The sequence below is a fragment of the Pseudomonas sp. FSL W5-0203 genome (genome assembly GCF_001896155.1).
Taxonomy (GTDB): domain Bacteria; phylum Pseudomonadota; class Gammaproteobacteria; order Pseudomonadales; family Pseudomonadaceae; genus Aquipseudomonas; species Aquipseudomonas paracarnis.
On sequence record NZ_MPOR01000038.1, the window covers coordinates 1 to 54,183 of the forward strand.

Genomic DNA, 54,183 nt, shown 5'->3' on the forward strand with positions numbered 1-54,183 from the left:
CCGGTTACGCCTTTGATGGCGGTGGTGACAGTTTGGTCGCCCTTGTACACGTCATCAGGAGCAAGAACCGAAACGCTACCGCTCGACTGATTCACACCAATGGTGATGGTCTCGCCATTGTCCAAGGTTACGGTCAGCGGGTTGGTGATGTTAGTCACCGGTGCGCCGTTTTTATCCACAAGGCTGGCGGTGTAGACGATGTTGCCGCCTTCACCAACGGTGGTGGTGGCGGTCAGGACCACATCGACTTTGTCGATGGTGTCGTTGATCGTGGTCGTTGCGCCATTGCCTGCAACTTCCAGTTTTTCGAAGTTGCCGCCAGTAGTCTCAGTGATCTTGACGGTCTGGGTGCTCTTGTCGATGAACACGTCATCGGTAGGCGCAGGCACGGTTACGGTGCCAACAGTTTCTCCAGCCTTGATGGTGATCGAAGAGCCGTTATCCAGCTTCAAGGTGACGTCAGTACCGGCCTTATTGCTCAAGGTCGCGGTATAGGTGATCTGACCACCTTCGCTCGCTTCGGTCGGAGCGGTCAGTGTCACCGTAGTGGTGTTATCGGTGCCTGGTGTATCCGTAACGGTGGTATTAACCGGGGTAGTACCAGGAACCAAGTTCTCGAAATGCTCGCCGCCGGTCACACCCTTGATAGCAGCAGTGACGGTCTGATCGCCTTTATAAATATCGTCTGGCGCCACGGTAGTAACGGTGCCGCTGGATTGGTTAACACCGATGGTAATGGTCTGACCGTTATCCAAAGTGACGGTCAACGGGTTGGTGATGTTAGTCACCGGCGCGCCGTTCTTATCCACAAGGCTAGCGGTGTAGACGATATTGCCGCCTTCACCAACGGTAGGAGTTGCCGTCAGCACCACATCAACTTTGTCGAGGGTGTCGTTGATCGTGGTGGTTGCGCCATTGCCTGCAACTTCCAATTTCTCGAAGTTGCCGCCAGAGGTCTCAGTGATCTGGACGGTCTGCGTGCTTTTGTCGATGAACACATCATCGCTAGGCGCAGGGACAGTTACGGTGCCAACGGTCTCGCCAGCCTTGATGGTGATCGACGAACCGTTATCCAACTTCAGCGTGACATCTGTGCCAGCTTTGTTGGAAAGCGTGGCGGTATACGTAACCTGCCCACCTTCGTTCGCCTCGATTGGCGCTGTCAGCGTCACAGTGGTGGTGTCGATCGAATCGGTAATGGTGGTAATCGCTGGCGTGGTGCTCGGCACCAGGCTCTCGAAATTGCCGCCAGTCGTACTCGTAATCGTCGTACTGACGGTGCTGCCGTTGACGTAGACGTCATTAGCCGGCGTATCAACGACAACGCTGCCTGTCGATTCGCCGGCCTTGATGGTGATCACCGAGCCATTGCTCAAAGTGACGTTCACCGGCGTTTGCGCCGGGTTGGTCAGCGTGGCGGTATAGGTGATCTGGCCGCCTTCAGTCACGGTCGAACCTGCGGTCAGGGTGACCGTGGTGGCATCGATCGAATCGGTAATGGTCGTGACCGCAGGCGTGGTATTCGGTACCAGATTCTCGAAGTTACCGCCCGTTGCGCCCGTGATCGTGGTGCTGACGGTCGAGCCATTGTTGTAGACGTCGTTAGCTGGCGTATCAACCACAACGCTACCCGTCGACTCACCGGCCTTGATGGTGATCACCGAGCCATTGCTCAAGGTGACGTTCACCGGGGTCTGCGCTGGATTGGTCAGGGTGGCGGTGTAGGTGATCTGGCCGCCTTCGGTCACGGTCGAACCTGCGGTCAGAGTGACCGTGGTGGTGTCGATCGAATCGGTAATGGTGGTGACCGCAGGCGTGGTATTCGGTACCAGATTCTCGAAGTTACCGCCCGTTGCGCCCGTGATCGTGGTGCTGATCGTCGAACCGTTGTTGTAGACATCGTTAGCCGGCGTATCAACGACAACAGTGCCTGTCGACTCACCAGCCTTGATGGTGATCACCGAGCCATTGCTCAAGGTGACGTTCACCGGGGTCTGCGCTGGATTGGTCAGGGTGGCGGTGTAGGTGATCTGCCCGGCTTCGGTCACGGTCGAGCCAGCGGTCAGGGTGACCGTGGTGGTGTCGATGGTGTCGGTGATCTGCGTCACGGCCGGGTTAGGGTCGATGGTCAATACCAGGTTGCCGCCGCCGGTGGTACCGGTAACGCCGACGCTTATCTGGCCCGGGTCGATGTACGGGCTGTCATTGGGGGCCAAGGGCACATTGACGGTGCCGGTCAACTGGCCCGACGGGATGGTAATCACCGCGCCATTGGTCAAGGTGACGGTCAGGTCACTGGTGGATGGCCGGGTCACGGTAGCGGTGTAGGTCAGCACGCCGCCCGCTTCGGTGATGGTCGGCGTCGCGCTCAGGGTCAGGGTCGAAGGCTGCAGCACTTGGTTACCCGAGTCTGCCGAGCCTGGTGCTCCGCTCAGGGCGTTGAGTGCCGAAGTGCCCTGGCCGATGGGTGCGGTGGGGAAGCCGATGGTCGGGTCTACACGGCCGGCGGTCGCGTCCAGCACCACGAAGCTGTGGCCGCCCCCGGCAGCACCATTACCGGCAGCGTTTGCGCCGGCGGCAGTGGCTTCCAGGTCGGTGGTCGGGTCGGCGCCGGCGGCGATGGCTTGTTGCAGCTCGGCCACCGAGGGTGCGGCTTGCTCGCTGGCCGCTGCCAGGTCGGCGGTGGAGTCCGGCATATCGGCGCTCCACTGGGTGTCCCGGCCCAGGTCCAGGATGCGACCGTCGGCCAGTTCCAGGCTCACGGCGCCCGACAGACCGGTGTCGATCTGGTCGCCGGCAAACAGACGATCACCTTCTACAAGGACGCGACGGGCACCTTCCGGAGAAATTACGAAAACTTGACCAACAATGCTTTTGACGGTGGCAACAACACTGCTCATTAAAATTTTCTCCGGCGATCCGTTTCGACAAATCCATTTCGCAGCGCGCTATTAGCGCTGCCAATCTGGGGGCGTAGTCTATAAATGCATTGACGTCAAATATTTGGCTGGATTTTTTAGCTATCTAGTTTGTGCCAAACTATTGACCTTATGGGCGTCATCCTAAACAATCGCCCTAGTAATGTCACATTGATATTTATGCGGCGAACCGTCCTACATGTGTGAAGCAGTTCCGCTTTTCGAACTTTCCGACGTACGGTCATTACGGTAGCCATTATCCGACGCAGCGGTGCTAATCGCTGTGATTTAAGACAAGAAGTCTTGGGGAAATTTTAAATGCGTCTGCACCTGTTCAAGGCAATACCGTTCGCTCTCGCCGCCAGTTTCGTACAAGCCCAGACACTGCCCCAAGCCATGCAACAGGCATTGGATGTACACCCGGAAATCCAGGCGGGTGTTAACAGCCGCATCGCCGCCGATTACCAATTGCGCGCCGCACAAGGTGGCTACCTGCCGCGTGTCGATCTGAACGCCGGATACGGCCGCCAAGGAACCGACAACGCCACCACCCGCGCCAACAACCCTGGCGGCAATCACTGGGACACGCTCAATCGCGGCGAATCCAGCCTGCGCCTGCAGCAAATGATTTTTGACGGTTTTGCTACCTCCAGCGAAGTCGGGCGTCAACAAGCCAACGTTAATTCCCGCGCTTACTCCTTGCTGGGGACTTCCGAGCGCACTGCGCTGACCGTTGCCCAGGTTTACCTGGAAGTATTGACCCGCCGTGAGTTCGTACGCCTGGCCGAAGACAACCTGCGCAACCACGAGCGCATCTACGACCAGATCAAGTTGCGCACCGAGCGCGGCGTCGGCAACGGTGCCGACCAGGACCAGGCTGAAGCCCGCCTGGCCCAGGCCCGTAACAACTTGATCACCGAGCAGACCAACCTGGCCGATGCGCAGGTCAACTACCTCAGCGCCGTCGGCCAGATGCCCGACGAACTCGAGCGTCCGGCCCCGTTCATGGCCATGCTGCCGGCAGACCTGAATGAAGCCCGTCGCCAGATGCTCGACAACAGCCCGGTACTGCGTTCGGCCGAGTCGGATATCTCTGCCGCCGAGAAGCAGTACGACGCCGCCAAATCCACCTTCTACCCACGCTTTGACGCTGAGCTGGGCACCAACGCCGACAACAACGTCTCCGGTGACCCCAACCACAGCAATGGCTGGGAAGCCATGGTGCGCATGCGCTTCAACCTGTTCGCCGGTGGCAGCAACAAGGCCGACCTGCAATCGAAGTCCTACCAGGCCAACCAGGCGTTGGACATTCGCAACAACGCCTTGCGCCAACTCAATGAAGAGCTAGGCTTGGCTTGGAACGCCCTGAACAACGCCAACGCGCAATTGCCGGTTGCCCAGCAGTACGTGGATCACAGCACTCGCGTACGTACGTCCTACCAGCAACAGTTCAGCCTTGGTCAACGTACCCTGTTGGATTTGCTCGACAGCGAAAATGAATTGTTCACCGCTTCCCGCCGCCTGGAAGAAATCAAGAACATTCAGTTATTTACTCAGTACCGAATCAAGGCGACCATGGGCGAATTGCTCAAGAGCCAGGGAGTGGTTGCACCAATGGCCTCCGTCGTGCAGAACGACGTGAAACCTAAAGTCCAACTGCCTGGGATGAATTGAGCCACCCCAATAGCCCCATCTGTTAGTCGAGAGTGCCCGCGTGGAACCTGAAGTCAGTCGAGTTCATCTCAGTCATGATCCACGCGCACTGCACGACGACCCGTTACTCGACGGGTTGTTGGCGCTCTGCGCCCTGCATCAAAAACCGGCCAGTGCGGCCATGCTCACCACCGGCCTGCCGCTGCCTTCGCAACGGTTGAGTGCCGAGTTGCTATCGCGTGCCGCTGCGCGGGCCGGGTTGCAAGGCCGGCTACTGCAACGCAAGCTGGAACAGATCCCGACTATTGCACTGCCGGCGCTGCTGTTGCTCAAGGACGGTCGCAGTACCGTGCTGGTGGGCTGGGAGGGCGAAGATCAAGCGCGGATCCTGCTCAGCGAAAGCGACGGCGGTGAAGTGCTGATCAAGCGCGAAGCACTGGCCGACGACTACATCGGCAAAGTCTTCTTTGCACAACCTCAGCACAAGTTCGACGTCAACCACGGCAGCCTGATTCCGCGGGCACGCTCGTGGTTCCGTGACACCCTCATGCGTTCACGCTGGCTCTACACCGACGCCATCGCCGCCAGCTTCCTGATCAACATCATCGCCATGGCCGCGCCGCTGTTCGTGATGAACGTGTACGACCGCGTCGTGCCGAACCAGGCCACCGCCACCCTGTGGGTGCTGGCCGTGGGTATCTGTGGTGCCTACCTGTTCGACCTGATCCTCAAGAGCCTGCGCAGCCTGTGCCTGGACCTGGCCGGTAAAAAAACCGACCTGATCATCTCGGCCACGCTGTTCGAGCGCATCGTCGGCATGTCCATGAAATACCGCCCGGCGCGGGTCGGCAGCTTCGCGCAGAACATCCACGAGTTTCAAAGCCTGCGCGACTTCCTCGCGTCGCTGACCCTCACCAGCCTGATCGACCTGCCGTTTACGCTGCTGATCTTCCTGGTCATCGCCATTCTCGGCGGGCACCTGGTGTGGATTCCAGTGTTGGCGTTCCCGCTCGCCCTGGGCATCGGCTACGCCTTGCAGAAGCCCCTGGTCGCGACCATGGAACGCACGATGGCGCTGGCCGCCGAGCGCCAGTCGAGCCTGATCGAAACCCTCGCCGGGCTCGATGCGGTCAAGGTCAACAATGCCGAAAGCGAGCGCCAGTATGGCTGGGAGCAGACCATCGGCACCCTTAGCCGGCTTGAGCTGCGGGTGAAGTTGCTGTCGGGCCTGTCGATGAACATGACCCTGCTGATCCAGCAACTGGCCGGCGTGATCATGATCGTGTTCGGCGTGTACCAGATCATCGACGGCAACCTCAGCATGGGCGGCCTGATTGCCTGCTACATGCTCAGTGGCCGCGCCTTGAGCCCGTTGGCCTCGCTGTCGGGCCTGCTGACGCGCTACCAGCAAGCCAAGGTCACCATGACCTCGGTGGACCAGATGATGGAGCTGCCCCAGGAGCGCAACTTCGAAGAGCGCCCCATGAGCCGTCGCACCCTGCAAGGCGCCATCGAGTGCCGGGGCCTGAACTTCACTTACCCGAACCAGCAGAACCTGGCGCTGAAGAACATCAACCTGGTGGTCAAGCCAGGGGAGAAAATCGGCATCATCGGCCGCAGCGGCTCGGGCAAAAGCTCCCTGGCCAAGTTGATCGTCGGCCTTTACCAACCCGACTCCGGCTCCTTGCTGGTGGACGGCGTGGACGTGCGCCAGATCGACGTGAGCGAGCTGCGCCACAACATCGGCTATGTCGCCCAAGATATTCAATTGCTGGCCGGCACCCTGCGCGACAACCTGGTCAGCGGTGCGCGCTACGTCGAGGATGAAATGGTTTTGCAAGCTGCCGAACTGGCCGGCGTGCACGAATTTGCCCGTCTGCATCCCCAAGGCTACGAACTGCAAGTCGGCGAGCGTGGGCAGAACCTGTCCGGCGGCCAGCGCCAGAACGTTGCCCTGGCCCGTGCGCTGCTGCTCAACCCGCCCATGCTGCTGCTGGACGAACCCACCAGCGCCATGGACAACACCGGTGAAGAACGCTTGAAGCAACGCCTGCAAGCCGTGGTGCAAAACAAGACCGTGGTGCTGGTCACGCACCGAGCCTCACTGCTCTCCCTGGTCGACCGCCTGCTGGTGGTCGACCGTGGGCAGATTCTCGCGGACGGCCCGAAAGCCGTGGTCATGGAAGCGTTGAAGAAGGGGCAGATCAGTGTTGCTTAACTCCATCAAGAGTGCGGTCGGCCGCTACTTCAAAGGCTCCGATTCGCTGCAGGGCCAGCCGCTGCCCGAGGTCAACAAGGCGCTGATCGAAGATGCGCCACGGGTCATCCGCCTGACCATCTGGGCGATCATCGCGTTCTTTGTATTCCTGGTGGTGTGGGCCGGTTTCTCCCAGATCGACGAAGTGACCCGTGGCGACGGCAAGGCGATTCCGTCGTCCAAGTTGCAGAAAATCCAGAACCTGGAAGGCGGTATCGTCGCCGAGTTGTACGTCAAGGAAGGCCAGATCGTAGAGGCCGGCGCGCCGTTGATTCGTCTCGACGACACGCGGTTTGTCTCCAACGCCGGGGAAACCGAAGCCCTGCGCCTGGCCATGCAACTGCGCGTCGAGCGTTTGAGCGCGCAGGTGGATGACCGTCCGCTGAACATCCCTGACGAGGTGTTAAAGGCCGCGCCGAGCCAGGCCGCCAACGAGCGCTCCTTGTATGAAAGCCGCCGTCAACAGTTGAAGGATGAAGTGGGCGGTTTGCAGGAACAACTGGTACAGCGCCAACAGGAACTGCGCGAGTTCACTTCCAAGCAGGGCCAATACCGCAGCCAGTTGTCCCTGCAACGCCAGGAAATCAACATGTCCGAGCCGCTGGTGGCCCAGGGCGCGGTGTCGCCGGTAGAAGTGCTGCGCCTCAAGCGCGCCGAAATGGAAACCCGCGGACAGTTGGACGCTACCACTCTGGCGATCCCGCGTGCTGAATCGGCGATCAAGGAAGTGCAACGCAAGATCGATGAAACCCGCGGCAAATTCCGCAGCGAAGCCCTGACCCAACTCAACGAAGCCCGTACTGAACTGAACAAGGCCGAGTCCACCGGCCGCGCGCTGGAAGACCGGGTCAGCCGCACCCTGGTCACCTCGCCCGTGCGCGGGATCGTCAAGCAGTTGCTGGTCAACACCGTTGGCGGTGTGATCCAGCCGGGCAGCGACATGGTCGAAATCGTGCCGCTGGACGACACCCTGCTGGTAGAAGCCAAGATCCGCCCGCAAGACATCGCCTTCCTGCACCCAGGGCAGGAAGCGGTGGTCAAGTTCACCGCTTACGACTACACGGTCTACGGTGGCCTGAAGGCCAAGCTCGAACGCATCGGCGCCGACACCATCACTGATGAAGACAAGAAGACCACCTACTACATGATCACTCTGCGCACCGACCGCAGCCACTTGGGCACCGATGAGAAGCCGCTGCTGATCATCCCCGGCATGGTTGCTTCGGTGGATATCATCACCGGCAAGAAAAGCATCCTCAGCTACCTGCTCAAGCCGATCATCAAGGCGCGGGCCGAGGCGTTGCACGAGCGTTGATCTTCAGCGCCTGTACCGACCTCATCGCAGGCAAGCCAGCTCCCACATTTGAATGGGTTCACAAATCAAAATGTGGGAGGGGGCTTGCCCCCGATGAGGCCGTCAGCATCACTCTACAACTCAAACCAAACGCCATATCCATATGCGTTAACGGTATTTAAGCTTCCATCCTTATGCCTATAAATTCACTCCCCTGTCCGCCGGGAATGAATCAAATGTCTGCCACCACCGCCCTCCAAAGCTTCGACATCCGCCCGTTCCCCGGCAGCGTCGGCGCCGAGATCATCGGCCTGGACTTATCCCGTCCAGTCAACGAGCAGGACTTCGCCCGCATCCATCGCGCACACTTGGACCATCACGTCATCGTGTTCCGCGACCAACGCATCACTCCCGAACAACAGATCGCCTTCAGCCGCCGTTTCGGCGTGTTGCAGATCCATGTGCTCAAACAGTTCCTGTTGGCCAACCACCCCGAGATCCTGATCGTCTCCAATATCATCGAGAATGGCCAATCCATCGGCCTGGGGGATGCGGGCAAGTTCTGGCATTCGGACCTGTCATACAAAGAACTGCCCAGCCTGGGTTCGATGCTGCATGCCCAGGAACTGCCATCTGAAGGCGGCGACACCCTGTTCGCCGATATGCACAAAGCCTGGGAGCACTTGCCAGGTCACCTGCGCAACGCCGTCGAAGGCCGCAGCGCCGCGCATTCCTACACGGCGCGCTACAGCGAAACCAAATTCGAAGGCAACTGGCGCCCAACCCTCACCCCGGAACAGCTCGCCCAGGTTGCCGAAGTGGTGCACCCCGTTGTGCGCACCCACCCGGAAAACGGCCGCAAGGCGCTGTTCGTCAGCGAGGGCTTCACCACCCGTATCGTCGGCCTGCCCGATGATGAAAGCCGTGACCTGCTGGCCCAGCTCTACGCCCATAGCGTGCTGCCGGAAAACATCTACCGCCACCAGTGGCAGCCCCACGACCTGGTGTTCTGGGACAACCGCTCGCTGATCCACCTGGCCGCCGGGTGCCCAAGCCACCTGCGGCGCAAATTGTTCCGCACCACCATTCAGGGTGACGCGCCTTTCTAACCCGATAAAGCCTGCTAGGATTGCGCCCAGTTCACTCCCAACGAACCACGAGTGCTTGGCATGCAACTACCGGACATGAACCTGTTGGTCGCCCTCGACGCGTTGCTCGACGAGGGCAGTGTGGTGGGCGCCGCGCGGCGGATGAACCTCAGCCCGGCCGCCATGAGCCGCACCCTCACGCGTATCCGTGAAGCGGTCGGTGACCCGATCCTGGTGCGTGCCGGCCGTGGCCTGGTGCCGACGCCCAAGGCGCTCGAGCTGCAAGGCCAGGTGCGCAATGTGGTGGAGCAGGCTGCGTTGTTGTTCCGTTCGGCGGACCAAGTCGATTTGAGCACCTTGCGCCGTCGTTTCAGCGTGCGCGCCAATGACTTTTTCATCGGCGTGTATGGCGGGCGACTGTTCGACACCATGGAGCGTGTGGCGCCGCTGTGTGAGCTGCGCTTTGTGCCCGAAGGCGACACTGACGATGAAGCCCTGCGCGAAGGGCGGTTGGACTTGCGGGTGAGCAACACCATGCCGGCCAGCCCGGAAGTGAAGGTGCAGAACCTGTTCTCCACCACCTTTGTCGGTCTGGCGCGGCAAGACCACCCGTTGTTCGACGAAGAAATCACGGCGGCACGCTTTGCCAGCTACTCCCACATCAGCATCTCCCGGCGCGGCATCGCCCGTGGGCCCATCGATACTGCGTTGAATGCTCAGGGCCTGGAGCGCCGGGTGGCCATGATCGCCCCAGGCTTTCACGGTGCGATGTTCATGCTGCCCGATTCCGACCTGCTGTTGCCGGTACCCAAGGAAGCCCTCCTGAGCGCCAAGCGTCTGAACCTGCCACTGCGCGCATTTGCCTTGCCGATTCCACTGCAAACCCTGGTTCTGGCCCAATCCTGGCACCCACGCTTCGACAAAGACCCGGCCCATAAGTGGCTGCGCGAAACCATGCGCGAGAGCTGTCATGCCACCTGGCTAGAAGCCCAGCCGGTATAAAGCGAACGCAATCAATGTGGGAGCTGGCTTGCCTGCGATAGCGGCGCGTCAGACAACACATTTTCATCTGTCAGGCCGCAATCGCAGGCAAGCCAGCTCCCACAGGGTTCAGTGTTGATGTTCAAAGTTGCGTCTGACGCACTTATAACCTGCTAACAAGTAACTTTTTGTCATGAGAGTGCCTGATTAAACTGCTCGGGTATTTCTTATTCCGAGTTACCTGTTCATGACGTCCCTCGCTGCCCCCGTCCTCCAGGCCGCAGCCAAACCTACGGCTCTGAGCCCACCCGTATTCGGCCCGCGCATCATCATCGGCTTGCTCGGCGTATTGCTGGCGGTACTGGTCTCCGGTCTCAACGAAATGGTCACCAAGGTCGCCCTCGCCGATATCCGTGGTGCGCTATACATCGGCTTTGATGAAGGCACCTGGCTGGTCGCCGCCTACACCGCCACTTCCGTGGCAGCCATGGCGTTTGCGCCGTGGTGTTCGGTGACGTTTTCCCTGCGCCGTTTCACGCTGTGCGCCATCGGCTTGTTCACCGTGCTGGGCATCCTTTGCCCGTTCGCACCCAACTACGAAAGCCTGCTGCTGCTGCGTACCGTGCAAGGTCTGGCCGGTGGCGCGCTGCCGCCGATGCTGATGACCGTGGCACTGCGTTTCCTGCCGGCCAACGTCAAGCTGTATGGCCTGGCCGGTTACGCACTGACCGCCACCTTCGGCCCCAGCCTGGGCACGCCGCTGGCGGCGTTGTGGACCGAATACGTCGGCTGGCAGTGGGCGTTCTGGCAGATCGTCGCGCCGTGCCTGCTGGCCATGGCGGCCGTGGCCTACGGTTTGCCACAAGACCCACTGCGCCTGGAGCGTTTCAAGCAGTTCAACTGGCGTGGTTTACTGTTGGGCTTCCCGGCGATTTGCATGCTGGTGATCGGCCTGTTGCAAGGCAATCGCCTGGACTGGTTCGAGTCGGGCCTGATTACCTTCCTGCTATGTGGCGGCACAGTGTTGCTGGCGCTGTTCATGCTCAACGAATGGTCACAGCCACTGCCCTTCTTCAACTTGCAGATGCTCGGCCTGCGCAACCTGGCGTTTGCCTTGATCGTGCTGGCCGGCGTGCTGATGGTGTTGACCTCGGTGATCATCATCCCGTCCAGTTTCCTCGCCCAGGTCCAGGGCTACCGGCCGCTGCAGACCGCACCGGTGATGCTGCTGATGGCGTTGCCGCAGTTGATCGCGCTGCCGCTGGTGGCGGCGCTGTGCAACCTGCGCTGGGTCGATTGCCGCTGGGTGCTGGGCATTGGCCTGAGTATGTTGGTGCTGTGCTGCCTCGGCAGTTCCCACCTGACCTCGGCGTGGATTCGTGACGACTTTTATGGCTGGTACCTGCTGCAGATTTTCGGTCAGCCCATGGCCGTGCTGCCGCTGCTGATGCTGTCCACCGGCAGTATCCAACCCATCGAAGGGCCGTTTGCCTCGGCCTGGTTCAACACCGTCAAGGGCTTGGCCGCTGTGATCGCCACTGCGGTGCTGGATACATTGACCACCCAGCGCGGGCATTTCCATTCAACCATGTTAGTAGACCGCCTGGGCAATTCGCCCCTTGCCGACGCTGACGCGCCGGGCCTCGCCCACCGCTTGCACGAGCAGACCGTGGTGCTGACCTCTTCGGATCTTTACGTCGTCATGGCCGGTGTCGCGGTGGCGTTGATCCTGCTGATTTTCTGGATGCCCACGCGGATCTTTCCGCCTCGCGCTCCGGCCTGACCACAAGGACTTTCCATGAAACGCAAAGATAAAATTGCCGTCTCCGTTATCGCCGTATTTGCCGTCGGTGTGCTGGTTTACCTGGTTGCGCCGGGCGTACTGGGCAGCAAGCACCAGACCACCAACGACGCCTTCGTCGCGGCGGATTTCACCCTGGTCGCTCCCCGCGTTGCCGGCTTCATCAAGGAAGTGCTGGTGGAAGACAACCAGCGCGTCAAAGCCGGGCAACTGCTGGCGTTGATCGACGACCGCGATTTTCGCGCCGCCGCCCAGGCCGCCGATGCCGACACCCTGGTCGCCCAGGCCCAGCTGAAAAACGCCAGCGCGACCCTGGAGCGCCAAAGCTCGGTGATCGCCCAGGCCCAGGCCACCGTGGCAGCAGATCGCGCCGAAGTGGCCTTTGCCGAACACGAACTGAACCGCTACAACCACCTTGCCGGCGTCGGTGCGGGCACCGTGCAGAACGCCCAGCAAGCCAAGACGCGCATCGACCAGGCTACTGCGCGCCTGGCTAAATCCACCGCCGTGCTGGCCGCCGAACGCAAGCAGGTGGAAATCCTCACCGCCCAGCGTGACGCCGCCGAAGGTGGACTCAAACGCGCCCAGGCCGCGCTGGAAATGGCCAGTTATCAGCTGTCTTACACGCGCATTGTCGCACCGGTGGATGGCATGGTCGGTGAGCGTGCGGTGCGGGTCGGCGCCTACGTGACACCGGGCAGCAAGATCCTTGCGGTCGTGCCGCTTTCTGAAGCCTATGTGGTGGCCAATTTCCAAGAGACCCAACTGTCGCATATGCACGCGGGGCAAGCGGTGCAAGTCAGCGTCGACAGCCTTGACGGCGAACTGCTCAAAGGCCATCTGGAAAGCCTTGCGCCAGCCACGGGTGTGACCTTCGCCTCGGTCAAACCCGACAACGCCACCGGCAACTTCACCAAGGTGGTGCAGCGTATTCCAGTGAAGATCGTGCTTGAGCCGAACCAGCCATTGACTGAGCGCCTGCGCGTGGGCATGTCGGTAGAAGCCAGCGTCGATACCCGGCCCGTCGAGCAGCAGCGTGAGGTGGCCCAGCAATGAAACACGTTGCCTGGCTCACCTTGAGCCTGATCACCCTGAGTGCCTGCACGGTCGGTCCCGACTTCCAGCGGCCCGAGAGCCCGCAGATCAATCAATGGAGCGAACCTCAGGGCCGACAAGCTGCCAGCCGTGCCGTCAGCGATCCCTTGCAGGAGCGCTGGTGGGACGTGTTCCACGACGCGCAGCTCTCAGCCCTGACACGCCGCGCCCTCAGCGATAACCTCGACCTGAAGTTGGCCAGCAGCCGCCTGCAACAGAGCCGCGCGGTACGTCAGGTAACCACCGCCGAGCGCTACCCGAATGTCGATGCGGGCGGCGGCTACCAGCGCAAACGTAACAGTGGCAAAGGCTTGAACGACCCCTCCGGCGAGAATGGCCGCGCAGCCTTCAACCAATGGGACATGGGCTTCTCGGCCTCTTGGGAGCTGGATTTCTGGGGCCGGGTCAAGCGTGAAACCGAAGCAGCCGACGCCACGCTGGAAGTTGCCGAAAACGACCGTCGCGCCGTGTTGTTATCGGTGCTGGCCGAGACTGCCCAGGACTATATCCAACTGCGCGGCGTCCAAAACACCCGTGCCGTCACCGAGCAAAACCTTGATGTTGCGCGCCACAGCCTCAAGCTCTCGCAATTGCGGTTGGCCGACGGCGTGGCCACCGACCTGGATGTGGCCGAAGCCGCCGCCCAGGTCGCGGCTATCGAAGCGCGCCTGCCGGATTTACAACAGCGCCAGGACCAATTGATCAACGCCCTTAGCCTGCTGATGGGCGAGCCGCCTCAGGCCTTGCACGCGCAGTTGTCCAAAGACGCTCCCGTGCCGCAAACCCAACGCCAGGTCGCGATCGGCCTGCCATCGGAACTCGCCGAGCGTCGCCCCGACATCCGCCAAGCCGAAGCCCGCCTGCACGCTGCCACTGCCAGCATCGGCGTGGCCAAGGGCGACTTCTACCCGCGCATCACCCTGTCTGGCAGCCTCGGCTCCCAAGCCATGCAGCTCTCGGATTTCGGCTCCTGGGGTTCCCGTGCCTTTGCCTTCGGCCCGCAGTTGAGCCTGCCGCTGTTCAACGGCGGGCGCCTGCAAGGCATGGTGGATTTACGCGAAGCCCAGCAACAGGAAGCGGCCCTGGCCTACCAGCAAACCGTGCTGCGTGCCTGGCATGAAATCGACGACCAACTGACCCGCTACAACGCCAGCCAACTGCGCCGCGACAGCCTCGCGGAAGCCGTGCGCCAGAACCAAATTGCGCTGACCACCGCCCAACACCAGTACGTCGAAGGCGTGGCGGATTTCGTCAACGTACTCACCGTGCAGAGTGCGTTGTTGGCGACTCAGGAACAGTGGGTGGAGAGCTCCACCGGCGTGTCATTGGCCATGGTCGGGCTGTACAAAGCGTTGGGAGGAGGGTGGGAGTCGGTGTATCCGTTGCAGGCCGCTGGGCGCTGAGTGAGAAAGAGTTTTTGTCAGTCGTCAAATAAGATGTAATGATAATTGCTCTCAATAACACTTCTGAGCTTTTCATGGGCATCGCGACTGACGGCCAGCAACAGCTTCACATCCTGTACCGCGACCATCACGGCTGGCTGCAAGGCTGGTTGCGCAAGCGCCTGGGCGACCGTGAGCAGGCCGCCGATGTGGCGCAGGACACCTTCCTGCGCCTGCTGGTGGCCGGGCGTTTCCCGGGTGACAAGGAAAGCCGCAGCTACTTGGCGCAGATCGCCCGCAACCTGGTGATCGACCAATGGCGCCGCCTGCGCATCGAACGTGCGTACCTGGAAAGCATCGCGCACCTGCCCGAGCCCGAGTCGCCTTCCCTGGAAACCCGCGCGCTGATCCTCGAAACCCTGATGCAGATCGACGCCATGCTCGACCGCATGCCCGACAATGTACGCCGTGCGTTTTTACTTTCGCAGTTCGAAGGCTTGAGCTATGCGCAAATCGCCGAACGCCTGGGCGTCACCGTCAGCTCGGTGCAGAAGTACATGACCCGCGCCATCGTCGCCTGCTACCAGGTGGTGTACGAAGAATGAAGCACGACGCGCCCATCGCCCCCGCGATTGTCGAGCAAGCCAGCGAGTGGTTGATGCTGCAATGGGGCGGCGAGCTCAAGGGCGAGCAGCGCCAGGCGTTTGCCCGCTGGCAGGCCGCTGACCCGGAACACCGCCGCGCCTGGCAGCGCTTGCAGCAGCTGCAACACACCCTGGGCGGTGTACCTGCCGACAGCGCTCGCGCAGTATTGCGCGACACCCCGGATACCCAACGTCGGGCCGCGCTCAAACTGCTCGGCCTGCTGTTGGTGGCCGGTGGCAGCGGCTACCTGGTGCAACGCAGCGAACCCTGGCGAGCGGCCTTTGCAGAGCTGCGTACCGCCACGGGCGAAATTCGCCATATGACCTTGAGCGACGGCACGCAACTGGACCTCAACAGTGACAGCGCCGTAGACCTGCGTTTCAGCGCTACCGAACGACGTATTCGGCTGATCCGAGGCGAGGTCTTGCTGACCAGCGGCCACGATGCCTCGCGCCCGCTGATCGTCGAAACGCCTGCCGGTGATGTACAGGCGTTGGGCACGCGCTTTGCGGTACGTGAATTGCCCGACGGCAGCCGTGTGGATTTGTATGAAGGTTGCCTGCGGGTCACGCCGTTGCAGGGTGCGCCGGTGCATATGCAGGCAGGGGACAGCCTGTGGTTCAACGCGCGTCAAAGCACCGCGTTGCCGGCAGTGAGCGCCAATGCCAGCAGTTGGACCGAGCATCGTCTGGTTGCCGAACGTCAGCCGTTGGGTGAGTTCGTGGCGCAACTGAGTCGCTACCGCCCGGGCCTGTTGCGCTGTGATCAGGCGGTGTCGAACCTGCTGTTGACCGGCGTGTTCCCGCTGAACGACACCGACGCGATCCTGGCCGCCTTGGAGCGTTCGTTGCCCGTGCACGTGCAGGCGGTGACCCGTTATTGGGTAACGATCAAGGCGCGGATCTGAAAATACTTTGTACAGGGCTTGTCGGTTTTTGCGGCCCGTTCGGGATACCTCTTGAAAGCCAATCAAGAAGCGTTCTCACGGGGAGTCCTGCCATGTCGCACCACCCAATCCAACCTTTGGCCCGCGCGCTGCGTCGTGGCCTGTTTGCCGGCCTGCTGGCAACGGCTCCTGTACTGCCGAGCATGGTTCAAGCCGAAGAAAGCACCGAAGCGCTGCGCAGCTATGACATCCCTGCGGGCAGCCTCGACCAGGCGTTGAACCGTTTCGCCAGTGCCTCAGGCATCCTGCTGTCGGTTGACGCTTCGCTCACCGACGGCAAGCGCAGCGCCGGCTTGAAAGGGCGTTATGGCGTAGGGTCGGGGTTGCAGCGCTTGCTGGCGGGCAGCGGTTTGGCGGCTGTGCAGTCCCAGGGCGGTTGGTCGTTGCAGGCCCTTTCCGGCGACGGAGCCTTGCAGTTGGGCGCGACCCAGATCAGCGGCCGGCAGGCGCAGGAAAGCGCCTGGGGTCCCGTGGACGGTATTGTCGCCAAGCGCAGCGCCTCGGGCAGCAAGACTGACTCGGCGCTGGTGGAAATCCCCCAGACCATCAACGTGATCACCGCCGCCGAGATCAAGGCACGTGGTGCCCAGAGTGTCACCCAGGCGTTGCTCTATACCCCCGGTATGAGCGCTGGAGGTTTTGCCGACCGAGTCAAATTGTTCGATGAGCCGACGTCACGCGGCTTCTCGCCCACGCCGCTGTACCTGGACGGCCTGCACCTGCCTTATGGCGGCGGCAGCACAGGTGGCGCGTTGCAGATCGAGCCGTATTCCCTGGAGCGCATCGAGGTGCTCAAGGGCCCGGCGTCCGTGCTTTACGGCCAGAACCAGCCGGGCGGTATCGTCAATATGGTCAGCAAGCGCCCCAGCGAAACGCCGAGACACCAAGTGGTACTGGAAGCCGGCACCTACGAACACAAAAGCGCGGCCATCGACCTGAGCGGCCCGTTGGACGAGGAGGGGCAGTTTCTCTACCGCCTGACCGGCCTGGCGAATGACGCGCAAGACGAAATCAACTACGTCGAAAACAAGCGCCAGTTCATCGCCCCCAGCCTCACCTGGCGCCCCAACGACGATACCAGCCTGACCCTGTTCGCCCAGTACCAAAAAGATAAAGGCGTGCCCGAAGCCCAAGGCCTGCCGGCGTCCGGCACGCTGTGGGACAACCCCAACGGCAAGATCAAGCGCGATGTGTTTATCGGCGAGCCGGGCGTCAACCAGTACAACCGCGAGCAATACGTGCTGGGTTACGAAGTTTCCCATCGCCTCAACGACATCTGGACCCTTAAGCAAAACGCCCGTTACGCCGAGGTCGACGACCGCTACACCGCGCCCTTGCACGGCTACCGTTTCGTCGCCAACCCAAACACCGGCGTGCAAGACCAGCGTTACCTGCAACGCTTCGGCGTGGACTGGTCGCAGACCAACAAAGTGTTCGGCGTGGACAGCATCGCCCAGGCCGAATTTGACACGGGGGCGCTGTCCCACACCTTCATCGTTGGCCTGGACTACTACCATTCCAACTCGCAGTTCCATGGCCTGTACGACCGCAACCCGCCGATCATTGACCTGTTCAAACCGGTGTACGGCCAGCCCTTGAACTTCGGCCAACCGTACCGCTGGGATCGCACCATCACCCAGACCGGCCTGTATCTGCAGGACCAGATCAAATTGGATAAATGGGTACTGGTACTCGGTGGCCGCTATGACTGGGCGAATGTGGTGAACAAGGAGCCGATACAGGACACCCGCTTTGCCAGCAAAGACCAGGCGTTCACCGGCCGTGCGGGCCTGGTGTACCTGTTCGATAACGGCTTGTCGCCCTTCGTCAGCTATTCGGAATCCTTCCTGCCGCTGGCCGGCACTGATGCGAACCGAAAACCCTTCGAACCCTCCACCGGCAAACAGTACGAAGTCGGCGTGAAGTTCCAGCCACCGGGCCAGAAGAGCTTCATCCAGGCTTCTGTGTACCAACTGGACCAGGAAAACGTGCTGACCACCAACCCGGTGGATACCACCTTCAGCACCCAAAGCGGCGCCCTGCGCTCGCGAGGTGTTGAACTGGAAGCCAAGGCCGTCTTGAGCGATGCCTGGGACGTGGTCGCCTCGGCTGCGCGCAATGACGTCAAATACACCAAGGACAACGATGGCCGCCAAGGTCGCCACCCGGCCGGCATCTCCCCACTCACCGCCTCGATGTGGGTCAACTACACCGTGCTCGGCGACACGCCCTTGGCAGGGTTGGGCGCGGGCTTGGGCGTGCGTTATGCCCGTCAAAGCCTGGGCGACGACTACGAAGGCGCTTTTAATGTGCCGTCCTACAGCGTCTACGATGCAAGCCTGAGCTACGACCTGGGCGCCTCGCCGCTCAAGCTCAAGGGCGTGAAACTGGCGATGAACGTGCAGAACCTCAGCAACAAGACCTACGTCTCGCAGTGCACCAGTGATTTGGATTGCTACTACGGGGAAGGACGCACGGTGGTGTCGAGCCTGACGTACGATTGGTAACTTAGCGTTTAGGTGATATTTGCTGCGGCGCGCACCCTTCAAGGGTGCGCTCTGTTGCCGCCCTACACCAGGTCCGCTGCAAATCGTGTACACACATTGGAAAGCATGCGTACCTCGGCACCGCTACAGCCTGCCGCTTCGAAAAAGCCGGAGGCTTCTCGCACGACGGCATACATATCCGTGACGATGGACCTTGCTTCATCCGCCCCCAACCCAAAGCGTTCAGGCGTACTCAGCAAATTACTGACAGACGATACCCGGCCTTCATTGCCGATGATGAGCGCCTGCAAGCCTAGTTGGGTAGGGTGGGGCAACACGTCAAATACTGGCGCAAGGGAATAGCCCGAGGCGCTGGTCAGCAGCAGCCCGGTTTGTTTCAGGTGGTCGTCGCTATTGCCGATGAGCACGTTGAAGGCCATACGCTTGTAAAGCTCGCGCATGTCAAAGGTGGCATCGTCGCAGACCTTCTTCAACACGTCGGCGATCCTGGAATAGGAAACGGCACCGTCAGCTGCATCAACCCGCATTCTTGGCTTCTGCGTGCTTACCAAAGAGTTGCAGCTGACATAGTGCTCGCGACCAGCGCCTTCATGTCGATCAAAACGCTCGACCATCAAGACCGGTTTGCCGGCGACCTCTACCAACTTGTGCCCGGCTGCGGGTAGACCTGCTGCATCCGCCATTTGAAGGCTGGCGAATTCCGCCCGTGGCTGATCGAACACATCGTCGCTACGGCCGAGTTTAGCAATCCATTCCTTACCTTCATGAGTCACGGTGACCTTCGGCCTGGCGCCGCCCATGGAACTCCCAAACTCGAATAACCGTGCGATTTCCACGGGCAGGTCGACGTCACCTTTCTCGACTCGATCAAGGCCCACCATGATTTTCTCAAGGTCTTCGAATTGCGGGGGGGGGTGCAGGGTTGGCAGCTGGCTTCTTGACGCACTGAATAGCAGGCAACCCACTCCTGCTCCCCGCGATGCAAGCAGCCATTCAACTTCGTTTTGTGGATGCTGTTTGTGGGTCGCCAGCAGAACACGCCGGCCCCAATTGTCGGGCGTTGCGTCGTCGAGCACACCAAACATGCGCGTCGAGGAATACTGGTTAGGGGTCAGTGGCAAACTCAGCGGGTCAATCGCAAATGCGTCGGGCCGCGCGAGCCAACTGTTGGCGTAGCGAAAAACGAATCCATTCCCATGCATGGCCACTTCGCCAACAGGGACCGGGTCACCGACTAAGTGAGCTGAAAAAACAAAGGCATTACCAATCGGCTTCCAGGACATCGTGTTCTCCTTCAGTGCGAATGCGCTCAGGCTCACGGGCAAGGCTCATGGTAATCCCAACCTGGTCAAGTTCTGGTGACGCAATGCTCGCCATACCTTCTTCCAGGTCCATCGCGCTAAGCACATTCATCAGCACGCCGAGGGATACGCCGGCCTCGCCCTGCCTCAGCCGCTGATACGTCTGCCGCGTAATGCCCGCGCGGCTGCATATGGTGGAAATTTTCAACCGGCGACGAATGCGGGCTATTTCGATACCGTTCCCGATACCTCTCATCAGCTCAGCGCTTCTCTCAGAGATGTACCCTTTGTGCGGGTAGGGTTTCGCTGTTTCTTGCATGATATATCACCCTTTAAAGCAACAAAGGTAACTTATATCATCCAAGCCTCTAAGGCCACCTGCAAAAAACCGGCTCGAGGCCGGCTTTTTGCAGGGTTGGAAGAATCAAAGGTTTTGCAAAAACACCACATACCCCCGAAACCACTCATCGGCCCCCAGATACCCCGGCTCTTGCCACTCCCCGCCCTGAATCAAGCCAATCTTGAACGGCACGCCCAGCCGATTCATCCGCGGCAAATACGCGGCATAGTCAGGGATGCTGTGACGCCCTTGATACGTCTGCACCACCACTTCATCCACCACGCCCTTGAGTTGGGCGATAGCGGCCGGGTCGGCGTTGCTGCTCCAGTCCATCAGGCCGGTGATGCTCAACCGCAGGTCGGCAGGCAGACGCTGGCGCAGGTCGCGCAGAAAATCGGCGTATTCGTGCAGATATTGGGTGCGGGCGTCGAAGTCGATCTGGATGCCGATCACCGGGTTGCCGGCGTCACGCCAGCGTTGCACCTGGCCCAGCACCTGGGTGTAGACCCGTTCCGGCCAGCGCAAGGTGTGGGCGCGGTACACCACCCAGACGTGGCCTTGAGTAATACGCGGCACGCTCATGCCCTGGGCGATCAATTGCACGCCGCGCTGGGGCGCGCGACGAGTGGAGTTGATCTGGCCTTGCAGGATGTACAAGGTTTTTGCCTGCTTGATCACCGGCTGAGGCTCGACGCCACTCCACAGCCAGAAGGCGTCATAGGCGCGGGCGTCCACGGCACCAAAAGCCGGGCTTGCCAGCAACAGCAAGCCCAGCCACAGCGGCTTCACCAGTAGTACTGCAGCGATTTGCCCCACTGGGTATCGGCAAAACCGCTCTTGAGTTGGCGGAACCAGGCTTTGCGCACCGCCGGCGCCACGTCTTCGCCGCCGCAGCTGTTGTAGCCGGCCGGCGCGTAGCAGTTGATGGCGCGGAACAGCGCATAAGCCTTGTCGGTTTTCGGCGCCTTGGCGTTGGCGATCACCTGTTTGTAGCCGTCCAGGCGCGAGAAGGTTTCACCCTTGAAGTCCGAGGCGGTACTGCCCAGGCTGCCGGCGGCGCGGGGTTGTTCCAACGGCATGCCGTCCAGGCCGTTGCGCAGGATGAACTCACCGAAGCAGTTCAACGCATGCGGGTTTTTGGCCTCGTTCTGCAAGGTCGCCGCGATTTGCGCGATGCTTGGGCAGGCGTAGCCGGATTCGGCCTTGTCGCCGTTCCATTGGAACAGCTTCAAGGTCTGGCCGCTGGTATAGGTGTAGCCCAGGCTGGTGCCGAGTTTGTCGTCAGAGAGCGAGGCCTGCTTGAGGTCATCGGCGAAGGTGGCGTACTGGCCGCGCAGCAGGTCTTTGTAGAGGAGCACGAATTGCGCGCTCTGACGCTCGGTCGGGTCGCTTGCGTTGGCGATCTGCTGGCGCAGCAGGTCGGGGCCTGCGACGTTACGCAGCAGGATGTAGCGCACTTGCTTGGCGCTGATCGGTGAGTCGGCGGCGAACACCTTGGCCAATTGGCCGCTGCGCTCGTAGTTCATGGCCAATGCCAGCTCGAGCTGGTCACGTTGCAGCGGTTGCTTGGCCAGCGGCAGCAGTTGCAGCCACAGGGCTTCGGCGGCCTTCCAGTCCTGCTTGGCTTCCAGAGCCAGGGCGCGCAGGGTCTGTTGGCTGAAGGCGAAGTAATCCAGGCTCGACGGCACATCCGCCGGCAGGTGCTTCAAGGCCGCGTCGGGTTGGTGTTCGACGTACAGGGCATAGCTGGCTTGCAGGAAGTCAAAAAGCGCCGGCTCACTGGCGAAGGTGCTCTTTTGCTTATCCAGGTCTTCACGGCTCAACAGCGGCGGGGTGTGGGCGCGCATCGCCATCAGGTCGCTGACCACTTGCAGCATCGGGCTGTTCGCCGCTTTATTGCCGACCATCAGCAACTTGAGGTCGGCCTCTTCCACCAGTTCGTCCACGCTCACATTGCGCTGGGCCTCAGTGGCCTCGGTGAACTGCCAAGTGAAGTCTTCGGCAAGCCTGGCGTCGTCGTTCGCCAGCCAGTGCACACGGCGCAACAGGCCACGGGCCGACGCAACGTAATCGCCCTGTGGATAATGTTTCAGGTAACTGAGAAAACCTTCTTCGGCATCGCTCAAGGCCGACTTATCCACATGCTCGCGTTGCGGCATGCCGTATTCGTCGAAGGCTTCGGCCTGGGCCTGATTCAGTGAAGTACGCGCAGTCATGTACAGCGCCGTTTCCTTCAGCCACGGCACATCGCTGGTGGCGGCGGCGGCGAACCCGCGCTCGGCGTAATCGAAACGCCCGCTGTAGAAGTCGCCGGCGGCCTGCAAATAGGTGCGAAACAACTGGGCGTTGGCCGAGGGGGTCAACTGCGCGTCCACGACCTGGCGGCTCCAGTCACAGGTGGTCAGCAGCTGCAGGCGTGCTTTTACCAACACATCGCGCTCGGCGGGCGGCATCTGGGCCTTGATCACCTGGCTGATAAACGCCGTGGCGCTGTCATCGTCATTGCTGCGGCAACGGCTGCCTTCGCCATTCAGGAAGGCCTGGCCTGCGGTCTTGTACTCCTCGCGCTTGATGCCCAGGGGCTGGAGCAGCGTGTCGAGTTCGGCTGTGCGTGAATCGTCAGCCTTGTTGTCAGGCTCCTCATTCGTGGCCGGAACCGGCACCAGGCGGTACACCGGAAACGGCACCGGGCCAAAGCCTTGCGCCAAATCGTCTTCGCCTAAGGCATTGGGGGCCAGGGGCGCGGCTTTTTTGTCGGCCAGCAACAGGCGCAGGTTCACCCGGCTGTCGTTGCCAGGGCTGAGAAACGGCTGGTTGCTGCACGGCTCGTAGCTGTCACGCGATACCCGCCAATCGGGGTAACACGAGTCGTCAGAGCTGGCCTGGGCCGGTAGGGAAAAACCGGCCAACAGGGCCAGGGCCAGAGGTGACAGCAAACCGATGCGCATAACGTTTCCTTGATCCTGAGTCCTTGGAGAAGGGGCAATAATAGCCTGATCCGACGAGTGCTTCGGTGAAGGCCTACACAAATTGCTGATTTGTCCGATTCCAGCGGCGAGGCCAGGGCTTTTGGCCTAGAGTGGCGGTGTTTGCGCATAGGCAAGCAGGGTCATGCCGGGAGAATTTGAGGTGCGTCGGTCTGTGGTAGAGCAAAACGAAACAGTTGGGGCATTGCCTGCCTTGCATCGCTCGACCTGGGAAGGTGCCGGCTGGCTCAGCCGTCTGTGGTGGGTGCCGATCCTGGCGCTGGCCTTGGCCCTGCGGTTTTACCACCTCACCTCGGCGGCGATCTGGGGCGACGAAGGCTCAAGCCTGTTACTGAGCGAATACGCCCTGGCCGACCTGTGGTTTCACGCGGCCCATGATGTGCACCCGCCGCTGTATTTCTTGCTGCTGCGCGGTTGGATCGAAGTATTCGGCGATAGCATCGGCTCAATTCGCAGCCTGAGTGCAATCCCCGGCGTGGCCGTCGTGGGCCTGGGCATCTGGCTGACACGGCAACTGTCCACCCGCCGCGCGGCCGTGCTGGCGGGGATCCTGTTGGCGCTGCTGCCGACCGCAGTGCGCTACAGCCAGGAAGTGCGCATGTATTCGCTGCTGGGCGTGTGGCTACTGGGCGCCACGCTGGCCCTGGTGTACTGGGTGAAGCAGCCCGAGCGCGTGCGTTATTTGGCTGTGTATGTGCTGTTAATGAGCGCCGGGTTCTATACCCACTACTTCACCGCGCTGTGCGTGCTGGTGCATTGGGCGTACCTGGGGTTGCAGGCGCCAGCTCAACGCCTGATCACGCGACCTGCCTGGTGGGTCGCCAACGTAGCGATAGTGTTGTTGTATCTGCCCTGGCTGCCCCACCTGCTGGATTTGGTGCAGCACGTCGAACAGCTCAAAGTCGGCGGCGACATTGGTTGGGAAGAGCCGGTCAATCTACTGTCGCTGCCGTCGATCATCTGGCAGTTCCTGTTGCAGGATGACGGTCTCGGCCTGTGGCCGCCGCTGTTCTGGCTGTTCCCCCTGCTGCTCGCCGGGGTGGTTGTATCGACGGCCTGGCGCAACCACGCGGCGCGCCTGCCGGCACTGTTTTGCCTGCTGCCGCTGCTGCTGGTCTATGGCGTGTCCTTTATCTCGCCCGTGTTTATCGAGCGCTACCTCACGGTGTATGCGTTAGGCCTGCCGATAGTCCTGGCGCTTGCCATCGACCGTTTGCCGCCCCGTTTGTCCTGGCTGGGCGTGGCGTTGTTCGCACTGTTTGTTGGCGTAGAACTGTTGGGGCTAAAGAACAACTTCGAAGTGGATGAGCACGACCAGTTCAACGTGCCGGTGGAGTTCGTCAATCGCGACTACCAGGAAGGCGACCGCATCGTCCTCAGTGACATGATGTGGTACCTCAGCTACGTGTATTACGACCAGACCGACGCGCAACTGCAGCTCTTCACACCGCCCAAACCCGACGGCACCGCGACGCGTCCGAACGCCTATGGTTTCGGCACACTGGTGGACCAGGACGGTGGCCGCATCTATCTGGACCGCCTCTCAGCACTGCCTGCTCAAACGCGGCGGGTATGGTTGATCAGCAGCAACGAAGCCCCAGATGAATTCGCGCCACTGCCCAACGGCTGGCGCGAACTCAGTCGCCAGGACGGCGGTGGCGCCAGGGCGCGGTTGTTCGTGCTATGCAACGCACCGGCGCCGCAACCTGAAGGCTGCCGCTAGACTCACTTGAACCTACCTATGAGGAGCCTTTCATGGAATCGCCACTGCACAGCTTGCCGGCTTTGTTCAAACAGCTTGGCCTGCCGGACGACCCGGTCAGTATTGAGCAATTTGTCGCCTCTCATTCGCCGCTCAAGCCGGAGTTGAAACTGGCGGATGCGTTTTTTTGGAGCGACGCCCAGAAGACATTTTTGCGTGAAGAGATTCTGGAGGATGCGGATTGGGCGGTGGTGGTGGATGAGTTGAATTTGATGTTGCGGGGTGGGCGAGGGGTGTAAAAAAATATCCCAAGAAATGCGAGTATGTAAAAAAAATGGTGAGCGGTAAAAAAAACTGGGCTTTAATCGCTTAAGTGAATTTTTTCTGGAAAAGCTCGCCCTGCCAACAGTCGGATACGCTCATCTGTGTGAGGCGCTCGATCTAAAGGTTATCGCACCCTCCCTCCCGAAATGATGGACCGCGCCATCCAGTGGGCTTACCTGCACGAAACCCGCGATTCATTTGCCATCGAAAAAGAACAACCCAGCGAAGAAAAATCCCGTCGCTTCGTTCAACTCCTGCGCCAGGCCCACGAAGGCCGTTTGCTCACCGAAGACTACTTGGTCGAGCTGCAAAACAGCACAGTCTCCAACCCCTTCGACAAAGCCGTCGCGTTTCGCCACGAACAGAACCATCTGCATAACGGGCTGCGCGGCGCAGCCGGTGTGAGCTACGTACCGCCAACCCCCGCGCTTTGCCAGGAATTGATGGAAGAGCTGATGGCCTTCGCCAACCAGCCCGTACGAGACGTCGATCCTTTGGTTGCGGCCGCGGTCACCGCTTTCGGTTTCGTCTTCCTGCACCCGTTCATGGACGGTAATGGGCGCCTGTCTCGCTTCCTGATTCACCAGACGCTTTGCCACTACGGCGCACTGGAAAATGGTTTGCTGCTACCGGTTTCTGTCGCCATGAAGCATGAAGAACAAGCCTACCTGCAAGCGCTGAAAACCTTTTCCCAGCCAACCCGTGAGTTCTGGAACGTCACCTGGCTGGATGCGGACCACATGGCGTTCGACTTCATCGGCCACCCCTCGATCTATCGCTACTGGGATGCGACCCGCTGCGTCGAATTCACCCTGCAAATGGCCCGCCGAGCCCTGGAAGTGGAACTGCGCGAAGAAACCGAATTCCTCGACCGTTATGACCAAGTGATCAAAGCAGTGAACCAACGCTACGACGTGCGTGGCAGTGATTTGTCGAAGCTGGTGATGATGTGCCTGGATAACGGTGGGAAGCTTTCCAAGCATCGGCGTAAGCAGTTTCAATACAGCGTGGCGGATGAGGTGTTTGGGTTTATTGAGGAGGAGAGCCTGAGGTTGATGGGCGAGTAAGAGGTGATCCCGACACTTCGTGAAAGATGGGAAACGTCTTATTTCTCTAGGTGAAACGGACTATCAGATGCTGCAGACGTTTTTTCTTATCAAAGGGATATCGCCTATTGATGAGTGGGTGCGACTAATTCCGCGTGGAAGACTACGTCGTCTGGGCGGGCAGGCTGAGCAGCAAGCATGAAGCCGACGCTGACCTAATGTGGGAGCGGGCTTGCCCGCGAAGGCGGCGTGTCAGTCACTGAATATTCAACTGAACCACCGCTTTCGCAGGCAAGCCAGCTCCCACATTTTGTTTGTCGCATGGCGAACGCGCATCCCACCACTCATCTGCGAAATTGTTTCAAAACTTGACGGCAAACCCTTCCTCCACCATATTGATAGTTAGCAAACTAACTGTGTGCGAACTATCCAGTGCCTCAATCCCTCGAACAACTCCAGATGAGCCTCAGCAGCAGCATGGTGGTGGGCGCCCGTAATTGGCGCAAAATCTGCCAGACCACGCTGGTGAGCTATGGCATCTCCGAAGCCTGCGCCGTGCCGTTGTTGATGATCGGCCGCTTGGGCGACGGGGTACACCAGGTCAAAGTAGCCCAGGCTTCCGGTATGGAAAGCCCATCACTGGTGCGCCTGCTCGACCGGCTGTGCGGTGACGGTTACGTCTGCCGCACCGAAGACATCCACGACCGTCGCGCCAAGGCCCTGAGCCTTACCGAGCGTGGCCGTGAGTTGGTGCAGGCGGTGGAAGCGCAACTGGTGCGCCTGCGCAAAGACGTGTTGGCAGATATCGCCCCTGACGATCTGCAAGCCGCACTGCGCGTACTGCGCGCCTTCGAAGCGGCTGAGGCTGTGTCGTCTTGAACGGATTTTTTACCGGCTTCCCGCCTGCCCGCGATTGGTTCTACGGGGTGCGTACCTTCGCCGCGTCGATGATCGCGCTGTACATCGCCATGCTCATGCAAATGCCGCGTCCGTACTGGGCGATGGCCACGGTGTATATCGTCTCCAGCCCGTTTGTCGGCCCAACCAGTTCCAAAGCCCTGTACCGCGCCATCGGCACCCTGATGGGCGCGGCGGCGGCGGTGCTGTTTGTGCCGATGTTCGTGCAGTCACCCTACATTCTGGTGGTGGTGATTGCGCTGTGGACGGGCACCTTGCTGTTCTTGTCCATGCACCTGCGCACCGCGAATAACTATGCCCTGATGCTGGCCGGCTACACCTTGCCGCTGATTGCCCTGCCGGTGGTGGATAACCCTTTGGCGGTCTGGGATGTGGCGGAGGCGCGTACCGAAGAAATCTTCCTCGGCATTGCGGTCGCGGCGGTGGTGGGCGCGATGTTCTGGCCCCGGCGCCTGATGCCGGTGTTCGATGGCTCGGTGGCCAAGTGGTTCAGCGACGCCCAGGTCTACAGCCAGCGCTTTCTCAGCCGCAAGGTCGACCCCGAAGAAGTCAGCAACCTGCGCGGCGGCATGGTCGCCACTTTCAATACCCTCGAATTGATGATCGGCCAACTGCCCCACGAAGGCGCGCGCCCGCAGACAGTACGCAACACCAAGGAACTGCGCGGGCGCATGATTCACCTGCTGCCAGTGATCGACGCTCTGGATGATGCGGTGTACGCCATCGAGCACCGTGCGCCGGAGTTTCTCGACCAGCTCACGCCGTTATTGGAAGCGGCCAACGCCTGGCTGCAAAGCACTACCGAACAAGCGCCCCTGGAACGCTGGCGCGTATTGCGTGACAAGATCGACGCCGCCCAACCCCAAGGCGAAGCGTTGGATGACCGTCACACCTTGCTGTTCTCCAACGCCCTGTACCGCCTGGGCGAATGGGTCGATTTGTGGCAAGACTGCCGCAGCCTGCAAGCCGCCATCCAATGTGAAAGTCAGGACACCTGGCGCGCCGTTTACCGGCACTGGCGCCTGGGCCGGCTCACGCCGTTCCTCGACCGTGGGCTGATGTTCTACTCGGCGTTTTCCACCGTCACCGCAATCATCGTCGCCTCGGTATTGTGGATTCTGTTGGGCTGGACCGACGGCGGCAGCGCCGTGATCCTTGCCGCTGTGGCGTGCAGCTTTTTCGCCTCGATGGACGACCCTGCACCGCAGATCTATCGGTTCTTTTTCTGGACCGCCATGTCGGTGCTGTTCGCCAGCCTGTATCTGTTTCTGGTGCTGCCCAACCTGCATGATTTCCCCATGCTGGTGCTGGCCTTCGCCGTGCCGTTTATTTGCATCGGTACCCTCACGGTGCAGCCACGGTTTTACCTGGGCATGTTGCTGACGCTGGTGAACACCTCATCGTTCATCAGCATCCAGGGCGCTTATGACGCGGACTTTCTCAACTTCGCCAACGTCAACCTGGCCGGGCCCGTGGGTCTGCTGTTCGCGTTCGTTTGGACCTTGATCGCCCGACCCTTCGGCGCCGAACTGGCGGCCAAGCGCCTCACCCGTTTCAGCTGGCGCGACATCGTCAGCCTCACCGAGCCCGCCACCCTGGCCGAGCACCGGCACATGGCGGTACAAATGCTCGACCGCCTGATGCAACACCTGCCGCGCCTGGCGCTCACCGGCCAGGACACTGGCATCGCCCTGCGCGACTTGCGCGTGGCTTTGAACCTGCTCGATCTGCTGGCCTACTCGCCGCGCATCCTCGGTGTGCCACGGGTGTTGCTCAACCAGGTGGTGGAAGGCGTGGGCGGTTACTTCAAGGCCTGCCTGAAGGCGGGTGAACGCTTGCCCGCGCCCAGCGGTCTGCTGATGACCCTGGACCGCACGCGTCGCGCCCTCAACGGCCAGGGCCTGCAAGACGAAGACGACACCCGCCTGCACCTGCTGCACGCCTTGGCCGGCCTGCGCCTGGCGCTGTTGCCCGGTGTGGAGTTCATTGGCGGTACAGAGATGCAAGCGCCGTTACCTGATGGAGCGCCTTTATGATCGGTGACCTGGATATCAGCGGGGTATTCCTGCCCACGCTGCTGGTGCTGATGGGCATTACTTATGTGTTGTTTCTGGTGGTGCACGGGCTGTTGACGCGCATGCACTTCTATCGCCTGGTCTGGCACCGGGCATTGTTCAATGTGGGGCTCTACGCGCTGTTGCTGGGCGCGGTGGACTCACTCAGTCGATATTTGATGACATGAAAAAACCTTTTTTGACTATCGGCCGTGTCGTCCTGACGTTGTTGATCGTGAGTTTCGCGGTCGTCGTTGTGTGGCGCATGGTCATGTACTACATGTTTGCGCCCTGGACCCGTGACGGCCACATCCGTGCCGACATCGTGCAGATCGCCCCGGACGTGTCCGGGCTGATCCAGCGCGTGGACGTGCGCGACAACCAGTTGGTGACCAAGGGCCAGGTGCTCTTCGCCGTCGACCAGGACCGCTTCAAGCTGGCCCTGCGCCAAGCCCAGGCCGCCGTGGCCGACCGCCAGGAAACCCTGGCCCAGGCCCAGCGCGAGTACAAGCGTAACCGTGGCCTTGGTAACCTGGTGCCCAGCGAGCAACTGGAAGAGAGCCAGTCCCGCGTCGCCCGCGCCCAATCGGCCCTGGCCGAAGCCCAAGTGACAGTGGACTCCGCCCAACTCAACCTCGACCGCTCGGTGATCCGCAGCCCTGTGGACGGCTACGTCAACGACCGCGCACCGCGTACCCAGGAGTTCGTCACCGCCGGGCGCCCGGTGCTATCGGTGGTGGACAGCAATTCCTTCCACATCGACGGCTATTTCGAAGAGACCAAGCTCGACGGCATTCACGTAGGCATGGGTGTGGATATCCGTGTGATCGGCGACAACGCGCGCCTGCATGGCCACGTGCAGAGTATCGTCGCCGGTATCGAAGACCGCGACCGCAGCAGCGGCTCCAATCTGTTGCCCAACGTTAACCCGGCGTTCAGTTGGGTGCGCCTGGCCCAGCGGATCCCCGTGCGCATTGCCTTCGATGACGTGCCGGCGGACTTTCGCATGATCGCCGGGCGCACGGCGACGGTGTCGATCATTGACGACAAAGTTAAAGACGGGGGCAAACCATGAAGCGGCTTCTGGCAACCGCTTCCCTGGGGTTGTTGCTGTCGGCCTGCCAAGTAGTAGGCCCGGATTACAAACTGCCGGAGCAGGCTGCGGTCAACCGTGGCGACCTCCAAGGGCCGATCATGGGCGAAGGCAAAAATGTAGTCTCGGCGCCAGTGCCAGCGGATTGGTGGAAGCTGTACAAAGACCCGCGCCTGGACGAACTGGTGCGCCAGGCCATGGCCTCCAACACCGACCTGCGCGTGGCCGCCGCCAATCTGCAGCGCTCGCGTTATCAGGTGCAGCAGGCCGAATCCGCTGGCGGCTGGAGTGCCGGCGTCAAGGCCGAGGCCCAGCGTTTGCAGGAGTCTGGAGAGGCCTTCTTGCTGCCGGACAAAGTCCCGGTGGGCAATATCGGTAGCGTCGGGATTACCACGTCCTATCAATTCGACCTGTTCGGCACCTTGCAGCGTGGCATCGAGAGCGCCCAGGCCAGCGCCGACGCCACCCAGGCTGCGGCGGATATCGCCCGCATCACCCTGGTGGCCGATGTGGTGCGCTCCTATACCCAGGTGTGCGCGGCCAACGAAGAGCTGGCGATTGCCAACGAGTCCCTCGACCTGCAAGCCCAGAGCACCAAACTGACCCAGCGCCTGCGGGATGCCGGGCGCGGCGACGAAACCCAGGTGACTCGCTCGCAAACCCAATACAAATCCCTGCGCGCCGACATACCGCGCTATGAAGCCTCGCGTCAGGCCGCGCTGTTTCGGCTGTCGATGTTGCTGGCCAAACCGGTCGACCAACTGCCAGCCGGCACGGGCACCTGCGCTGAGCTGCCGCATATCGCTCAACTGCTGCCGGTAGGCGATGGCGCCACGCTGCTCAAGCGCCGCCCGGATGTGCGCCAGGCCGAACGCCAGCTGGCCGCCGCCACCGCACGCATCGGCGTGGCGACCGGCGCGTTGTACCCGGACATCAGCATCGGCGCCACGGTAGGCACCGTGGGCCTGCTGGAAAACCTCGGCACGCCTGCCACTAATCGCTGGGGCTTTGGCCCAATGATCAGCTGGACTGTACCGACCAACGGCGCCCGCGCCCGCGTGCATGAAGCCGAAGCCGCGACCCAGGGAGCCCTGGCCCACTTCGACGGCGTGGTGCTCAACGCCATCCGCGAAACCCAGACCGGCCTGGCCCAATACACCGCCGTGTTGCAACGCCGCGACGCCCTGGCCGACGCCGAACAGTCGGCCCGAGAAGCGGCGGGCCAGACCCACCGCTTCTTCCAGGCCGGCCGCGAATCCTTCCTGGCCGACCTGCAAGCCACGCGCACCTACACCGATATGCGTGCGCAATTGGCGGCGGCCAACACCCAGGTTGCCATGAGCCAGATCGACCTGTTCCTGGCCCTGGGCGGCGGTTGGGAAAGCGGACGAACGCAAGGGCAAAAACCCGGCAAACCGTGAGGTGATTGCTATGCTTTCTTGGGTGAGGCCCGCTGGCGCCTCACCCGACAAAGCTCGCGTTTGCTCATGGGGATTCCAAGAATGAAAAACCCTTATGCTCCCGCTTTCTGGTGCGTGCTCTTCGCACTGGTTTTGTTATCGGCCGCGTATTTTTACGGCGTCATGCTCGCCCATCAACTCGACAAGGCGATGGTGTTCCTCGACAGCGCCTGCCTGGTGATCGGCACTTTGTCCATCGGCGTGGTGGCCTGGGCGTCGTATCAAAACCAGCGGGTGAAGAAAAAACTCCTCGAGCAGGGCAAGACCCGCGTGGCGATCTGGGACACCAAGGTCGCCCTGCGCCGCGTCGAAACCGTGTTCGACCGCTATTTCTGGGGCAGTTACTGGCAGCCGGGGCGCACGTTCCAGGAAGTCATGGGCGACCTCACCGGCACGCCGCTGGAAAAAAGCCTCGAAGTCCTGAAAAAACAATGCGTGCTGCTGGACCGACAGGTTGCCGACGGTAGGCATTGGCTGGATAACGCGCGGGAATTGTCCGACGTGGCCACGCAAATGGCCCGCGAGCGCTACCAGCTGGATTTTTGCGACCCCAAGGCCGACACCCCCGGCAACGCCGTGATACACCGCGAGTTCGAGGTGTTGGTGTACACCTGGACCGCGCGCTTGAAGAGTTTTGATCACCAACTGGATGAAGTCGAACAAGAGTACTCCTGAACTCCTGCTGAACTGATCCCTCTGAAAGGCTGGGCCGTTTACGCCCGCCAGTGCTAATCTTCCCCCGTTTTCGGCGGGCTTGAGCCAATCCCCTCAGGGGTTCAAGGAAGACAGCCCACTTCTCACAGGATTTGATCAGGTCACTTCATGAATAAGCCAGCCGTTGTTTTCTTGGGTTTTGTTGTCGCCGTCGGCGCCGTCAGTGCGGGCGGTGCCTGGTACACCGGTAAACAACTGGAGCCGGTCCTGCAAACCGCTATCCAGAGCGCCAATAAAGAACTGCAGACCTCCATGGCCGGCGTCGATGGTAGCGTGACCCTGGAGCTGGTGTCCCTGGACCGTGGCGTGTTCAGCAGCACCGCGCACTATCGCCTCAAGGGCCAAGGCAGCGTGTTCGGCGAAGACAACCCGAACCCCGAATTGCTGTTCGTCGACCATATCGAACACGGCCCGCTGCCGTTCTCGCGCCTGGTGACCCTCAAGTGGTTGCCGGTCATGGCCACCAGTCACTACGAACTGGAAAAGAACCCCACCACCGAAAAATGGTTCGCCGCCAGCAAAGACGTGTCGCCGCTCAAAGGCGTGGCGAATATCGGCTACAGCCGTTCGGTCAGCGGCAACATCGAGTTGCTGCCGCTGGAATTCAAGGATGACACCTCCTCGGTGAGCTTCTCCGGCGCCAACCTGGAATTCGACAGCAGCGCCGAAGGCCAGAAGGTCAAGGCTGATGGGTTCATGAACAGCCTCAAGGTCGCGGCGATCGATGCCAATGGCGCACCGTTCGAAGCGGAACTGGCTGGCCTGACCGTCGCCAGCAACCTGGAAAAGTCCACCTTTGGCTTCTACACCGGCCAGAACACCGTGGAACTGACCGACACCAAGGTCACCTTCGGCCCGCAGAAAGCCGTGCTGACCCTCAAGGGCTTCGAGCAGAAAGATTCCACCCAAGCCAAGGACAACAACCTGGCCGGTCGCGTCGACTACAAAATCGACGAGATCGGTTACCAGGGCAAGCCGGTCGGCTCGGCGGCCATGGCTGTGAGCATGAAGAACGTCGACATCCCGGCGATGCTGGTGCTGACCAAGCTCTACCAGGACAAAATGCAACCGGTGCAAGCCGCTGCCGCTGCCGGCCAACCGGTACCGGAACTGCAATTGACCGAAGCCGAGCAGGCCCTGGCCGAAGCCAACGTCAACCAGGTATTGGCTGCCAAGCCGCAACTGGCGGTGGAAAACCTGTCGCTGAAAACCACCCACGGCGAAAGCAAGTTCAACCTGGTGGTCGACCTGGCCAAGCCAACGTCTATGGAGCTGCCGCCGGTTGAGCTGGGCAAGCAGATGATTGCGCTGCTCGATGCCAACCTGACCCTGTCCAAGCCGATGATCAGCGACGTGGCCGCCCTGCAAGCCCAGGTCGGCGGCGTGACTGACCCCAAAGCCATCGAGCAGCAATCGCAGATGGCGGCCGAGATGGTCAGCGGCATGGCCGTCGGCACCCAAATGGCAACCCTGGTGGGCACCGATGTGGTTTCCAAGCTGCACTACGCCAATAACGAAGTGACTTTCAACGGCCAGAAAATGACCGTTGAGCAGTTCCTCAGCTTTGTGATGTCCAAGGCCGGTGCGGTCAGCGGCGCCCAGTAAGCGCTGAAAATGCAGTAAAAAATGTGGGAGCTGGCTTGTATGGGAGCTGGCTTGCCTGCGATAGCATCGCCCCGGTCTGGCTGAACGACCGCGGTGCCTGCATCGCGGGCAAGCCCGGCTCCCACACAAACCCGGCTCCCACATTCGTTTTGTGTGAGGGCAAAAAATCGCGCTCGCACAATTCTGAACAATTGTTCTGAATTGCACTTCCCCCTACTTCGCTAAGAGATAGTTCCTACAGGAAAGCTAGGTCGGGTCCCGAGACGCCGACACCCTGATGCGTTTCGCTCAGGATCACCTATCGTTAAGGCTTTCCGTGTGTAAGGAAGCTCACGATATGCTGCGAAACCACCCCTACAGTGCCTCCGGCCGGTTGCGTCTGCTTATCGGGGCCGCCCTGTGCAGCCAGTTGCTGGTTCCAGGCCTTGCGTTTGCCGACCCAGCCTACGACGCCCTGATCATCCAGGCCCGCAACGGCCACTTCACGCCGGCGCTGACCCAACTGCGCCAACTCTCCGCCGAACGCCAGACCCCAGGCCAGGTCAGCGACCACCTGGTGATCGCCAGCTGGGCCGGGCAAGACGCCGAAGTGCTCAAGGTGTACGAGGCGCAAGGCAAGCATCGCAACCTCACCACCCAGGCACTCGCCACGGTGGCGCGCACTTATCGCAATCAAAAGCAGTGGGCTCAGGCCGAAGCGGTCTATCGCCAGGCGTTGCTGCGTGAGCCCCATAACGTCGACCTGCAACTGGGCCAGGCCCTCACCCAGGCCGATGGCGGCAAAGCCAACGAGGCGGTGCAACGCCTGCGCACGCTGGTGGCGGCCCAACCCAATGACCCCAACCGCCGCATGGCCCTGGGGTATGCGCTGACACGTGCCGGTTTGAACTACGACGCGCTATTCGAATTCGACCAAGCCTTTATCCGCGCCGGTGACAAGCCCGAAGTGGCCCGTGAATACATCGTTGCCCTGCAAAAGGCGCGGCTGCCGGAGCCGGCACTGCGCCTCTCGGCCAAGCGCCCGGGGTTGGTGGACGCCGTCACCCAGCGCCGCCTCGAAGGCGACCTTGCCGCCGAGCGTGTGCGCATGGCCGAGTTCGCCACGCGTACAGAAAAAGAACGCTACGTCATCGCAGACCGTGCCCTGCAGGACTACGACAAACTGATCAGCCGCTGGGCTCCCGACGCCACAGCCAAGGACGATGTCATCCGCTGGCGTATCGACCGCCTGGGTGCGCTCAAGGCGCGAGCACGGCATGCCGAGGTGATCCGCGATTACCAAACCCTCACCAGCGAAGGCGTGCAACTGCCCACCTACGCGTTGCGTTGGGTCGCTGGCTCTTACCTGGAACAGCGCCAGCCGGAAAAGGCCGAGCCGTTGTACCGCCAGGTACTCACCGCCCCTGACACCGACGCCAGCTATCGGGTCGATGACAGCACGGCGCTGTTCTACGCCTTGTTGGAAAGCGACAAGGTCGAAGAGGCCCGCCAGGTCGCCAACAACCTGGCCAAGGAGCAAAACCCCCGCGTTGAGCTCAAGGGCTTGCCCATTGGTAACCCCAATGACAACTGGATGGACGCCCAACAATTATCCGCCCAGGCCGGTACCTATGGCGGTGACCTGCCCGGTAGCGAGGCCAGCCTGGAAGCCCTGGTGGCCAAGGCACCGGGCAACGTGGGTCTGCGCCTGGCCCAGGCCGACATGTACCGCGCCCGCGACTGGCCGCGCCGCGCCGAAGGCACGCTCAAGGAAACCGAAACCCAGGCCCCCCGCGACATCGGCCTGGAAGTCTCCCAAGCCTATACCGCCATGGACTTGCAAGAATGGCGGCAGATGGACGCGCTCACCGACGACGTGCTCGCCCGCAACCCGGACAACCGTCAGGTGCAGCGCCTGAGCCGCCTGCGCGATGTGCACGACATGGCCGAGCTGCGTGTCGAAGCCTACACCGGCAAAAGCTACGGTGGCGGCAATAACAACGACGCCGGTGCCGTCTCCGGCAGCCGAGACTGGGGCATTGAAAGCGTGATCTACACGCCGCCCATCGACGAAGACTGGCGCCTGTTCGCTGGTGCCGGCTATGCCACCGCCGACTTCCAGGAAGGCACTGGCCAACATCGCTGGCAGCGCGTGGGCGTGGAGCGTCGCACCCGTGACATGACCATCGAAGCCGAAGTGTCCAACCATTCCTATGGCGACGGTTCCAAGCAAGGCGCCAGCGTGTCGATTGCCCGCGACATCAACGACCACTGGCAATACGGCGGCAGCCTCGGCTATTTGCTCAGCACCACGCCGTTGCGGGCCCTGAATGACGGCGTCACAGCCAACGGCGGCAGCGGTTTTATCCGCTGGCGCGCCAACGAAAGCCGCGAGTGGAAACTGACCCTCAGCCCGTCCCATTTCAGCGACGGCAACGATCGCTTCGAAGCCTTGCTCACCGGCCGCGAAGGCCTATACAGCTCGCCCCATGTGCAAGTGGACCTGGGCCTGGAAGTGGGCGCCAGCCGCAACAGCAAGGAAGACACCGTGTACTTCAACCCGAAGTCGGACTTCACGGTGTTGCCCATGATCAACGTCAATCACGTGCTCTATCACCGCTACGAAACCCAGTGGAGTCAGCAGTTCCAAATCGGCGCGGGTACCTACAGCCAGCGTGACTACTCCACCGGCGGTATCGGCCTGATTGGCTACGGCCAACGCTATCGCTGGAACGACGTACTGGAAATGGGCGCCAACCTCAGCCTGATCAGCCGACCTTATGACGGTGATCGCGAACGCGATCTGCGCCTGCTCGTCGACCTCACTTACCGTTTCTAAAAGAGCCTGACCATGACCGTCCTCAGCCGTTGCTTGTTGGTCCTGGGTGTAATGCTGGCCGCCGCCTGCGCCCAACAACCCGCGCCCTACACTCCACCCGCCGAACGGCCGATAGCGCCCAACGAAGCGCCGTGGCCGAAGAACCACTTCCTGGGCATTGCCTATCACGACGTAGAGGATCGCGACCCCGATCAAGCCGTGGTGGCGGTGCGCACCGAGCGTTTGATCGAGCAGCTGGCGTGGCTGCGGGAGAATGGCTACCAGGCGGTCAGCGTCGATCAGATCCTGGCGGCCCGGCGCGGCGGCCCGGCATTGCCACCCAAGGCGGTGATGCTCAGCTTCGATGACGGTTATTCCAGCTTCTACACCCGCGTGATGCCGATTCTGCGTGCTTATCACTGGCCGGCTCTGTTGGCCCCGGTGGGCTCCTGGATCGACACGCCGTTGAACCAACCGGTGGATTTTGCCGGTACACCACGGCCACGCGGGGAATTCCTGACGTGGCAGCAGATTCGTGAAGTGTCCCAGTCTGGCCTGGTGGAAATCGCCGCTCACACCGACGCCAATCACAAGGGCATCCTGGCCAACCCCCAGGGCAACCTGGAACCGGCCGCCACCACGCGAAGTTTTGATCCCAAGACCAACGGCTACGAAAGCGAAGCGCAGTTCCAGGCGCGTATGCGGGCTGACGTCGCCGCGATTTCGAACAAAATCCGTACCGTCACCGGCAAGGCGCCGCGTGTGTGGGTGTGGCCGTATGGGGCGGCCGATGGCACCTCGTTGGCGGTAGTCGGCGAGCACGGCTACGAGATGGCGCTGACCCTGGAAGACGGGCTCGACGACCTCGGCAACCTGATGAACAGCCCGCGCTTTCTGGTGGCCTCCGACCCGGACGGTGAACACTTTGCCAACAGCATGGTGGCCGTGCAGACCAAAGCGCCGATGCGCGTGCTGCACGTAGACCTGGACAACGTGTACGACCCCGACCCGGCCCAACAGGCGCGCAACCTCGACGTGCTGGTTCAGCGCGTGGTGGACATGGGCGCCGGCACCGTCTTCCTGCAAGCCTTTGCCGACCCCAAGGGCGACGGCCTGGTGCATTCGCTGTACTTCCCCAACCGCCATCTGCCGATGCGTGCTGACCTGTTCAACCGGGTTGCCTGGCAATTGCACACCCGCGCCCATGCCAGTGTGTACGCGTGGATGCCGGTGCTGAGTTTTGCCCTCGACCCCAAGCTGCCGCGTGTCACCCGCTGGGACCCGAAAACCGGCCAGGTCGGCCCCGACCCGGATCAATACAAACGCCTGTCGCCATTTGATCCCAAGGTGCGGCAGGTCATCGGTGAGATCTACCAAGACCTGGCGCGTGTAGGGCCGATTGACGGCATCCTCTACCACGATGATGCGGTGTTCAACGACTTCGAAGACGCCAGCCCCGCAGCGCTCAAGGCCTACGCGGCCCAAGGTTTGCCGGACAGCATCGCGGCCCTGCGTGCCGACCCTGCCGTGATGCAGCGCTGGACCCGTTTCAAAAGCCGTTACCTGATCGACTTCACCCATGAACTCACCGCCAAGGTCCGCGCCATCCGTGGCCCGCAGGTGCTGACGGCGCGCAATATCTTCGCCGAGCCGATGCTCAACCCTGGCAGCGAAACCTGGTTCGCGCAGAACCTCGATGATTTCCTCCAGGCCTACGACTGGACCGCGCCGATGGCCATGCCGTTGATGGAAGGCCAGGAAGTGAAAACCTCCAACGCCTGGCTGGAAAAACTCATCGCCACGGTCAAGACGCGCCCCGGCGCGATGCAAAAAACCATCTTCGAATTGCAAGCCAAAGACTGGCGCACCCAAGCCGCACCGGATATCAGCGCTGAGCAATTGGCAGAGTGGATGGGTGTACTCAAACGCCAGGGCGTCACCAGTTTCGGCTACTACCCGGACAACTTCCTGGAAAACTCCCCGGACTTGAAGACCATCCGTCCGGCCCTCTCCAACCAATGGAACCCTTGATCATGGTTGACAGAATCCTGGCTCTATTCGTGTTGGCACTGGTACTGGGCTTGCCCCTGGGCCTGATATTCCTGGTGACCGGGCAGTTCCTGATGGACTTCGTGTTCTTCTACCCGCTGTTCATGTCGGCGCTGTGGATCGCCGGTGGCCTGTATTTCTGGCTGCACTGGGAACGCCACTGGCCGTGGGAAGAAGACACGCCGGCGCCGACCCTGGCCGGCGAGCCGCTGATCTCGATCATCATCCCTTGCTACAACGAGGGCGATAACGTCGCCGACACCATTGATGCGGCCCTCGGCCAGGTGTACCCGAACATCGAAGTGATCGCGGTCAACGATGGCTCCAGCGACAACACCGCCGCAGTACTCGATGCCCTTGCGTTGCAACACCCGCGCCTGCGCGTGCTGCACCTGGCGCAGAACCAGGGCAAAGCCGTGGCCCTGCGCATGGGCGCCGTGGCCGCCCGCAGCGAATACCTGGTGTGCATCGACGGCGATGCCTTGCTGGATAAAAATGCGGCGGCCTATATGGTGGCGCCGATGCTCGACAACCCACGCCTGGGCGCCGTCACCGGCAACCCGCGCATTCGTACCCGCTCGACCCTGATCGGCCGAGTGCAGGTCGGCGAGTTCTCCTCGATCATCGGTTTGATCAAGCGTACCCAGCGGGTATTCGGTCGGATCTTCACGGTCTCCGGTGTGGTGGTGGCGTTTCGCAAGAAGGCCCTGGACCGCATCGACTACTGGAGCACCGACATGATCACCGAGGACATCGATGTCAGTTGGAAGCTGCAACTCGATCACTGGGCGATCTTCTACGAGCCGCGCGCGCTGTGCTGGATCCTCATGCCCGAAACCGTCGGTGGCCTGTGGAAACAACGCCTGCGTTGGGCCCAGGGCGGCGCCGAAGTGCTGTTCAAGAACATCCGTGGCATTTGGCAATGGCGCCACCGCTACCTGTGGCCGCTGCTGTTCGAGTACTGCCTGTCCACCGGCTGGGCCTTCACCTTCCTGCTGTCGGTGGTCTTCTGGGCCGTGGGTAAATTCGTCACGCTACCGGCGGCGATCACCGTGAGCTCTTTGGTGCCGCCCGCGTTCACCGGGCTGGTGCTGGCGATGGTGTGCCTGCTGCAGTTTGCGGTGAGCATCCTGATCGACCGGCGCTACGAAAAAGACCTGTGGAAAACCCTGTTCTGGACCGTGTGGTACCCGATGGTGTTCTGGCTGGTCAGCCTGCTCACCACGCTGGTCAGCTTTCCCAAGGTGTTGTTCAACCAGCATCAGAAACGCGCACGCTGGGTCAGCCCGGACCGCGGTATCAAACCTGCACAAGAGGAGGCGTGATCATGAAACTGGTCAGAACTCGCCAAAACACACTGATGTGGATCGTCGATGTGCTGCTGACCCTGCTGGCCTGGGGTGGGTTGATCTGGTTGCTGGCGCGAGGCATCAGCGCCATGCTTGAAACCCATGGCGGCCCGCGCATCGAGGCGCCTATCTTTGCTGCGCTCAACACCTTGCAGGTTTACCTGTGGATCGCGCTGTTCAATGCGGTGATCCTGATCAGTTGGGCACGTTATCAGCAGCATCGCGGGCGCAAATTCGCCCAGCGCCGCGCCGAGGCCAATGCGCTGAGCGACCAGCACCTGAGTGAAAGTTTCAACTTGGGCGATGGCGACCTCGAACAACTGCGCCGCCCCGGCGTGCTGGTGATCCACAACGACGAAGAAGGCGGCGTCGAAGAAGTGAAATCCCATGTCTCCCGCGACGTCGAACGCCCCGGCCTGACCCTGGTACCCGACAAAGACAAGGGCATTGGCTAGACCTAAGCGAACGCAATGCCCAAAGCAATGAAGACCCAATGTGGGAGCTGGCTTGCCTGCGAAAGCGATAGTGCAGTAACAGTTGCAGTGACTGACACACCGCCTTCGCGGGCAAGCCCGCTCCCACAGGTAGTATTTCCACCCATGGGTTGCAGTGGTTCACTCCTCTTGTTGGAATTCCGATAAATGGGATCCAATTCACAAAACCCCCGCGAACTTTTCCCCCTTCTCCGGTACTAACCTAACTCGACGAACACCTGATGGCTAAGTAATGGCAGTCAGAAAGTCATTCGTCGAATCGCCATCAAAACAGTTGCCGCTTGTCGGAATAATCACCGCAAGTGCCCGAATTAAACTCTTTTGGTGAAAAATTATTATTAATAATCAACAGGTTAGAAAACTAATCAGTCGAGCGGCCCCACTTCGCCGTTTCTAGGCGAGCTGGAAGTTCGATGTTAGTTTCGCGGCCCTTGATTTTCGATGGATCGAACATGTCTTCGTTATTGCCATGGACCCGGTTATTGCTCTGCACCTTCCTGCTCAGTTGCATGGGCCTGAACAGTGCATCCGCCGCCCCCACGCCTGGCGATCAGGACTTGATCCGCGACCGGCAGAACCGCCTGCTCGAAGAGCAGCAGCGGCGCCTCCAGGAGCTTCAGGACCTGCCCGGTAAAGCGGACAAGCCCCAAGCCCCGGCAACCCCGGCTGACACCCGTTGCTTCCCGATCAAAACCATCGAACTCAAAGGCGCCGACAGCCTGCCGGCGCCCGACCGCGAGCGCTTGCTCAAGCCCTACATCGGCCAGTGTCTGGGCGTGTCCCAGCTTAACGAGTTGCTCAAGGTCATCACCGACTACTACTTGGGCAAAGGTCGCGTCACCAGCCGTGCCTACCTGCCGCAGCAAGACCTCTCCACCGGCCATCTGCAAGTGCTGGTGGTGGAAGGCAAGCTCGAAGCCCTGCGCAGCGCCGAAGGCGGCACGGTGACCGACCGCGAACTGGCCATGGCCTTTCCCGGCAAAGTCGGCGAAGCGCTGAACCTGCGCGAAATCGAGCAACTGGTGGACCAGCTCAACCGCCTGCCGTCCAAACAAGCGCAGATGGAACTCACCCCCGGCAAGCAAATCGGCGGCAGCGACGTGGTGGTCAAGAACACCGCGCAAAAGCCCTGGCGCGCCAGCCTGTCGCGCAACAACGACGGGCAGAAAAGCACTGGCGAACAGCAATGGGGCGCTGGCCTTGAGTGGGACAGCCCACTCGGCCTGGGTGACCAACTGATGCTGCGCGGCGGCCACGACGCCATCAGCGACCACCAGAAAACCTCGAAAAACACCATGCTCTACTACAACGTGCCCTGGGGCTGGTGGAACTTCAGCTACACCTACAGCGAAAGCGACTACCGCACCTACGGCGTCACCGACGGCTTCAAATACAAGCAGGACGGCGACAACCAGAACCACCAACTGCGCGCCGAGCGGGTGATCCATCGCGACGACGTCAGCAAGACCTCGGTCAACGTCGGCCTGGCGCACCTGCGCACCAACAACTACATCCTCGACGTGCGCACCGCGCCCAGCAGCAACCGCCTCAGCGAACTGCAACTGGGCGTCAACCACGGTCGGCGCATCGGCAGTGCCTTCGTCAACCTGGACCTGGGCATGCAAAGCGGCATCGGCCTGCTCGACGCCCAGGCCCAAGACGAGCGTGACCCAGCAGGCCGTCGCCAGCCGAACTCGCGCTACCGCAAATACACCGCCACCGTCAGCTACCTGCAACCCTTCAGCCTGTGGGGCGAGTCGTTCAGCTTCAGCAGTTTGGCCACCGGCCAACGTAGCGAAGACCCGCTGTTTTCGCCGCAGCGCATGAGCCTCGGCGGCTCGGCCTCGGTGCGTGGCTTCAAGGACCAATTGCTGACCGGCGACAGCGGCGGCTACTGGCGCAACGAAGTGCGCTGGGCGCGCCCGGTGACCCTCGACTGGATGCGCCCAGCCTTCGCCGAGTACGGCGCCAGTGTCGGCTACGACCAGGGCGTGATCCGCAACGACCGCTACAACGACAACGTTCATGGCCGGGTGTCCAGCAACTCCCTGGAGCTGTTCGCCCGTGGCAAACACGTCAGCACCAGCGTGACCTTTGCCCATTCGTTAGAAAGACCCGGTGTGGTGACCGAGCGCGAAGCGCCGATCTATTTCCGCATGGATTTTTTCCTGTAATTCAACGCCCCGCTGCATGAGAGCCTGACAATGGATGTTCGCCAATTCGCCTTCCTGGCCCGCCAACCTTCTGCCGCCCTGAAGCGCCGGGATGCGTTCTTCGGCCTGCCCAAGCGCGGGCTGGCGTTGATCCTCGCCAACGCATTGTTCTGGCAGCCGCTGCTGGCCCAGGCTGAGGGCATCGTGGTCAGTGCGCCGGGCACCACCGTGGGCGCGGCGGGCAATGGCGTGCCGGTGGTCAACATCGCCACCCCCAATGGCGCGGGCCTGTCCCATAACCAGTTCAAGGACTACAACGTCGGCCCCAACGGCGTGATCCTCAACAACGGCAACAGCGCCATGGTCAACACCCAACTGGGCGGGATCATTGTCGGTAACCCCAACCTCAAGGGCGGCGCGGCGAACGTCATCCTCAACGAAGTCAACGGCGGCAGCCCCAGCCAGTTGCGCGGCTACACCGAAGTGGCGGGGCAGTCGGCCAAGGTCATTGTCGCCAACCCGTACGGCGTGACGTGCAGCGGTTGCGGCTTTATCAACACCCCCAACGTCACCCTCACCACCGGCAAACCGGTGCTCGACGCCAGCGGCCAATTGCAGCGCTATGAAGTGGATGGCGGCGCCGTGACCATCGACGGCGAAGGCTTGAACGCCAGCAACGTCGAACGTTTCGACATCATCACCCGCTCGGCCAAGATCAACGCACAAATCAACGCCCGCGAACTCAACGTGATCGCCGGGCGCAACGACGTCGATGCGCAAAGCCTGAAAACCACCGCCCGCGCCGATGACGGCAGCACCAAGCCCGAGCTGGCAATCGACTCCTCGGCCCTGGGTGGCATGTATGCCGGCGCGATCAAACTGGTGGGCACCGAGGCCGGTGTGGGCGTGAAGCTCGACGGCACCCTGGCGGCCAGTGGTGGCGATATTCAGCTCGACGCCAACGGGCGCCTGAGCATGGCGCAAACGGTGACCACCGGTAACGTCAAAGTCACCGCGCAAAACGTCGACCTCACCGACAAGGTCTACGCCAACGGCAACGTGCAGGTCACCAGCGCCCAGGCGCTGGTCAACCGCAAGAGCATCGCCGCCGGCCAGCGCATCGAGATCAACGCGGCCAGCGTGAACAACCCCGGCATCATCGAAGCCGGCGTCGCCGCCGATAACAGCCGCAACACCACCGGCGATCTGGTGGTGAACGCGCAAACCGTCACCACCAGCGGCAACCTGCTGGCCAGCCGTGCACTGGCGATCACCGCCGCGCAGGCGCTGACCAACCAGGGCGCGATCATCCAGGCCAAGGCCGTCGAGGTCAGCAGCGCCAAACTCACTAACCAGGGTGCCACTGCGCGCCTGTTCGGTGAGCAGAGCCTGGCGATCAACTCGCCGGCCATCGTCAACCTCGGCGGCCTGATCCGCTTCGGCGAAGGCCAGGCCGCCACGCTCAACAGCGCATCGCTGGACAACCGCCAGGGCCGTATAGAAATGGCCGGCGGCAGCCTGGCGCTCACCAGTGCCGAATTGAACAACAGCGGCGGGCAAGTTATCGCCAACGACCTGATCGTCAACGCCGGCAACCTGAACAACCAGAACGGTGTATTGGTGGCCAAAACCGCGACCGTCACTGCCAGCAACCTCGACAACAGCCTCAAGGGCCTGATCCAGGCCGACGGCGGCGCGCTCAACCTCGCCGTTTCCAACACCTTCAACAACAATCAGGGTTTCGCCCAGGCCAGCACCGATCTGAACGTTACGGCCGGCACCCTCAGCAGCAACGCAGGCGGCGTACTGAGCGCCGACACCGGCAAGCTCACCCTCACCGCCGCACAACAGCTCAACAACGCCCAGGGCCGCTTGCAGGCCGGGCAGGGCGATATCGAACTGCACGCCGCCAACCTGGATAACCAGGGCGGCACGATCGTCGGCAAGCAACTGCTGCTCGACGTGGCCGGCGGCGACATCGACAACCGCGCCGGGCGCGTGTTGGGCGACCACCTCGACGTGCGTGCCTCGGGCCTCGACAACCGCAACGCCGGCCTGCTGGCCGGTGGCGCCCAGGGCGTAAGCCTGCTGCTCAAAGGCCCGGGCCAGTTGCTCAACGCCCAGGGCCGCATCCAGAGCGAGGGCCTGCTGCAACTGCAAGGCGAGCGCTTGGACAACAGCGCCGGCATCCTGCTGGGCCAGACCGTCGACGTCACCGCGCAGACCTTCACCAACAGCAACAAAGGCGCGCTGGTCAGCGATGGCGGCGACGTGGTGCTCAAGGTCAGCGACCTGCTCACCAACGTCGGCGGCCAGATCGACGCGGGCGAACGCAGCGTGCTGGTCAAGCAGCTCACCACCCTCAACAACGACGGCGGCACCCTGCGCGGCAAGCGCCTGGACATCGCCGCCCAGCACCTGAACAACGACAACGGCCAACTGCTGGCCGGCGCCGAAGGCCTGAGCTACAGCGGCCAGGATGTGAGCAACCGCAAGGGCCTGATCCTCAGCGGCGGCGCGCTCACCGAACTGAACACCACCCGCCTGGATAACCAGGGCGGTACCGTGCAGGGCGACAGCCTGACCGTCACCGCCAACAGCGTCGACAACGCCAGCGGCGGCCTGATGGCAAGCCTGGTCGGCAACCTGCAACTGACCGTAGAAGCCATGGCCAACCGTGGCGGCAAACTGTTCGGCAAAGAACAAGTGACCGTCAGCGGCGCCAGCCTCGACAACAGCGCGGGCGGCCAGATCAGCGGCAACCAGCTCAACCTGACCTCACGCGACACCCTCACCAACCAGGGCGGCCTGATCGAAGCCAACCAGGGCCTGACCCTCACCGGCGGCAACCTGGATAACAGCGCCAGCGGGCAACTGCGTGCCCTGAGCGGCGCCAGCAGCAAGCTCAACCTCAGCGGCGCGCTGAACAACCAGAACGGCACCCTCGAATTCGGCAGCCAGGCCTTCAGCCTTGACGCCGCCAGCCTCAACAACCAGAGCGGCATGCTGCAACACGCCGGCACCGGCCTGTTCCACCTCAACACCGCCAGCCTCGCAGGCAGTCAGGGCAATATCCAGGGCATGGGCAGCGCCGACTGGGCATTCGGTAAAGTCGATGGCCTGGGCCGCGTGCAACTCAACGACGTGCTCACCTACAAGAGCGACCAAGGGCTGGCCCTCAAGGCGGGCGACCGCATGGCCAGCGCCAAGGGCTTGATCCTCAACGTGGCCAGCCTGGACAACGGCGGCGAACTGCTCAGCGACGGTGACATCAGCATTACCACCGGCGATATGAGCAATAGCGGCCGCGTCTCGGCCCTGCAAACACTCACCGTCGCCGCCAACAACCTCAGCCAGAACGGCGGCCGCCTGGCAGCCACCAATGCGCGCCTGACCCTGGGCGGCACCCTGGACAACCTCGGCTTCCTCACCGCCCGCCAGCAACTGGACATCGCCGCCGCGCAAATCAACAACCGTGGCACTCTCGGTGCCCAGGGCGCAGTGAACCTCACCGCAGTCAACGGCATCACCAATGCCGCCAACACGCTGCTGTTCAGCGGCGGCGACATGACCTTGCGCAGTAATGGCTTCAGCAACAGCTATGGCGATGTCTACAGCAAAGGCAACCTGAGCTTCGCCGCCCGCGATGGCGGGCGTGCCGTGCTGTTCAGCAACCGCTCCGGCACCGTGGAAAGCGAAGGCTCGATCGGCATCAATGCGGGCTTTATCGAAAACGCCAAAGATGAATTCGAACTCGGGCAAACGCTGACCACCGGCAGCTTGAGTTGGATCTGTGGCCAGCACTGCGGCGAGAGCGACAACTGGGAACGTGGCGAGATCACCATCTACGAAACGTACCTCGAGGCGGCGACCAAGGACTCGGTAGCGGCGCGCCTGGTGGCGGGCAAAAACATGCTGCTGCAAGGCGACAACGTGCAGAACCGCTACAGCCTGATGGCCGCCAATGGCGACCTGAGCATCACTGCCGGTGACCTGCTCAACCAGGGCGCCGCCACGCGCACGGGCCAGCGCAAGCTTGTCATCGGCACGCCAGGTCACGTCTCCGACGATTTGTTTGAACGCATGCAATATGTTGATGTGCCCGCGTTCAATGCGGCCACGGCGGCCGGGAATTTCGACAAGGCGCGCTTCGAAGAACTCAAAAGCCGCTCACCCAACAGCCTGCCGTTCGCCTACGCAAGTGACGTCACCACCTGGACCAACAACAGCGGCCCTGGCTACGACGCCACCCTGCAAGCGGGCGGCACGGTCAACCTCAACGTCGCCCGCACCCTGCAAAACGGCACGCTGCACAACAACACCCTGGCCCAGTTGACCGGCACCCTCGGCGGCGACCAGACCGGCATCCCCGTCGGCGGCATCAACATCAACCTGAGCAAACACGCCAACGACCCGAGCGCCCAGGCGCCCGGCAGCGTATTGCCCGTGGTAGGCGTGGCCCCTGGTGGCGGCTTCGTGCCTGTGGACTACACCGGCACCGCCTTCGCCCCGGTCGACCCCACCACCTCGCCCACCTTCCAACTGCCCAAGGGCGAATACGGCCTGTTCGTCAAAAACGCCGACCCCACCAGCCACTACCTGATCGAAACCAACCCCGAGTTCACCTCGGTGTCGGGCTTCTTCAGCTCCGACTACATGCTCGGCAAACTCGGTTTCACCGCCGACAACGCCTGGCGCCGCCTCGGTGACGGCCAGTACGAAACCCGCTTGATCCGCGACGCCGTCCTCGCGCAAACCGGCCAGCGCTTCCTCGCCGGCGGCCTCTACAGCGACGCCGACCAGTTCCGCTACCTGATGGACAACGGCCTCGCCAGCAAAGACGCCCTGCGCCTGAGCCTGGGCGTGGCCCTCACCGACCAGCAAGTCGGCGCCCTGACCCACGACATCGTGTGGATGGAAAACCGCGTCATCGACGGCCAGACCGTGCTCGTGCCGGTGCTGTACCTGGCCCAGGCCGACTCGCGCAACGTGCGCGGCAACAGCCTCATCCAGGGCCGCGACCTCAACCTGGTCACCGGCGGCGACCTGATCAACGTCGGCACCCTGCGCGCCAGCAACAACCTCTCCGTCATCAGCAGCGGCAGTATCTACACCGGCGGCCTGGTCGAAGCCGGCAACAACCTCAACCTGCTGGCCCAAGACAGCATCCGCAACGCCATGGCCGGCGAAATCCGCGGCAAGCAAGTCAGCCTCACGGCGCTCAAAGGCGATATCACCAACGAAACCACCGCCATCCAGGTGCGTGACGGCGCCGGTATGCGCACCCTCACCGACACCAGCGCCGGCACCATCGTCGCCCGCGAAAATCTCGCCATCGACGCCGGGCGCGACCTCACCAACCGAGGCGCTCTCACCGCTGGCAACGACGCCAACCTCACCGCCGGCCGCGACCTCAACCTCATCGCCGCCAGCGACACCAGCGTCAAACACGAGACCCGCGACGGCGGCGAGAAATCCACCATCACCACCGACGTCAAAAACCTCGCCGCCAGCGTCACGGCAGGCGGCAACCTCAACATGCAGGCCGGGCAAGACGTCAACATCATTGGCAGCAATGCCACCGCCGGCAAAGACCTCAACATCGCCGCCGGCCGCGACCTCAACGTCGCCTCGGTCAGCGACATGCACAACGTCGAGGGCAAGGAAAAGGACGGCAAAAAACGCATCAAGACCTCGGACGACCAGACCACTCAAGTGGCAAGCGTGCTGACGGCGGGTGGGGATTTTGTCAGCCAGGCGGGGCGTGATACCACGATTGTGGCGAGCAGGATCAGCGCGGGGAATGAGGCTTATCTGTATAGCGGGGATAAGTTGAGTCTGTTGGCGGCGCAGAACAGCACCTACAGCCTTTACGACATGAAGGAGAAGGGGGGCTGGGGCGCGAAGAAGACCAAGCGTGATGAGGTGACCCACGTCACGAATGTGGGGACTGAGATCAAGACTGGTGGTGATCTGTCGCTGGTCAGTGGCGGTGATCAGTTGTATCAGCGGGCCAAGCTTGAGAGCGGTAAGGACCTGGCCATCACCAGTGGCGGCGCGGTGACCTTCGAGGCGGTCAAAGACCTGCACCAGGAGAGCCACGAGAAGAGCAAGAGTGACCTGGCGTGGACCAGCGCGAAGGGCAAGGGGAATACCGACGAGACGTTGCGCCAAAGTGAGTTGAAGGCACAGGGTGAGTTGGCGATCAAGGCGGTTAACGGGCTGAAGATCGACATTAAACAGATTGATCAGAACACGGTTAGCCAGACGATTGATGTGATGGTCAAAGCAGACCCACAGTTGGCTTGGTTGAAAGAAGCCGAGAAGCGTGGGGATGTGGATTGGCGGCATGTGAAGGAGTTGCACGACTCCTTTAAATACAGCCACTCCAGCCTCGGCCAAGGCGCAATGCTGGCAATTATCATCGTTGTCACCGTGTTGACGGCGGGAGCGGCCAGTGCGCTAGCTGCTTCGGCAGGTAGCGCTGTAGGGGCCGGCTCCACTATGGCTGCCGCGACAGCCGCTACCGCTGCGACGTCGACCACCGCAGCAGTCGCAGGAACTGCAGCAGGGTTGGGCAACGTCATCGCGACTGCCTCGTTGACCTCGCTTGCCAGTACCGGCGTCGTCAGCACCATAAACAATAAAGGCAACTTGGGGGCCGCATTCAAGGAAACCTTCAGCAGCGACAGCTTGAAGCAGTCACTGATCGCGGGCGCTTCTGCGGGCTTTGTGAATTACGCCAGTGGCAATTGGTTTGGCGCGCAGAGCGACCCTGTAACTAACAAGGTAAGTGGACCAAGCGTCGTACCCCATTGGAATGACCCCGCAGCGATTGGCCGTTTTGGAACGATCCAATTGGCTGGCGGTGCCGTGCGCGGAACGCTCTCTGAAGCTCTTGGACAAGGCAGCTTCAAGGATGCAATGAAGGGCAGCCTTTTCGATGTAATGCAGGCGACCGCGTTCACCGGCGTTGGTGATTTTGGTAATGCCTTCAAACTTCAAGACAGCGACCTGAGCAAAACTGCACTGCATGCTGTTGTAGGTGGTTTGCTTTCAGAAGCAATGGGCGGCGACTTTAAAACGGGAGCGATGGCTGCGGGTGCTAACGAAGCCCTTATTGTGGCGTTGGATAAGTCGCCTTTGCTCAGTGGCAATGATCCAGCGGAACACGATCGTCTGGTCAATGCGGCTTCGAAACTGGTGGGATTGCTCGCTGCCGCGAGTGTTGATGGCGATGTCGCCATGGGCTCGGAAATCGCTGGGAATGCACAGTCATACAACCGCAAGTTGCACGTTCAAGAAGAGAAACGACTGGCCCAAGAGGCCAAGAGTTTAGATGCCACCAAAGGTCAAAGCCGATCTGGTTTTGAGTGGGATGCGCTCCTAACGTTTGTTGCCGGAGGCGAGGTCGATCAGAAAACCAACAATGAGCTTCAAGGGATTCTGGCCGGTTACGGTCCTTCTAACCCTGAAGGGCAAGCATTAGGTGACGACCTGACTGTTGCGCGGGGAGTTATCACCAAGCTGCAAAACGAGAAAGTCCTGCTGACCTGGGGAGATGGCAGCCCCATTGTTGCCAACGGGGATCAGGTCGTTGCGTTCAAGTCCACAGAAAAGCAGTACAAGGATTCGCTGCTGTTCAATCCTTCAAGTAACACAACCTACAACAACGAACCTGGTGGCATGGGTGTTGTGCCTGATGCGTGGTCCGAGCAATACGGAGAGCGTACGGCTATCACGAAACTCCCTGAGATCGCCGCGCTCAGTTCTGACGCCGCCTCCCAAGCAGAGCAAATAGACCGGCTACGTGTTTTGGCAAGTGGTGGCATTAATTCAGATATTGATCTCAAGCTGCTTGCTGAGCTTATGCCCATAGGTGGAGTAGGCAAGGGAGCATTGTTAAGCGCAATCAAAGAGTTGGCCGCGCGCGACGCATTAGCGGTTAAAGGTACGGAGGCTATCGCTGGCAAGGCTGCAGAAACTGTTGCCGGAAAGGGCATTGAGTCAGCCGCTGGTAAAGGCTTGGATGCGGCGGCGGGTAAGGGGACTGAACAGTTTGCCAACCAAGCACAGGCCAAATTAGCAGGCTATAGCCCATGCTGTTTTGCAGCCGGGACTATGGTCGCCACCCCTGATGGTGAACGAGCCATTGACGCGCTCAGGGTGGGCGACGTCGTCTGGACTAAACCTGAAGAAGGCGGTGAGCCGTTCGCGTCGAAGGTCTCAGCAACCCACATTCGCACGGATCAACCGATCTATCAGCTGACGCTTGTGAAGAACGGCAGTGCCGGTCAAGGTATCACTGAGACTCTGCAAGTGACGCCGGGTCATCCGTTCTACGTGCCTAAGCGCAAAGGCTTTGTGCCACTTATAGAGCTCAAGCCGGGTGATCAACTGCAGTCGTTGGGGGATGGGGCGACGCAAGAGGCTTCGATCTCCGTTGTATCAATAAAGCTGCTGCAGTCGCAGGGTAAAACGTACAACCTGACGGTGGATATTGGACATACGTTCTATGTTGGCAAGCTAAGTACCTGGGTACATAACATTGGGCCTTGTTATACCTGTAATGCGGGAAGCTGTTCGATTCATGAGGTGCCTTCTGCCGGATCGCCTGTAAGCGAAAGCCACACTGACCGGACGTTTCAAGAGCTTGTGCCTGACGGCAAAGTGCCTAGCGTTCGTAACGGCGCTTTCACACGTTGGTTTGACGACCTGTCGCCAGCAGAGCTAGACGTGCTTTGGGAAAACAGGGCTACCCGAGAGGCAATTGAGGCGAGAATTCGTCAGCCAGGAGGTTTGCATGAGTGGTGTATGGTTTGTCGCGCTCCTGAATTCAAACAATGGGGGGTGCCGATGAGTGAAATTCAGCGTTTCAGAACAAAAACATCCGAATTGACATGGGTCAACCCTATTGATGGGGTACCAGGCGGTCACGGTGGGAATGCTTCAGGTGCTTTCCATAATGAGCTAAAAGCTGTTATTGATAACAGTAAGTCCCTAAACGAATTTAATAAGGGCGTAACGGCATTGCGCGATCGATGGAAAATCGATACTTCTCTTTTGCCGGAGTTACCAAGAGGAAGAAATTAATGCCTACCCTTTTAAATGACTGGTGCGCTTTTTGTGAGGGAAGAACTTATTTTGATAAGTCGCATTTTTTAGCTCTGTTCAAAGTACATTCTTCTCTAACTGAAATTACTGAAGCGTTAAGCTATTTTCCTCAAGCTGACAGTTTGGTATCGCGCGTGAATGAGGTGATCCAAGCTGGTACGCTTGAAGATAAGTTATATCTATGCCCGACGATTGAATCTAGCGACTTTGAATTGATGCAAAAGGCAAAACTCTGGTTGCAAGCTCAGGCAAGTTTCTGTAAGTCTCTTGGAGACGACGAGTTATACGGGATATGCCAACGTGCAAAACTGTTGTATGGAAGTAAAGATCAATTTAACGATTATGATAAATTAGACGTTCCCAGCAACTGGATACTTGAACTGGTGGGGGATCAGGTCAGGGATTGCAGGTTGCTAAAAACAGAGCAAGAGTACGCACTGTTTGAGGCCCTTTACGGAGTTGCCGCTGATTATTATTTGGCTTGGTATATGGGGCAGCCTTTAATAAATCTGGATTTTGACTTTCGTTCATATTTCGAATTTTGGCGCTTAGGCGGTATTGGGTATCTCAGTGAAGATAAGTTCTTTGTTTGTCGAAAATAAAAGAGTGGGGGAAATGTATTTAGATCTGTTATGGCAGTACAAGACCTATTAGATAATATCTATCCCCCCTAAAAAAGGGGAGATTCGAGGGCGGAAAGTGATTACAGAAAGAACTGATCGTTACAGTGATGAACTTTTAGGGTTTGTAATCACCTGTCTGTTCTGCGAGGCTATTGATAGATTGGAGTTACAATCGTGGTGCGCAGGATTTTTAGGGGAGGAGGGAGCTCCAGATTTTTTATATGATTTGATTGAATTTGATGAGCCTATTTTCAAGATCTACAAAGTAATTGGCTATGTTCCAAATTGGAGTCGCTCTAAAAACGAGGAATATGCTTTATATGGAATAGCACTGCTCCGTGGCACGGTACCCTACGATATGCCGCTTTCGGCTACCGAAATGTTGGACGAGCTAGCCCGGTTGCCAGCGATACAGCATATGTTTCGTAAAGTATTTCCAAGTGTTGTATTTTAAAAGGTAGGATAGATTTTTTTGGGGTAGAGATGAGGGTGTGTTAGCAATAATGTGGAAATGAAAAAAGGGGACTAAAAAATGGGACAAATTTATTTAAATTAAAGTTGAAAAGCCTATTAAATAAATCTGTCCCATTTTGTTGGAACATTACCGCCGAATAAAGCTGGCTTAACTAAGCCAATGTCTGAGGTGAAGGTGGATCCGGTGGATTGGGGGAATAAATGATTAATATTAATTTTGAGACGGGCGAGATATTAACTCTACCTTTAAATGGTTTTGTTGGTGCAAGTTTGAAAGGGTTGCAGTTGCATCGCGCTATATTTGATAAGCTTAATATTGGAAGTGCCGACTTTTCTGGTTCGAATCTGAGAAGTGCCTCATTTGTTAACGCGTTTATAGATCGAGCTATATTTGACCGAGCAGCTCTCATGAATTCAAATTTTATGAATTCAGTTGTGAGTAATACTTCTTTCGCAGGCGCAATGGCAGCGTTTGCTGATTTTGACGGTGCAAATCTTTCATGTGCAAGTTTTGAGGGTGCTGATATTGGTGGTGCTAGCTTTATTAAATCAAATTTATGTGGCGCTGACCTTTGTGCAAATAGAATCGAAGAAGCGGTTTTTTTGGGCGCTACGTATAATGATGCTACTGTCTGGCCAAGTGGGTTTCGACCAGAGAATTATGGTGCGATTAAAGTGCTTAAATGAGAGTTGAAAAGCATATTAAATTAATCTGTCCCGAATGGCACTTACTTAACCTTCTTTGGATGTCCATTTCTCCTGACCTCAGCCCTTGCCGCCGAGCGCGTCTGCATCAGCATCGGGTAAGGCTTGGGTCTTCGTTTTATGACGCGAGGCTCAACCCGTCCCGGCCGGTTTCCGACGCGTTTCCTAGCGATCAACCTGGGACGAAAAGGGGACAGATTTATTTAAATTTGTACTGGGATAAGCGGGCGGCGGCAAAAACTGAGTGCAACACCTGACCTTTCCGGTACGGTGCTGCCCCTATGTCTTATACCGAACTCAGCGTTGAAGAGCGC

At 60.6% G+C, this 54,183-nt stretch carries 34 protein-coding genes and 2 pseudogenes; 30 read left to right on the forward strand and 6 right to left on the reverse strand.

The annotated features are described in order from the left end of the window. On the reverse strand, positions 1 to 2,900 hold a 2,900-nt coding region (locus BOP96_RS24070), incomplete at its 3' end, for a retention module-containing protein (protein ID WP_138726242.1). A 336-nt stretch (positions 2,901 to 3,236) separates the two neighbouring features. Here BOP96_RS24070 and BOP96_RS24075 point away from each other — a divergent pair. From BOP96_RS24075 to BOP96_RS24125, 11 genes are all read left to right on the forward strand, one after another. Then, entirely contained in the window at positions 3,237 to 4,592 is a 1,356-nt protein-coding gene (locus BOP96_RS24075; protein ID WP_014716368.1) for a TolC family outer membrane protein, read from the forward strand. 40 nt (positions 4,593 to 4,632) lie between these two features. Beyond that, complete coding sequence (locus tag BOP96_RS24080) at positions 4,633 to 6,789, forward strand: type I secretion system permease/ATPase (protein ID WP_073454209.1); 2,157 nt, start codon at positions 4,633 to 4,635, stop codon at positions 6,787 to 6,789. Then, positions 6,779 to 8,143, forward strand: a complete 1,365-nt coding sequence (locus tag BOP96_RS24085; RefSeq protein WP_014716369.1) for an HlyD family type I secretion periplasmic adaptor subunit — start codon at positions 6,779 to 6,781, stop codon at positions 8,141 to 8,143. Before BOP96_RS24080 ends, BOP96_RS24085 begins: the two co-directional genes overlap by 11 nt. Before the next feature lie 215 nt (positions 8,144 to 8,358). Continuing rightward, positions 8,359 to 9,231: a TauD/TfdA dioxygenase family protein gene (locus BOP96_RS24090; protein WP_138726243.1), complete on the forward strand. Its 873-nt coding sequence runs from the start codon at positions 8,359 to 8,361 to the stop codon at positions 9,229 to 9,231. Between the two features lie 60 nt (positions 9,232 to 9,291). Then, positions 9,292 to 10,212, forward strand: coding sequence for a LysR family transcriptional regulator (locus BOP96_RS24095; protein WP_003187445.1), 921 nt, complete (start codon positions 9,292 to 9,294; stop codon positions 10,210 to 10,212). Positions 10,213 to 10,438: 226 nt separating this feature from the next. Next, positions 10,439 to 11,974: an MFS transporter gene (locus BOP96_RS24100; RefSeq protein ID WP_014716372.1), complete on the forward strand. Its 1,536-nt coding sequence runs from the start codon at positions 10,439 to 10,441 to the stop codon at positions 11,972 to 11,974. A 15-nt stretch (positions 11,975 to 11,989) separates the two neighbouring features. Continuing rightward, on the forward strand, positions 11,990 to 13,048 hold the full coding sequence (locus BOP96_RS24105; RefSeq protein ID WP_014716373.1) for an HlyD family secretion protein: 1,059 nt from the start codon (positions 11,990 to 11,992) through the stop codon (positions 13,046 to 13,048). After that, the gene (locus BOP96_RS24110; protein ID WP_014716374.1) at positions 13,045 to 14,490 is read left to right on the forward strand and encodes an efflux transporter outer membrane subunit; all 1,446 of its coding nucleotides are present in this window, start codon (positions 13,045 to 13,047) and stop codon (positions 14,488 to 14,490) included. Before BOP96_RS24105 ends, BOP96_RS24110 begins: the two co-directional genes overlap by 4 nt. A 74-nt stretch (positions 14,491 to 14,564) precedes the next feature. Continuing rightward, positions 14,565 to 15,074, forward strand: a complete 510-nt coding sequence (locus tag BOP96_RS24115) for a sigma-70 family RNA polymerase sigma factor (RefSeq protein WP_019819531.1) — start codon at positions 14,565 to 14,567, stop codon at positions 15,072 to 15,074. After that, the gene (locus BOP96_RS24120; protein WP_014716376.1) at positions 15,071 to 16,021 is read left to right on the forward strand and encodes a FecR domain-containing protein; all 951 of its coding nucleotides are present in this window, start codon (positions 15,071 to 15,073) and stop codon (positions 16,019 to 16,021) included. The genes BOP96_RS24115 and BOP96_RS24120 overlap by 4 nt, the downstream gene beginning before the upstream one ends. Positions 16,022 to 16,113: 92 nt before the next feature. After that, positions 16,114 to 18,567: a TonB-dependent siderophore receptor gene (locus BOP96_RS24125; RefSeq protein ID WP_038448397.1), complete on the forward strand. Its 2,454-nt coding sequence runs from the start codon at positions 16,114 to 16,116 to the stop codon at positions 18,565 to 18,567. 62 nt (positions 18,568 to 18,629) lie between these two features. On the opposite strand, the gene BOP96_RS24130 is transcribed toward BOP96_RS24125, so the two are convergent. From BOP96_RS24130 to BOP96_RS24145, 4 genes are all read right to left on the reverse strand, one after another. After that, on the reverse strand, positions 18,630 to 19,850 hold the full coding sequence (locus BOP96_RS24130) for a type II toxin-antitoxin system HipA family toxin (RefSeq protein ID WP_073454213.1): 1,221 nt from the start codon (positions 19,848 to 19,850) through the stop codon (positions 18,630 to 18,632). Next, positions 19,828 to 20,187, reverse strand: coding sequence for a helix-turn-helix domain-containing protein (locus tag BOP96_RS24135; RefSeq protein WP_014716379.1), 360 nt, complete (start codon positions 20,185 to 20,187; stop codon positions 19,828 to 19,830). Before BOP96_RS24135 ends, BOP96_RS24130 begins: the two co-directional genes overlap by 23 nt. 105 nt (positions 20,188 to 20,292) lie before the next feature. After that, entirely contained in the window at positions 20,293 to 20,997 is a 705-nt protein-coding gene (locus tag BOP96_RS24140) for a DUF3142 domain-containing protein (RefSeq protein WP_014716380.1), read from the reverse strand. Continuing rightward, on the reverse strand, positions 20,994 to 23,156 hold the full coding sequence (locus BOP96_RS24145) for an outer membrane assembly lipoprotein YfiO (RefSeq protein WP_072435742.1): 2,163 nt from the start codon (positions 23,154 to 23,156) through the stop codon (positions 20,994 to 20,996). Before BOP96_RS24145 ends, BOP96_RS24140 begins: the two co-directional genes overlap by 4 nt. Before the next feature lie 181 nt (positions 23,157 to 23,337). Here BOP96_RS24145 and BOP96_RS24150 point away from each other — a divergent pair, with 181 nt between their 5' ends. The 19 genes and pseudogenes from BOP96_RS24150 to BOP96_RS24240 all read left to right on the forward strand — a co-directional run bounded on the left by BOP96_RS24150 (position 23,338) and on the right by BOP96_RS24240 (position 53,851). Continuing rightward, positions 23,338 to 24,918: a glycosyltransferase family 39 protein gene (locus tag BOP96_RS24150; RefSeq protein WP_073454224.1), complete on the forward strand. Its 1,581-nt coding sequence runs from the start codon at positions 23,338 to 23,340 to the stop codon at positions 24,916 to 24,918. A gap of 32 nt (positions 24,919 to 24,950) precedes the next feature. Beyond that, positions 24,951 to 25,196, forward strand: a complete 246-nt coding sequence (locus BOP96_RS24155) for a DUF2789 domain-containing protein (RefSeq protein WP_014716383.1) — start codon at positions 24,951 to 24,953, stop codon at positions 25,194 to 25,196. Between the two features lie 156 nt (positions 25,197 to 25,352). Then, a pseudogene (locus tag BOP96_RS24160) lies at positions 25,353 to 26,288 on the forward strand (Fic family protein); the annotation flags it as partial. Between the two features lie 438 nt (positions 26,289 to 26,726). Next, positions 26,727 to 27,146, forward strand: a complete 420-nt coding sequence (locus BOP96_RS24165; protein ID WP_003187465.1) for a MarR family winged helix-turn-helix transcriptional regulator — start codon at positions 26,727 to 26,729, stop codon at positions 27,144 to 27,146. After that, entirely contained in the window at positions 27,143 to 29,221 is a 2,079-nt protein-coding gene (locus BOP96_RS24170) for an FUSC family protein (protein ID WP_014716385.1), read from the forward strand. The genes BOP96_RS24165 and BOP96_RS24170 overlap by 4 nt, the downstream gene beginning before the upstream one ends. Next, the gene (locus tag BOP96_RS24175) at positions 29,218 to 29,427 is read left to right on the forward strand and encodes a DUF1656 domain-containing protein (protein ID WP_003187469.1); all 210 of its coding nucleotides are present in this window, start codon (positions 29,218 to 29,220) and stop codon (positions 29,425 to 29,427) included. Before BOP96_RS24170 ends, BOP96_RS24175 begins: the two co-directional genes overlap by 4 nt. Then, entirely contained in the window at positions 29,424 to 30,314 is an 891-nt protein-coding gene (locus tag BOP96_RS24180) for an efflux RND transporter periplasmic adaptor subunit (protein ID WP_014716386.1), read from the forward strand. Before BOP96_RS24175 ends, BOP96_RS24180 begins: the two co-directional genes overlap by 4 nt. Continuing rightward, entirely contained in the window at positions 30,311 to 31,753 is a 1,443-nt protein-coding gene (locus BOP96_RS24185) for an efflux transporter outer membrane subunit (RefSeq protein WP_014716387.1), read from the forward strand. Before BOP96_RS24180 ends, BOP96_RS24185 begins: the two co-directional genes overlap by 4 nt. Before the next feature lie 81 nt (positions 31,754 to 31,834). Next, positions 31,835 to 32,467 carry a hypothetical protein gene (locus BOP96_RS24190; RefSeq protein WP_019819550.1) on the forward strand — a complete coding sequence of 211 codons (633 nt, stop codon included), beginning with the start codon at positions 31,835 to 31,837 and terminating at the stop codon, positions 32,465 to 32,467. A 147-nt stretch (positions 32,468 to 32,614) separates the two neighbouring features. Continuing rightward, positions 32,615 to 34,111, forward strand: a complete 1,497-nt coding sequence (locus BOP96_RS24195) for a YdgA family protein (protein ID WP_020302878.1) — start codon at positions 32,615 to 32,617, stop codon at positions 34,109 to 34,111. 337 nt (positions 34,112 to 34,448) lie between these two features. Beyond that, a complete protein-coding gene (gene pgaA, locus BOP96_RS24200; RefSeq protein WP_073454217.1) occupies positions 34,449 to 36,929 on the forward strand; it encodes a poly-beta-1,6 N-acetyl-D-glucosamine export porin PgaA in 2,481 nt (826 codons plus the stop codon). Between the two features lie 12 nt (positions 36,930 to 36,941). After that, positions 36,942 to 38,939, forward strand: coding sequence for a poly-beta-1,6-N-acetyl-D-glucosamine N-deacetylase PgaB (gene pgaB / locus BOP96_RS24205; RefSeq protein WP_014716390.1), 1,998 nt, complete (start codon positions 36,942 to 36,944; stop codon positions 38,937 to 38,939). A 2-nt stretch (positions 38,940 to 38,941) separates the two neighbouring features. After that, positions 38,942 to 40,282 carry a poly-beta-1,6-N-acetyl-D-glucosamine synthase gene (pgaC, locus tag BOP96_RS24210; protein WP_020302876.1) on the forward strand — a complete coding sequence of 447 codons (1,341 nt, stop codon included), beginning with the start codon at positions 38,942 to 38,944 and terminating at the stop codon, positions 40,280 to 40,282. 2 nt (positions 40,283 to 40,284) lie between these two features. Continuing rightward, complete coding sequence (pgaD, locus tag BOP96_RS24215) at positions 40,285 to 40,761, forward strand: poly-beta-1,6-N-acetyl-D-glucosamine biosynthesis protein PgaD (protein WP_003187480.1); 477 nt, start codon at positions 40,285 to 40,287, stop codon at positions 40,759 to 40,761. 491 nt (positions 40,762 to 41,252) lie between these two features. Further along, positions 41,253 to 42,974 (forward strand): ShlB/FhaC/HecB family hemolysin secretion/activation protein, encoded by a 1,722-nt coding sequence (locus tag BOP96_RS24220; RefSeq protein ID WP_073454219.1) that lies wholly within the window; start codon positions 41,253 to 41,255, stop codon positions 42,972 to 42,974. Positions 42,975 to 43,004: 30 nt separating this feature from the next. Next, the gene (locus BOP96_RS24225; protein WP_073454220.1) at positions 43,005 to 52,046 is read left to right on the forward strand and encodes a two-partner secretion domain-containing protein; all 9,042 of its coding nucleotides are present in this window, start codon (positions 43,005 to 43,007) and stop codon (positions 52,044 to 52,046) included. Next, positions 52,046 to 52,669, forward strand: coding sequence for a hypothetical protein (locus tag BOP96_RS24230; RefSeq protein ID WP_014716394.1), 624 nt, complete (start codon positions 52,046 to 52,048; stop codon positions 52,667 to 52,669). The genes BOP96_RS24225 and BOP96_RS24230 overlap by 1 nt, the downstream gene beginning before the upstream one ends. A 97-nt stretch (positions 52,670 to 52,766) precedes the next feature. Next, positions 52,767 to 53,144 (forward strand): hypothetical protein, encoded by a 378-nt coding sequence (locus BOP96_RS24235; RefSeq protein ID WP_014716395.1) that lies wholly within the window; start codon positions 52,767 to 52,769, stop codon positions 53,142 to 53,144. Between the two features lie 221 nt (positions 53,145 to 53,365). Continuing rightward, positions 53,366 to 53,851 carry a pentapeptide repeat-containing protein gene (locus tag BOP96_RS24240; RefSeq protein WP_073454222.1) on the forward strand — a complete coding sequence of 162 codons (486 nt, stop codon included), beginning with the start codon at positions 53,366 to 53,368 and terminating at the stop codon, positions 53,849 to 53,851. A 41-nt stretch (positions 53,852 to 53,892) separates the two neighbouring features. On the opposite strand, the pseudogene BOP96_RS30980 reads toward BOP96_RS24240, so the two are convergent. Next, positions 53,893 to 54,036 (reverse strand): annotated as a pseudogene (locus BOP96_RS30980) (IS4 family transposase); the annotation flags it as partial. Positions 54,037 to 54,183: the final 147 nt, after the last annotated feature.

Bases quoted from the DNA above. Each gene is read 5' to 3' on its own strand.
- BOP96_RS24230 (WP_014716394.1), top strand. From the start codon at position 52,046: ATGCCTACCCTTTTAAATGACTGGTGCGCTTTTTGTGAGGGAAGAACT.
- BOP96_RS24220 (WP_073454219.1), top strand. From the start codon at position 41,253: ATGTCTTCGTTATTGCCATGGACCCGGTTATTGCTCTGCACCTTCCTG.
- pgaB (WP_014716390.1), top strand. From the start codon at position 36,942: ATGACCGTCCTCAGCCGTTGCTTGTTGGTCCTGGGTGTAATGCTGGCC.
- BOP96_RS24090 (WP_138726243.1), top strand. From the start codon at position 8,359: ATGTCTGCCACCACCGCCCTCCAAAGCTTCGACATCCGCCCGTTCCCC.
- BOP96_RS24130 (WP_073454213.1), bottom strand. From the start codon at position 19,850: ATGTCCTGGAAGCCGATTGGTAATGCCTTTGTTTTTTCAGCTCACTTA.
- BOP96_RS24195 (WP_020302878.1), top strand. From the start codon at position 32,615: ATGAATAAGCCAGCCGTTGTTTTCTTGGGTTTTGTTGTCGCCGTCGGC.
- BOP96_RS24125 (WP_038448397.1), top strand. From the start codon at position 16,114: ATGTCGCACCACCCAATCCAACCTTTGGCCCGCGCGCTGCGTCGTGGC.
- BOP96_RS24185 (WP_014716387.1), top strand. From the start codon at position 30,311: ATGAAGCGGCTTCTGGCAACCGCTTCCCTGGGGTTGTTGCTGTCGGCC.
- BOP96_RS24135 (WP_014716379.1), bottom strand. From the start codon at position 20,187: ATGCAAGAAACAGCGAAACCCTACCCGCACAAAGGGTACATCTCTGAG.
- BOP96_RS24120 (WP_014716376.1), top strand. From the start codon at position 15,071: ATGAAGCACGACGCGCCCATCGCCCCCGCGATTGTCGAGCAAGCCAGC.
- BOP96_RS24115 (WP_019819531.1), top strand. From the start codon at position 14,565: ATGGGCATCGCGACTGACGGCCAGCAACAGCTTCACATCCTGTACCGC.
- BOP96_RS24155 (WP_014716383.1), top strand. From the start codon at position 24,951: ATGGAATCGCCACTGCACAGCTTGCCGGCTTTGTTCAAACAGCTTGGC.
- BOP96_RS24180 (WP_014716386.1), top strand. From the start codon at position 29,424: ATGAAAAAACCTTTTTTGACTATCGGCCGTGTCGTCCTGACGTTGTTG.
- BOP96_RS24075 (WP_014716368.1), top strand. From the start codon at position 3,237: ATGCGTCTGCACCTGTTCAAGGCAATACCGTTCGCTCTCGCCGCCAGT.
- BOP96_RS24190 (WP_019819550.1), top strand. From the start codon at position 31,835: ATGAAAAACCCTTATGCTCCCGCTTTCTGGTGCGTGCTCTTCGCACTG.
- BOP96_RS24240 (WP_073454222.1), top strand. From the start codon at position 53,366: ATGATTAATATTAATTTTGAGACGGGCGAGATATTAACTCTACCTTTA.
- BOP96_RS24145 (WP_072435742.1), bottom strand. From the start codon at position 23,156: ATGCGCATCGGTTTGCTGTCACCTCTGGCCCTGGCCCTGTTGGCCGGT.
- BOP96_RS24100 (WP_014716372.1), top strand. From the start codon at position 10,439: ATGACGTCCCTCGCTGCCCCCGTCCTCCAGGCCGCAGCCAAACCTACG.
- BOP96_RS24095 (WP_003187445.1), top strand. From the start codon at position 9,292: ATGCAACTACCGGACATGAACCTGTTGGTCGCCCTCGACGCGTTGCTC.
- BOP96_RS24225 (WP_073454220.1), top strand. From the start codon at position 43,005: ATGGATGTTCGCCAATTCGCCTTCCTGGCCCGCCAACCTTCTGCCGCC.
- BOP96_RS24105 (WP_014716373.1), top strand. From the start codon at position 11,990: ATGAAACGCAAAGATAAAATTGCCGTCTCCGTTATCGCCGTATTTGCC.
- BOP96_RS24110 (WP_014716374.1), top strand. From the start codon at position 13,045: ATGAAACACGTTGCCTGGCTCACCTTGAGCCTGATCACCCTGAGTGCC.
- pgaC (WP_020302876.1), top strand. From the start codon at position 38,942: ATGGTTGACAGAATCCTGGCTCTATTCGTGTTGGCACTGGTACTGGGC.
- pgaA (WP_073454217.1), top strand. From the start codon at position 34,449: ATGCTGCGAAACCACCCCTACAGTGCCTCCGGCCGGTTGCGTCTGCTT.
- BOP96_RS24165 (WP_003187465.1), top strand. From the start codon at position 26,727: ATGAGCCTCAGCAGCAGCATGGTGGTGGGCGCCCGTAATTGGCGCAAA.
- pgaD (WP_003187480.1), top strand. From the start codon at position 40,285: ATGAAACTGGTCAGAACTCGCCAAAACACACTGATGTGGATCGTCGAT.
- BOP96_RS24175 (WP_003187469.1), top strand. From the start codon at position 29,218: ATGATCGGTGACCTGGATATCAGCGGGGTATTCCTGCCCACGCTGCTG.